Origin of the sequence: Collinsella sp. AM42-18AC, from assembly GCF_003467965.1 — a bacterium.
Taxonomy (GTDB): domain Bacteria; phylum Actinomycetota; class Coriobacteriia; order Coriobacteriales; family Coriobacteriaceae; genus Collinsella.
On record NZ_QSFY01000005.1, the window covers coordinates 1 to 57,671 of the forward strand.

50 protein-coding genes and 1 tRNA gene (1 of these 51 running past the window's edge) are annotated in these 57,671 nt (G+C 60.8%); 22 read left to right on the top strand and 29 right to left on the bottom strand.

Translation table 11 applies throughout. The annotated features are described in order from the left end of the window. Positions 1-92: 92 nt before the first annotated feature. The 9 genes from rplT to recJ form a co-directional block, all read right to left on the bottom strand. On the bottom strand, positions 93-452 hold the full coding sequence (gene rplT / locus DW913_RS03930) for a 50S ribosomal protein L20 (protein ID WP_022094123.1): 360 nt from the start codon (positions 450-452) through the stop codon (positions 93-95). A gap of 46 nt (positions 453-498) precedes the next feature. Then, complete coding sequence (rpmI, locus tag DW913_RS03935; RefSeq protein WP_006234422.1) at positions 499-690, bottom strand: 50S ribosomal protein L35; 192 nt, start codon at positions 688-690, stop codon at positions 499-501. A gap of 32 nt (positions 691-722) precedes the next feature. Then, positions 723-1,292, bottom strand: coding sequence for a translation initiation factor IF-3 (gene infC, locus DW913_RS03940; RefSeq protein WP_089573296.1), 570 nt, complete (start codon positions 1,290-1,292; stop codon positions 723-725). A 431-nt stretch (positions 1,293-1,723) separates the two neighbouring features. Then, positions 1,724-1,810, bottom strand: a tRNA-Leu gene (locus DW913_RS03945). Between the two features lie 39 nt (positions 1,811-1,849). Next, positions 1,850-3,283 carry a transglutaminase-like domain-containing protein gene (locus DW913_RS03950; RefSeq protein WP_117563487.1) on the bottom strand — a complete coding sequence of 478 codons (1,434 nt, stop codon included), beginning with the start codon at positions 3,281-3,283 and terminating at the stop codon, positions 1,850-1,852. Between the two features lie 351 nt (positions 3,284-3,634). Beyond that, positions 3,635-4,501 (bottom strand): class II fructose-1,6-bisphosphate aldolase, encoded by an 867-nt coding sequence (gene fba, locus DW913_RS03955; protein WP_035137086.1) that lies wholly within the window; start codon positions 4,499-4,501, stop codon positions 3,635-3,637. A gap of 194 nt (positions 4,502-4,695) precedes the next feature. Continuing rightward, on the bottom strand, positions 4,696-5,379 hold the full coding sequence (locus DW913_RS03960; RefSeq protein WP_089573298.1) for an MBL fold metallo-hydrolase: 684 nt from the start codon (positions 5,377-5,379) through the stop codon (positions 4,696-4,698). An 84-nt stretch (positions 5,380-5,463) separates the two neighbouring features. After that, positions 5,464-7,824: a bifunctional (p)ppGpp synthetase/guanosine-3',5'-bis(diphosphate) 3'-pyrophosphohydrolase gene (locus tag DW913_RS03965; RefSeq protein WP_089573299.1), complete on the bottom strand. Its 2,361-nt coding sequence runs from the start codon at positions 7,822-7,824 to the stop codon at positions 5,464-5,466. A gap of 15 nt (positions 7,825-7,839) precedes the next feature. Next, positions 7,840-11,127: a single-stranded-DNA-specific exonuclease RecJ gene (gene recJ / locus DW913_RS03970; RefSeq protein WP_117563488.1), complete on the bottom strand. Its 3,288-nt coding sequence runs from the start codon at positions 11,125-11,127 to the stop codon at positions 7,840-7,842. A 276-nt stretch (positions 11,128-11,403) separates the two neighbouring features. On the opposite strand from recJ, the gene DW913_RS03975 reads away from it, so the two are divergent. Then, entirely contained in the window at positions 11,404-12,402 is a 999-nt protein-coding gene (locus tag DW913_RS03975; RefSeq protein ID WP_089573301.1) for a bile acid:sodium symporter family protein, read from the top strand. Positions 12,403-12,432: 30 nt separating this feature from the next. Here DW913_RS03975 and DW913_RS03980 read toward each other — a convergent pair whose 3' ends face one another. Both DW913_RS03980 and DW913_RS03985 read right to left on the bottom strand, forming a co-directional pair. After that, entirely contained in the window at positions 12,433-13,230 is a 798-nt protein-coding gene (locus DW913_RS03980; protein ID WP_089573302.1) for a DUF4931 domain-containing protein, read from the bottom strand. 3 nt (positions 13,231-13,233) lie between these two features. Beyond that, positions 13,234-13,911, bottom strand: coding sequence for a copper homeostasis protein CutC (locus DW913_RS03985; RefSeq protein ID WP_089573303.1), 678 nt, complete (start codon positions 13,909-13,911; stop codon positions 13,234-13,236). Between the two features lie 284 nt (positions 13,912-14,195). Between DW913_RS03985 and DW913_RS03990 the strand changes: the two genes are divergently transcribed. The 4 genes from DW913_RS03990 (at position 14,196) to DW913_RS10020 (ending at position 16,035) form a co-directional block, all read left to right on the top strand. Then, complete coding sequence (locus DW913_RS03990) at positions 14,196-14,516, top strand: PadR family transcriptional regulator (protein ID WP_187362357.1); 321 nt, start codon at positions 14,196-14,198, stop codon at positions 14,514-14,516. Beyond that, positions 14,503-15,135 carry a DUF1700 domain-containing protein gene (locus DW913_RS03995; protein WP_117655177.1) on the top strand — a complete coding sequence of 211 codons (633 nt, stop codon included), beginning with the start codon at positions 14,503-14,505 and terminating at the stop codon, positions 15,133-15,135. The genes DW913_RS03990 and DW913_RS03995 overlap by 14 nt, the downstream gene beginning before the upstream one ends. A 14-nt stretch (positions 15,136-15,149) precedes the next feature. Next, positions 15,150-15,413: a hypothetical protein gene (locus DW913_RS04000; RefSeq protein WP_089573305.1), complete on the top strand. Its 264-nt coding sequence runs from the start codon at positions 15,150-15,152 to the stop codon at positions 15,411-15,413. Between the two features lie 253 nt (positions 15,414-15,666). After that, positions 15,667-16,035 (top strand): transposase, encoded by a 369-nt coding sequence (locus tag DW913_RS10020; RefSeq protein WP_147326445.1) that lies wholly within the window; start codon positions 15,667-15,669, stop codon positions 16,033-16,035. Here the strand turns inward: DW913_RS10020 and DW913_RS04010 are convergent. The 6 genes from DW913_RS04010 to DW913_RS04035 form a co-directional block, all read right to left on the bottom strand. Next, positions 15,925-16,626, bottom strand: coding sequence for an ABC transporter ATP-binding protein (locus tag DW913_RS04010; RefSeq protein WP_035137222.1), 702 nt, complete (start codon positions 16,624-16,626; stop codon positions 15,925-15,927). The genes DW913_RS10020 and DW913_RS04010 overlap by 111 nt on opposite strands. Positions 16,627-16,638: 12 nt before the next feature. Continuing rightward, complete coding sequence (locus tag DW913_RS04015) at positions 16,639-17,499, bottom strand: ABC transporter ATP-binding protein (protein ID WP_089573307.1); 861 nt, start codon at positions 17,497-17,499, stop codon at positions 16,639-16,641. Further along, entirely contained in the window at positions 17,489-18,568 is a 1,080-nt protein-coding gene (locus DW913_RS04020) for a branched-chain amino acid ABC transporter permease (RefSeq protein WP_117655179.1), read from the bottom strand. Before DW913_RS04020 ends, DW913_RS04015 begins: the two co-directional genes overlap by 11 nt. A 9-nt stretch (positions 18,569-18,577) precedes the next feature. Then, complete coding sequence (locus DW913_RS04025; protein WP_117582912.1) at positions 18,578-19,459, bottom strand: branched-chain amino acid ABC transporter permease; 882 nt, start codon at positions 19,457-19,459, stop codon at positions 18,578-18,580. A gap of 139 nt (positions 19,460-19,598) precedes the next feature. Then, positions 19,599-20,786 (bottom strand): ABC transporter substrate-binding protein, encoded by a 1,188-nt coding sequence (locus tag DW913_RS04030; protein ID WP_117645703.1) that lies wholly within the window; start codon positions 20,784-20,786, stop codon positions 19,599-19,601. 271 nt (positions 20,787-21,057) lie between these two features. Next, positions 21,058-22,224 carry an ABC transporter substrate-binding protein gene (locus tag DW913_RS04035; RefSeq protein WP_117645705.1) on the bottom strand — a complete coding sequence of 389 codons (1,167 nt, stop codon included), beginning with the start codon at positions 22,222-22,224 and terminating at the stop codon, positions 21,058-21,060. Positions 22,225-22,475: 251 nt separating this feature from the next. Between DW913_RS04035 and DW913_RS04040 the strand changes: the two genes are divergently transcribed. Both DW913_RS04040 and DW913_RS04045 read left to right on the top strand, forming a co-directional pair. After that, positions 22,476-23,819, top strand: coding sequence for a homoserine dehydrogenase (locus DW913_RS04040; RefSeq protein WP_117797659.1), 1,344 nt, complete (start codon positions 22,476-22,478; stop codon positions 23,817-23,819). Between the two features lie 214 nt (positions 23,820-24,033). Continuing rightward, positions 24,034-24,783, top strand: coding sequence for an SDR family NAD(P)-dependent oxidoreductase (locus tag DW913_RS04045; protein WP_117645711.1), 750 nt, complete (start codon positions 24,034-24,036; stop codon positions 24,781-24,783). A 284-nt stretch (positions 24,784-25,067) separates the two neighbouring features. Here the strand turns inward: DW913_RS04045 and DW913_RS04050 are convergent, their stop codons facing one another. After that, positions 25,068-26,630: a cation:proton antiporter gene (locus tag DW913_RS04050; protein WP_117797660.1), complete on the bottom strand. Its 1,563-nt coding sequence runs from the start codon at positions 26,628-26,630 to the stop codon at positions 25,068-25,070. A gap of 184 nt (positions 26,631-26,814) precedes the next feature. Between DW913_RS04050 and DW913_RS04055 the strand changes: the two genes are divergently transcribed. Beyond that, positions 26,815-30,561 carry a phosphoribosylformylglycinamidine synthase gene (locus DW913_RS04055; RefSeq protein WP_117797661.1) on the top strand — a complete coding sequence of 1,249 codons (3,747 nt, stop codon included), beginning with the start codon at positions 26,815-26,817 and terminating at the stop codon, positions 30,559-30,561. A gap of 99 nt (positions 30,562-30,660) precedes the next feature. Beyond that, positions 30,661-31,596 carry a DMT family transporter gene (locus tag DW913_RS04060; protein ID WP_117797662.1) on the top strand — a complete coding sequence of 312 codons (936 nt, stop codon included), beginning with the start codon at positions 30,661-30,663 and terminating at the stop codon, positions 31,594-31,596. A 190-nt stretch (positions 31,597-31,786) separates the two neighbouring features. Here the strand turns inward: DW913_RS04060 and DW913_RS04065 are convergent, their stop codons facing one another. The 4 genes from DW913_RS04065 to DW913_RS04080 all read right to left on the bottom strand — a co-directional run bounded on the left by DW913_RS04065 (position 31,787) and on the right by DW913_RS04080 (position 35,297). Next, complete coding sequence (locus DW913_RS04065) at positions 31,787-32,929, bottom strand: diguanylate cyclase (RefSeq protein WP_158566189.1); 1,143 nt, start codon at positions 32,927-32,929, stop codon at positions 31,787-31,789. Positions 32,930-33,118: 189 nt separating this feature from the next. Next, on the bottom strand, positions 33,119-34,141 hold the full coding sequence (locus DW913_RS04070; RefSeq protein ID WP_117797664.1) for a 2-keto-3-deoxygluconate permease: 1,023 nt from the start codon (positions 34,139-34,141) through the stop codon (positions 33,119-33,121). A gap of 150 nt (positions 34,142-34,291) precedes the next feature. Next, complete coding sequence (locus DW913_RS04075; protein ID WP_117797665.1) at positions 34,292-34,615, bottom strand: AzlD domain-containing protein; 324 nt, start codon at positions 34,613-34,615, stop codon at positions 34,292-34,294. Next, entirely contained in the window at positions 34,605-35,297 is a 693-nt protein-coding gene (locus tag DW913_RS04080; protein ID WP_117629653.1) for an AzlC family ABC transporter permease, read from the bottom strand. Before DW913_RS04080 ends, DW913_RS04075 begins: the two co-directional genes overlap by 11 nt. A 126-nt stretch (positions 35,298-35,423) precedes the next feature. Here DW913_RS04080 and DW913_RS04085 point away from each other — a divergent pair, with 126 nt between their 5' ends. Continuing rightward, entirely contained in the window at positions 35,424-36,236 is an 813-nt protein-coding gene (locus DW913_RS04085; RefSeq protein ID WP_117797666.1) for an HD domain-containing protein, read from the top strand. Here DW913_RS04085 and DW913_RS04090 read toward each other — a convergent pair. From DW913_RS04090 to DW913_RS04100, 3 genes are read right to left on the bottom strand one after another with little or no spacing between them, the layout of a single operon-like run. Continuing rightward, positions 36,233-37,438 carry an electron transfer flavoprotein subunit alpha gene (locus DW913_RS04090; RefSeq protein WP_117797667.1) on the bottom strand — a complete coding sequence of 402 codons (1,206 nt, stop codon included), beginning with the start codon at positions 37,436-37,438 and terminating at the stop codon, positions 36,233-36,235. The genes DW913_RS04085 and DW913_RS04090 overlap by 4 nt on opposite strands. Further along, a complete protein-coding gene (locus DW913_RS04095; protein ID WP_117797668.1) occupies positions 37,439-38,254 on the bottom strand; it encodes an electron transfer flavoprotein subunit beta/FixA family protein in 816 nt (271 codons plus the stop codon). Positions 38,255-38,256: 2 nt separating this feature from the next. Further along, entirely contained in the window at positions 38,257-39,858 is a 1,602-nt protein-coding gene (locus DW913_RS04100) for an FAD-binding oxidoreductase (RefSeq protein WP_117797669.1), read from the bottom strand. Positions 39,859-40,204: 346 nt separating this feature from the next. On the opposite strand from DW913_RS04100, the gene DW913_RS04105 reads away from it, so the two are divergent. From DW913_RS04105 to DW913_RS04145, 9 genes are all read left to right on the top strand, one after another. After that, positions 40,205-40,501: a hypothetical protein gene (locus DW913_RS04105; protein ID WP_089573322.1), complete on the top strand. Its 297-nt coding sequence runs from the start codon at positions 40,205-40,207 to the stop codon at positions 40,499-40,501. Further along, a complete protein-coding gene (locus DW913_RS04110; protein WP_117647479.1) occupies positions 40,498-41,007 on the top strand; it encodes a hypothetical protein in 510 nt (169 codons plus the stop codon). The genes DW913_RS04105 and DW913_RS04110 overlap by 4 nt, the downstream gene beginning before the upstream one ends. Before the next feature lie 90 nt (positions 41,008-41,097). Next, positions 41,098-41,697, top strand: coding sequence for a hypothetical protein (locus DW913_RS04115; RefSeq protein ID WP_089573324.1), 600 nt, complete (start codon positions 41,098-41,100; stop codon positions 41,695-41,697). After that, positions 41,681-41,959 carry a hypothetical protein gene (locus tag DW913_RS04120; RefSeq protein ID WP_117629647.1) on the top strand — a complete coding sequence of 93 codons (279 nt, stop codon included), beginning with the start codon at positions 41,681-41,683 and terminating at the stop codon, positions 41,957-41,959. The genes DW913_RS04115 and DW913_RS04120 overlap by 17 nt, the downstream gene beginning before the upstream one ends. 18 nt (positions 41,960-41,977) lie before the next feature. Continuing rightward, positions 41,978-43,408 carry a hypothetical protein gene (locus DW913_RS04125; protein WP_117629646.1) on the top strand — a complete coding sequence of 477 codons (1,431 nt, stop codon included), beginning with the start codon at positions 41,978-41,980 and terminating at the stop codon, positions 43,406-43,408. Positions 43,409-43,526: 118 nt separating this feature from the next. Further along, on the top strand, positions 43,527-44,243 hold the full coding sequence (locus DW913_RS04130; protein ID WP_172622415.1) for a DUF554 domain-containing protein: 717 nt from the start codon (positions 43,527-43,529) through the stop codon (positions 44,241-44,243). An 87-nt stretch (positions 44,244-44,330) separates the two neighbouring features. Then, on the top strand, positions 44,331-46,070 hold the full coding sequence (locus DW913_RS04135; RefSeq protein ID WP_233505685.1) for a TerB N-terminal domain-containing protein: 1,740 nt from the start codon (positions 44,331-44,333) through the stop codon (positions 46,068-46,070). After that, positions 46,063-47,367 carry an ATP-binding protein gene (locus tag DW913_RS04140; RefSeq protein ID WP_117797670.1) on the top strand — a complete coding sequence of 435 codons (1,305 nt, stop codon included), beginning with the start codon at positions 46,063-46,065 and terminating at the stop codon, positions 47,365-47,367. Before DW913_RS04135 ends, DW913_RS04140 begins: the two co-directional genes overlap by 8 nt. A 116-nt stretch (positions 47,368-47,483) precedes the next feature. Continuing rightward, positions 47,484-49,928, top strand: coding sequence for a DEAD/DEAH box helicase (locus tag DW913_RS04145; RefSeq protein WP_117797671.1), 2,445 nt, complete (start codon positions 47,484-47,486; stop codon positions 49,926-49,928). A gap of 28 nt (positions 49,929-49,956) precedes the next feature. Here the strand turns inward: DW913_RS04145 and DW913_RS04150 are convergent, their stop codons facing one another. From DW913_RS04150 to DW913_RS04165, 4 genes are all read right to left on the bottom strand, one after another. Then, a complete protein-coding gene (locus tag DW913_RS04150; RefSeq protein WP_117797672.1) occupies positions 49,957-50,835 on the bottom strand; it encodes a spermidine synthase in 879 nt (292 codons plus the stop codon). After that, on the bottom strand, positions 50,836-52,743 hold the full coding sequence (locus DW913_RS04155; protein ID WP_117797673.1) for an elongator complex protein 3: 1,908 nt from the start codon (positions 52,741-52,743) through the stop codon (positions 50,836-50,838). It abuts the gene before it with no gap. Positions 52,744-52,840: 97 nt separating this feature from the next. Further along, the gene (locus DW913_RS04160; RefSeq protein WP_158566190.1) at positions 52,841-53,740 is read right to left on the bottom strand and encodes a DUF4097 family beta strand repeat-containing protein; all 900 of its coding nucleotides are present in this window, start codon (positions 53,738-53,740) and stop codon (positions 52,841-52,843) included. After that, positions 53,740-54,456: a helix-turn-helix domain-containing protein gene (locus DW913_RS04165; RefSeq protein ID WP_117797675.1), complete on the bottom strand. Its 717-nt coding sequence runs from the start codon at positions 54,454-54,456 to the stop codon at positions 53,740-53,742. Before DW913_RS04165 ends, DW913_RS04160 begins: the two co-directional genes overlap by 1 nt. Before the next feature lie 267 nt (positions 54,457-54,723). Here DW913_RS04165 and DW913_RS04170 point away from each other — a divergent pair, with 267 nt between their 5' ends. The 3 genes from DW913_RS04170 to DW913_RS04180 form a co-directional block, all read left to right on the top strand. Further along, entirely contained in the window at positions 54,724-55,596 is an 873-nt protein-coding gene (locus tag DW913_RS04170; RefSeq protein WP_117640542.1) for a hypothetical protein, read from the top strand. Between the two features lie 119 nt (positions 55,597-55,715). Beyond that, on the top strand, positions 55,716-56,555 hold the full coding sequence (locus DW913_RS04175; protein WP_117797676.1) for a tRNA (guanosine(46)-N(7))-methyltransferase TrmB: 840 nt from the start codon (positions 55,716-55,718) through the stop codon (positions 56,553-56,555). Positions 56,556-56,867: 312 nt separating this feature from the next. Then, positions 56,868-57,671 carry the 5' end (the start) of an RNA helicase gene (locus tag DW913_RS04180; protein ID WP_117640540.1) on the top strand. 1,878 nt of this gene lie beyond the right edge of the window, so 804 of the gene's 2,682 nt are visible here — the first part of the coding sequence; it begins with the start codon at positions 56,868-56,870; the stop codon falls past the right edge of the window.

Sequence of the window (57,671 nt, forward strand, 5' to 3'; positions counted from 1 at the left end):
CGCGCTGCGCGCCCCGCACAGGCTAAAGCCTTTAAAAAAAGAGGGAGCGCCGCGCACAACGCGACACTCCCCTAGCGATTCAAGAGAATCTATTAGGCCTCGAGAGCCTTCTTGGCAATGGCAGCCAGCTCGTTGAAGGACTCGATGTCCTCGTAAGCCATCTGAGCCAGGACCTTGCGGTCGAGCTCGATGCCGGCAACCTTCAGGCCGTGCATGAACTGAGAGTAAGAGATGTCGTTCAGGCGAGCAGCAGCGTTGATACGGGTGATCCAGAGAGAACGGATCTCGCGCTTCTTGTTGCGGCGATCACGATACTGATACTGCAGGGAGTGCTGGACCTGCTCTTTAGCATGCTTGTAAGTACGCGAAGCGGCACCGTAGTAACCCTTCGCACGGTGCATAACGGTACGGCGCTTCTTCTTGGCGGCAACAGCGCGCTTAATACGTGCCATGTTCTATCAACTCCTAGACGGTAAAACGAAAAACGGGAACGCGAACTTAGGCGAGACGCGACTTGATGACCTTGCGGTCGGCAGCGGCGATCTCGGTCTCCTGACGGAAGCCACGCTTACGCTTGGTGGACTTCTTGCTCAGGATGTGGCTCTTGAAAGCCTTGGCGCGCATAAGCTTGCCGGTACCAGTCTTGCGGAAACGCTTCTTGGTGCCGCTGTGGGACTTCATCTTAGGCATGAAATACTCCTTAATCGGTTACAGAACACTAGTTACTTGCTATCGCTTGCCGCTTTATCCTCATCGAAGGCGCCCTTAATCGGGGCGAGCAGCATAAGCATGTTACGGCCTTCCATCTTAGGCTTGGACTCGACCGTAGCGTAAGGCTTGAGATCCTCGGCGAGACGCTCGAGAACGTTAAGGCCCTGCTCCGGGTGAGCCATCTCACGGCCGCGGAACATGATGGTGATCTTAACGCGTGCGCCCTTCTTGAGGAAACGCAGAACGTGGCCCTTCTTGGTCTCGTAGTCGCCAACGTCGATCTTGGGTCGGAACTTCATTTCCTTGACCTCGACCTTGGACTGGTTCTTACGAGCAGCCTTGGCCTTCATGGCCTGCTGGTACTTGAACTTACCGTAGTCCATGACCTTGCAGACCGGCGGCTCCGCGTTGGGAGCGATCTCGACCAGGTCGAGACCCTGATCGTCGGCGACGCGCTGGGCATCGCGGATGGCGAACAGGCCGAGCTGAGAGCCATCGACGCCAATCAAACGACACGAAGATGCAGTGATCTCGTCGTTGATGCGGGTGTCATCAGACTTAGCTATTTTCCCTACCTCCATTCATAAAAAAATAACCCGGCGCTTCTCAGCAACCAGGTCGTACACATAGACTTCCTCGATTTGAGGAAGGGAATCTAAGTTGTATGACCAGTCAGCTGCTCATTGGCGCCAAAAGGTGGGAACCCTCAGGTTCCTCTTTAGGGCATTGCGGGAACAACGCCTTGCGAATAATAACACGTACAGCGCGTTATCACATTACGTACACGAAAAAGGGACCTTGACCCCCTTGAACGCTCGCTTGCATGTATGGTGCTCGAGGCGAGACTCGAAGGGCCTTCGCTTCGCGAAGCCCCGGGCTTCGGGCGCGTGGCGCCCTCGCCACGCTCCGCTACAAACAGGCCACAGGCCTGTTTGCTTAACGCTTCGCGCGCTCACGCGAGTTCGGCACGAAAAAGGGGGCCGCAACCCCCTTGAACGCTCACTTGCATGTATGGTGCCCGAGGCGAGACTCGAACTCGCACGTTGTTGCCAACGGTGGATTTTGAGTCCACTGCGTCTGCCAATTCCGCCACTCGGGCACGCAATGCGTGAGTTAGTTTATCACAGCTTTCTACCGATTAGTCCGAAAATGGAACTTCGAGCATTTCGATGAGTTCGACCGTGCGGAGCATCTCGCGCCGACGGCATCCGCGACCGTCGACCGAAGCCTCACCCATCTGGTTATCGTAAGGGTCCTCGCGCATGCCGTCGAAAGAGGGCTCAAACTCTGCCTGGAATCGATTGTTGGCCACCATACGCCACGGGTCGAGATTGCCAAAGTAGTGACGGCGGCGCCACTCCTCCCCCATCCTGCGAGCAGAAGATCCAAATGACACGTCGGCGTTGAGCCATCCGGTCTGCGGCGTATAGAACTCTGCCCAGTCGTGCGACCCCACCGAATCGGGCGCAACATACAGGCCGCTCTGCCAACGGGCAGGCACGCCCGCGATACGGCACATGGTGATAAACGTGAGCGCCATAACGCCGCAATCGCCGCGGAGCGAATGCGCGCAGTCATCGGCAATAGATCCCAAAAGCAAGTACGGCGGCTGATAGCGATAGTCGATGTACTGCGTCAGGTAATCATAGATAGCACGGGCGCGATCGAGCGGATCCTCGAGCCCGTCAATGACACGGGCTGTCAGCTGCTGTAGATACGGCGTGAATGCAATGTGCGGACGGTCCTCGGAGGTGTCCACGGGCAGTGGCGTGTCCATGCAAGGATGCACCGGAAGCGCACCCCCATAGACATCACGATAAGCGGCATCAATTTGATAGCGATAGGTCACCGAGAATGAGCGCTCACTCGAAGAAGACCACGAGGCGGTACGCGCCGAAGCATTCGCGGGGGCAACAGCACCCTCCGGCGTCATATCGAGAACCTCGATATGAGACTGTTGACGACAGGCGGCGGCAACGGGTAGCCACGCGCGAACGGTCTCCCTTTCCAGAGCGCCGGGGACAGACACGGACGCTTTAAGCGTAATGACGCGAGCCAATCCGTTTTGTGACTCCATCTCCTTGAGCATCTCGTTGCGCAGTGCTATTCCGTCCGTAGAATCGGGCCGCATGCCGGGAACCTCTTTGGGATATACGCGAAGCGAATCGAGGAAGTTGTCGAGAACGAACAGTTCGCCATCGATAAAGCGCCAGTCAATACGCTTACGATTAATCAGGTCATCAAACTGCTCTTCGGTAAACTCTGGCCACTCCTCGCGAATCATCGCAATAGCCTGGTCGCGCGACACCGAAAAATGAAGCGGCGTCTCGAGCATGCGATACCGCTCGGCACGAACACAAGCAGCCAGCGAAGGCTCGGAGTTCTGCTCCAAAAGGCGATCGCAGGCAGCAACAGCCTGCGTCAAATACCCGGCATCCATAAGACGAAGAATCTCGGGCGGCAGTCCAACATCGAGATGACGAAAGTCATCACAGCAAACATCAGCAGAGCAACCAACTGGACCCTCGTCAATAACCTTCCCATCCGAAGGCAGCACATTAATAACAGCCATACCAAAACTCCAAGTCACTAGAACGCTTGAAGCCCATTGTAGCGAGATAAAAAGAAAGCCCCAACAAGGGAGCCATCAACACCGCTGAACGGTAACCATATAACTAAAATCAGACCAGTAACCCTGTAGCAAGTTAACAAAGGAGGCCCCGTTTCCCCGGAGCTGATTCCGTCGCGCGACTTCTGGCAAAGCCAGTAGCCATCTTAATTCAGACTCGTAACCCTGCGGCGTTAAACGAAGGAAGCCCCGTCCCCCGGAGCTGTTTTCTTGGCGCGACTTCTGGCAAAGCCAGGTGAGCGCAAAGGAAACAGTGTAGGGGGACGGGGCTTCCGGCGGGAAGTTTAGCGACGCTTACGCCTTGTTGACGGAGCCAAACTCCTCCATGAGCTCCTTGGTGCGGGCAACGATGTTGTCGCGACCAGGCTTGAGGAGCTTGCGGGGGTCAAAGCCCTTGCCCTGCTGATCCTTGCCAGCCTCGATGTACTCGCGGACGCCCTTGGCGAAGACGAGCTGCAGGTCGGTGTTGACGTTGATCTTGGAGATGCCCAGGGAGATGGCCTTCTTGATCTGATCCTCGGGGATGCCGGTGCCACCGTGCAGAACGAGGGGCAGGTCACCGGTCTGGGCCTTAATCTCGCCCAGACGCTCGAAGGAAAGACCAGCCCAGTCGGCGGGGTACACGCCGTGGATGTTGCCGATGCCGCAGGCGAGGAAGTCGACACCCAGGTCAGCGATCTGCTTGCACTCAGCAGGATCAGCGAGCTCGCCGCTGGAGGTCACGCCGTCCTCGGTGCCGCCGATGCCGCCGACCTCGGCCTCGATGGACATGCCCTTGGAGTGAGCAAGCTCAACGAGCTCCTTGGTGCGGTCGAGGTTAAGCTGGAAGGTCTCCTCGTGAGAGCCGTCATACATGATGGACGTGAAGCCGGCCTCGATGCACTTGAAGCAGTCCTCGTAAGAACCGTGATCGAGGTGAAGGGCGACGGGAACGGTAACGCCCGTGGCCTCGACGGCAGCCTTGACCATGTCGGCGCAGACCTTGAAACCGCCCATCCACTTAGCGGCACCAGCGGTGCACTGAAGGATCAGCGGAGACTTGGCCTCCTCGGCGGCCTGGAGAATAGCCAGGGTCCACTCGAGGTTGTTGGTGTTGAAGGCACCAAGACCGTACTTGCCGGCCTCGGCCTTCTTGAGCATGTCTGCTGCGTTGACGAGCATAAAAGAAACCTCCTGTAAGGTTGCTCCGATAACGCCTGAGATTTTACCACGGCGCACCCGAGCATAAACGTTCGTTTGTTCACGAATATCGTCCAAACAGACTTTTTTGACCGTTTGCCCTACGAAATCGACCCGTTGGGGAAAAATAGCTTGACGTTTGGACGCTTCTCGTGCTTCAAAAGCCGACTATTAAGCTAAATCTGCATGAAAGGGTTCTGCATGAGCTCGCGTGCCATGGTGGTCGAATCGCCATGACCGGTTAGGCAAACGGTATCGGGCGGGAGAAGCCGGGCGAGCTTGGAGAGCGAGCGCAGAATCGCCGCCTCGTCTCCTCCAGAAAGATCGGTGCGGCCGTGCCCACCCGGAAACAGGGTGTCGCCCACAAAGGCAATGTTCCCCTGCTCGGTGGCAGCAAACAAGACGATCCCGCCCGGCGTATGCCCTGGCGTCTCGATCACCTGCAGGTAGATATCGCCCACCTTGATAGCATCTCCCTCGGCGAGCAGGTGCGTCGGCTCCCCGGGGTCAGGCGTCTCAATGCCCCACATAGCTCGCTGTTCCTCGATGTTCGCATGCGGCACCGCCACATCCTTAGCACACAGCTCATACTGGCAGCCCTCGCCAACGGTGGTTCGCACGCCTGCAACACCACCAACATGATCGGCATGGCCATGAGTGCATACGGCGCCAAACACGCGTACGCCGGGATGCTCGGCTCGAATATGCTCCACCAGGCGTTCGCCTTCCCATGCGGGATCGATAATCACGCACTCATTGTCCGAAATAACAGCATAGCTATTGGTCTGAATGGGACCGTTTACGAGCGTCTCGATCTCGACCGATCCCTTGGGAGTTAAATCCAAGGACACAGCACTCATGTCCCTCTCCTCTCTATAGAACTCGAGGCATCAAACGATGCCTCGAGTGTAGCGAATATCGATAATGTGACACGTTCGTCGCGACTAAACGCGGCGCTTAAGCTGGGCTCCACCCTCACCGGGCATCAGGCGGCGCGCGTCGTAGACCGAGTCAACGCTGCTGATGGAGGCCAGCAGCGGATCCAGACCACTCGCGTCCGAGATCTCGACCATAAAGCGCAGGGTTGCAATACCCTCGCGGTTGGTCGACGTGGCGGCAGAAAGGATATTGCCGCCCGCATCGCCAATGGCAATGGTGACATCCTTGAGCAGGCCCATGCGGTCCAGGCACTCGACCACGATCTCGACCTGGAAGAGGGTGTCGGCAGCGCCGTCCCACTCCACTTCGATCATGCGCTCGGGATGCTCCATAAGACCCTTGACGTTGGGACAGTTGGCGCGATGCACCGAAACGCCACGACCGCGCGTGATGAAGCCGACGATGTCGTCGCCCGTCACGGGGTTGCAGCAATGAGCCAGACGGACCAGTAGGCCGCTGTTGCTCTCGCCCTTGACGATAATGCCGTTACTGGCGCTCTTGCCGCGCTTTTGCGGCTTGCGGTTGGAGCCGCGAGCAGGCTGCTTCACGACCTCGGCGATAGCCTCGGCCTTGGTGAGCTGTTCCTCGGGCTTGGGGTCCAAGATTTGCTCGACCTTATTGCCCACAGCGCGCGGGGCAACCTTGCCGGCGCCGACGGCGGCAAACAGGTCCTCGAGCTGCTTGAAGTTAAACTGCTCCGCCACGGCGTTGAGCGCACGCGTCGAACGCGGCGTAGAAATGCCATAGCCACGCTTACGCAGGTCCTTAGCCAGCATATCGCGACCAGCAGCAGCGTCGTCGTCCTTGGTCGCAGCGGCAAAATAGCGGCGGATCTTTGACTTGGCGGAAGGTGTCTTAACGATCTTGAGCCAATCACGCGACGGCTTGGAACTCTTGTTAGTCAGAATCTCGACACGGTCACCCGTCTTAATCTCGTGCGTGAGCGGAGCCACCGCACCGTTGATTTTGGCGCCGACGCAATGGTTTCCCACCTCGGTGTGAACGGCGTAGGCAAAGTCGAGCGGCGTGGAGCCGGCACGAAGCGCCATGACCTCGCCCTTGGGCGTAAAGACAAAGATCTCCTGATCGAAGAGGTCGACCTTCAGCGAATGCAGGTATTCCTTGGCATCGGTGATCTCGTCGGAAGCCGCCCAATCGAGCGAATGCTTGAGCCAGTTGATCTGGTCGTCCAAACGTTGAGCGTCATTGGTCTTGGAAGCAGACGATCCGCCCGACTTCTTATATAGCCAGTGGGCGGCAATGCCGTACTCGGCCTGCTCATGCATCTCATAGGTTCGAATCTGAATCTCGAGCGGGCGAGCCGTGGGGCCGATGACCGTCGTGTGGAGCGACTGGTAGTTATTGACCTTGGGCATGGCGATATAGTCTTTAAAGCGGCCGGGCATGGGGTGCCACAGCGTGTGCACCGCGCCGAGCGTGGAGTAGCAATCGCGCACCGAATGCGTGATGACGCGCAGTGCCACCAGGTCGTAGATCTCGGAGAATTCCTTGCCCTTGCGCTTCATCTTTTGGTAGATGGACCAATAGTGCTTGGAACGGCCGTTGATCTGGAAGTCTTCCAGGCCAATGCGGTTGAGCTCGTCGGTGAGCGTCTTGATGGTCTCGGCCAGATAGCGCTCACGGACCTCGCGCGACTCCGCCACCATGCGTGCGATGCGCTGGTAGGCATCGGGCTCCAGGTAGAAGAAGGACAGGTCCTCGAGCTCCCATTTAATGGAGCTCATGCCCAGACGGTCGGCCAGGGGCGCATACACGTCCATGGTCTCGCGAGCCTTAAACAGGCGACGGTCCTCACGCAGGGCTGCAAGGGTGCGCATGTTGTGCAGACGGTCGGCAAGCTTAACGATGATGACGCGGATGTCCTTGGACATGGCGAGGAACATCTTTCGCAGCGTGAGCGCCTGTTTCTCGTCCATACTGTCGACTTCGATGTTGGTGAGCTTGGTCACGCCATCGACGAGCTCGGCCACCGTATCGCCAAACAGGCCGGAAACATCGGCAAGCGAGGTCTCGGTATCCTCGACGGTATCGTGCAGCAGCGCGGCGCACACTACATCGCAGTCCATCTTGAGATCGGCCAAAATGATGGCCACCTCGACGGGATGGTTGATGTACATCTCACCCGAGCGGCGCTTTTGGTTGCAGTGCTTCTCGGCAGCAAAGCAATAGGCCTGCTCCACCTTAGAAAAGTCGTCCTCATTCATATATTTGAGGCACAGGCGCTCCAGTTTGTCGTAGCTGTCCGCCATAATCTCGGGCGGCAGCTCATCGGCATGCTTATAGTGCTCCATCTCCGAGAACGGCTGGAGGGTGGAATCATGGGCGGTACGGGCTGCGGCATCCATCGAGGTCCCCTTCCCCTAGGCCCGCGGTACGATCGGGCGGTTAACTTTGGCTAGCATATCAGAAGCGCACGAATCGAGCGCCCAACTCCGGAAAGCCGAGAACTCCATGCGCGAGCGCAAGCCCTCCAAATAGCGAATTGACCTGCTCAATTGCACACGGCCGGGGTTTTCGGCCATCGCGATGCGACGGGTGTCGTCAAACCCCGAAATGCGACAGAAACCAAGCTCTTCGAAGATTCCCAGGCCACTTTCCACCGAGCGCTCGTCGACCGGCGTGCGAGCATCGATGGCAAGGCACATCTGCGCGATGTCGATATCGCTTGCGCAGAATGAATCATCCCCGGTCTTACCGCGGTTGGAGCGCCACATGGTCTGCAACGCACGATAGAGTGTGACGAGTTCGTCGCGCTCGGGTGCGTAGCAGTCGAGCAGGCGCTCGTTGATGCGGGCGTCGCGCGACGAATAGAGCAGGTGGATCACGGCGGGCTGTCCGTCACGACCGGCACGCCCGCTCATCTGGTTGAACTCAATGGCGCCAAACGGCATGTGGTACAGCACGACATGGCGGATATCGGGCAGATTGACACCCTCGCCAAAGGCAGAGGTCGAGACGATGCAGCTGAGGCTTCCGTCTCGGAATGCTTCCTCCACGCGGCGGCGATCGGAGCGCGCAAGCCCCGCGTTATAGAACGCGATATGGGTTGCGCAATCGGGCACACGCTTGCGCAACGTCTTGGCGAGCGCCACGGACTGGTCGCGCGAATTGACGTAAATGACGGTCTTCTCCCCCGTCGCCACGATCGACACCAAACGGTTCTCGCGGCTCGCAAGGTCGCGGTCGTCCTCGAGCTGCAGGTTCTCGCGCACCGTCTCGTCGACCACCGTGCGAGTAATCGGCAGCATGCGGGCAAGCTCGGCCACGACCGGAGCCGTCGCGGTGGCCGTCGCAGCCATAACAACCGGGTCGCCCAGGGCTTTGAGGATATCGGGCATGTCGAGATAGGCGCTGCGGTCGCCGCCCTTGGCAAGGCCGGCGTGGTGCGCCTCATCGATAACGACAAAGCCGATGCGGCCCGAACGCGCGAAGCGGTCACGGTGGATAGATAGGAACTCGGGCGTCGTGAGCACGATACCGGTGCGGCCCGAAGCTAGGCCGGCGAACACATCATCGCGTGCGGCCTCCACGGTCTCGCCGGTCAGCACGCCAACGCCAATGCCAAGCGCTGCCATCGTCGACGAGAGGTGATAGGCCTGGTCGGCAACAAGCGCGCGCAGCGGATAGACAAAGATGCTCGCACGTCCGCGAAGGACAGCCTCGCGCGCAGCATGTACATGGAAGATGAGAGACTTGCCGCGGCCCGTTCCCATAACGGCCAAGACGCTCTGGTGGTCGGCCAAGGCATCGAGCGCCTCAACCTGCGCGCGGTGCGGCTGGTTCGATCCGATAAAGCTATGGATAAGCGAGCGCGTGAGCTCGGTATAGGAAAGCTGGGCGAGCGTCTCGCGTTTACGCGACTCCAGGCGCAGGCCAGAATCCGCCGGCTGCACGCCGCGGCGAAGCTCGCACGCCGGATCATCGACGCTGGGCAGCGTGGTATCGCGAACCAGAACATCCTTGATCATGAGCTTTGGCTTTACGCGACCTTGCCAATGCTCGGCCACGGCCTCGAACACCAAGTCGACGGCGCTATCGCAATTGATGAGCTTATCGATCTGCGGCACGCGGAACATAATGGCCGGCACACTCGCGGCGCCATCGGTCGCCACAAAGCGCATGTGCTCGCCGGTTTTGCCCACCACGGCGCGGTCGCACATCGTCACGCCCTCGGCAGCCAGCAGCGGCACCTTGTTGCCCTGGCCAAACGGCTCAAGACGGGAGATCTGCTCGATGGTCTCGATATTCAGCTCGGAAAGGTCGACGGTGGCGGCGACCTCGTCGGTGTCTTCAAAGTCCTCGGCGGGAAGCTCCGATAGCACGGCGGAAAGGCGGCGGCGGAACTCATCGAGCTTGGATGCCTCGATGGTCACACCCACCGCACCGGCATGTCCGCCGCGACGAATCAGCAGGTCGGAACAGCGCTCGACGGCGTCAAACAGGTTAACTTTGCCCACCGAGCGACCAGAGCCGCGCGCGATACCGTCCTCGATCGAGAACAGTAGCGCCGGCACGTGATAGCGGTTGGTCAGACGGCTTGCCACGATGCCCTTGACGCCCTCGTGCCAGCCCTCGCCACCCACGACGATTGCGCGCCCGCCGTCATAAGTCTCCTCGACCTTCGCCATGGCATCGCGCGTAAGCTCGGCCTCGATCTCGCGGCGTTGGCGATTGATTTCCTCGAGCTCGGCGGCAAGAGTGCTCGCTTCGATGGGGTCGCGGGCAAGCAGCAGGTCGAGCGCCAGCTTGGGATCAGCCATGCGGCCGGCAGCATTCAGACGAGGGATGAGCGAAAACGACAGGCCGTCGGCCGTAATGGTAGAAAGGTCGGCCTTGGCAAGTGCGGCAAGCGCGATATAGCCGGGGCGGGCCGTCACGCGCATCTGCTGGATGCCCTCGGCGACCAGTGCGCGATTCTCGGGCGTGAGCGGCATCATGTCGGACACGGTGCCCAGCGCTGCGACCTCTATCAGCGAACGCCAATACGACGGCTTGCCCAAACGCTCGCCCAGGACCTGCACCAGCTTGAGCGCCACGCCGGCACCGGCAAGCTCGCGCGAGGGACCCTCGTCCTCGAGCTTGGGGTCGGTCAGGGGCACGCCCTGCGGCACCTGGTCGGAGGGCTCGTGATGGTCCGTGACCACCAAATCGATCCCCAGGCTCTCCAGATAGGAAACCTCTTCCTTGGCGGCAATACCGTTATCGACGGTCACAATCAGGTTGGGTTGGGCGAGCTCGTTGACGCGGTCGAGCGCCGCACGCGACAGGCCGTAGCCCTCGTCAAAGCGATGCGGAATAAACGGCGTGACATCGGCGCCAAACGTGCGCAATGCCTCGGTCAACAGGCAGGTCGACGTAATACCGTCAACATCAAAATCGCCAAAGACCGCAATGTGCTCGTGGCTGCGAATAGCGCGCTCAACGCGGTCGGCGACGACCGCCATGCCCGGAATAACGAGCGGGTCGGCCCAGTCGCGATCGAGCGAAGGCGTCAAAAACAGCTGGCCTTCTTCGATGGATGTAATGCCGTGCGCAACCATAATGCGCGCCACCAGCCCGGGTATGCCCAGGCCAGCCGAAAACTCCTTTTCGAGCTCGGGGTTTTGCCGAGCGACTGCCCAGCGATGCGTCGTCTTAAGCGATGACATAGGCGCCCACCCCCGATAGGGGCAGGTCGCCGCGATACCTCTCACGGTTCATAGCGATGAGTCCTCTGTGTATGCCCGCTTCGGCAGGCAGATCTGTTGAACGGATTTATTATACCGTGCAGAGCAGACGCAAATCGCCGCAGCACGCCGCGGTTTCGGTAAACGATGCCGGTAATAGCCTCGAAATATTCGAGCGTTTCTGACGCACGGACGCATGCGAGCGTCTAGCATATCCATTCAAAACGGGTTCACGGGCAAAGGGAGTCACAAGCGCATATGAAGCAATGGGTTGGACTGGGCAAGTTTCTCGCGGGGCACATGCAGGTCATCGTTCCGATTTGCGTGGCACTCGGCGTGCTCTTTCCCCAACAGATTGGCGTACTCAAGCCCATCGTTCCCACCTTGTTTGCCTTTATGACGTTTCAGGGTGCGCTCAGCAACACCTTTCACCAGGTAACCGAGGTGTTCCGCCGTCCGTTGCACCTAGTCTTGGCGCTGCTCGTCTCGGCGGTGCTTATTCCCATCGCGGCGTATGCCATGGGGTCACTCTTCTTTGGCTCCAACCCCAACCTTGTCTGCGGCATTGTGCTCGAATACAGCGTGCCCGTGGCCGTCACCGCTTTTATGTGGATCAGCATGTTCGGCGGCAACGGCCCGCTCGCGCTCACCATCATCCTGACGTCCTCGGTCATCTCACCTGTGACGATTCCGCTTACGCTCAAGCTCCTGCTGGGCGCCACCGTCTCGATCGACGTGCCGAGCATGATGCAGAACATGGCCTTTATGATCGCCATCCCCGCTGTGCTCGGTATTGCCATCAATGAACTCACGCGCGGCTGGGGCCACGAGAAACTCTCTCCCGTGCTCTCGCCCGCCTGCAAGTTCATGATGATGGGCGTCATCGCGTCCAACTCCACCGCTATGAGCGAGTACGTGCTGCACATAAACGCGGTGCGCCTGGAAGTCGCCCTCTTTATTTTGGTCTTCGCCATCAGCGGCTTTGTCGTCGGTTTTCTGGTCGCACGTGCGCTGCATCTGCCATATAGCGAGACGACTACCATGTGCTTTACCTGCGGCATGCGCAACATCTCTTCGGGTGCCGTCATCGCCACGCAGTACTTTCCGGGCGAGGTCGTGTTCCCCGTCATGTGCGGCACGCTGTTTCAGCAGGTGCTGGCCTCGATTATCGGGCATCTCTTTGAGTGCCTAACCTGCGAGGAGCGCACCAAACAGCGCAAGCGGGTCGAAGCCGGCCGCGACGCCATGGCGCGCTAGGCTGTCCGCATTACGCGGGTGTTAGTCTTGCTATACGAGCGTTTCCAGATGCGCACGCAGACGCTCAGCATCGATATCGAGCGTCGTCTCGGCATTGACTTGGGCCAAACGATAGCCGACAAAGTAGGGCGAAACCACCCAACGCGGCAGCGCCTTGGCAATGGTCCGACCGCCCAGGTGATAGAAGAACAAGTTGTACGACTCTGCGCGACCACCGTGGTGCTCGTTTAGGATATAGCGCAGAGCTACCTGGATCGCATCGGCAAAGAGATCCGCCTCGGCTTGGTCTCGTGCGTCATCGCTGGCGGCGATTCCCTGCGGGGCTGAAACGTTGATCTCAAAGAACCCCATGATCGGTTCGGTTGAGATATTGACCGAGATTCTCCCCTGTTGCCAGACATTGATGCCTTCGAAATTGGCGGAAGTCAGCGAAGTGTAGCCGTCTTCCTGCTCCAAACCCACAATCTGCATGTGCGGATGAACGAGACTACCGCCCGAGAGCGGACCCTTGTTCTTGTACATGAGAACGCTGCGATACTGCTGTGAATCGATCATCTGCTGCCAGCAACCCAGGGCAAACCGCATCACATGGTGGAGTTCATCCGGCTCATAGATCACCAGGTCGGCATCGTGATCGGCCGACTCGATCAGCACGGTTTGACGGGTGGCGCGCAGGGTCTTGAACTTATTCTCGAGCCAGATGCAGTCACCATCGCGCCGGATGATATCGGCAAGTTCCTCGGTATCGCAAAAGGGACACGCGGTGCCAGGGCGCCGGTTGTCGTCGGGCTTACCGTTCGCCTGCTGAACGTCAAATACCAGCGCCACGGGTTACGCCTCCAGCGGCACGATCTTGGTGCCATGGAGCTCGGAGACGCTCAATGCCGCCGCCACGGTATCGCGGTTGGCCGTAGAAATGCCGCCGCCGGGAAGGATGGTCAGGCGGTCGCCCGCATACTCGACAAGACGCGACAGGTGCTCCAGGTTGTCCTCGATCGGCGTTCCGGCAGCACCACCATGCGTCAGGATGCGCGTGATGCCGCAGTCGGCGAGTGTGTCAATGGCGTCCAGCTGAGCCTCGGGCGAGAGCTGGTCAAAGGCCATGTGGAAGGTGATATCGATGGCCCCGCGCTTGCACTCCTCGGTCGCGCAGCCCGTAGCCATCACGAGGGCGCCGAGGGTGAGCTCGTCGAGCGCCCAGCCGCCGGCACAGGGCTTGCAGCAGCCAAAGACCAGGCCGTCAACGCCGGCGCTCACGGCAAGACCCAAGTCCATCTCCATCATGCGCAGCTCGTCCTGGTTGTAGTGAAAGTCACCGCCACGCGGGCGAATCATGCACATCACTCGCGCGTCATGCTCGTGAGCATAGCTGACCGTAGTGCTGATAACGCCGGCCGAGGGCGTGGTACCACCGACGGCAAGGTTGTCGCACAACTCGATGCGCTTAGCACCGGCATCGATAGCCGCCGGCACACGCTCAAAGTTCTCGGCACAAAACTCGTACAGCATAGATAGCCCCCAGGAGACATTTCGATTTCCACACGGCATTGTCGCACGTTAAATAGCAACCCGCACGATGGAACAAAACCTTGACAAGGAGTGTCCCAAAGTGCCGGCACATAAGGAACGTCCCCAGGTGCCACCTTGAGCGATGGGTACTCATTTAAGTACGTCCCCAATGAGTACCCGCAGGGGACAGACAGACCGGACTCCCTATACGACAACTGTTGACATCATATACTATGTGTCATATAGTAGGTGTTACACAGTATACTACGAAAGGAGGTGTGCGGATGGAGGCACAGATGAAGCGCGGCTTCCTCGAGGCCTGCGTGCTCGCGGCCGTCTCGGGCGAGGAATCCTACGGCTATCAGATCGTGAAGGACGTGCCCGCGAGTATGGGGCTCACGGAATCCACGCTCTATCCGTTGCTCAAGCGCCTGGAGAAGGCGGGCTGCATCACCGCGCGCTCCGCCGAGCACAACGGGCGGCTGCGGAGGTACTACCGCATCACGGACGCCGGGCGCGAGCGTATCGCCGAGTTCCTCGCCGAATGGCCATCCGTGCAGGAGATCTACCGTTACGTGGAGGGGGCGCACCATGACGCGCGATGAGTTCTTGAACCGGCTGGGCGAGCTTCTGGCCTGCCTGCCGGCAGATCAGGTAAAGGAAACGCAGGAGTTCTACGCGGAGGCCATCGCCGACCGTATGGAGGACGGCATGACGGAGGCCGAGGCTGTGGCCGCCATGGGCACGCCCGGTGAGGTCGCCGAGGCAACGCTCGACGAACTGCCCGCCGTGCCGCGCGCGATCGCGAGGACCAAGCGCAAGAGCACGGCACTTCTATGGGCGCTCGCCATCGTGGGCTCTCCGGTATGGATTCCGCTGCTGCTCGCGTTCGTCGCCGTTGCCGCTGCAGTCTACATCTGTATTTGGGTTCTTGCGCTCTGCGTGTGGATCGTGGCCGCGGCATTCGGGGGCGCGGGCCTGGTAGGGCTCCTGTTCGCCGTGGACGGCATCATTATCGGGCATGTTCCGTACGTTTTGGCCTCGATGGGAATGGGATTCGCTTCCATCGGTGTGGCGCTCCTCACGGGAGCCGGCGCCTGGACGGCGTCCAAGCAGATCGCGCGCCTCTCTGCCCTTTGGGCGAAGAAAGCCGTTTCGCCCTTCTGGAAAGATCGAGGCAATAAGAGCCGCATGGGCGCCGAAGCGGCGCCGCTCACGGCATAGGAAGGAGTGCAAACATGTCCAGCGTAAAAAGGATTTACCTTGCCGTAGCGGGTGGGCTTGTTGCCACGGGGCTCGTCCTGGCTGCTATCGGATTTGTGGCCTCCGGCTTTAACCTCGCTGTGCTCAACACGCAGATCGACCTGCGCGATGACACCATCATTCTGGGTGGTGTTGAAATAGACGACCCGACAGGGCTTCCACTCATCGAGCAGCTTGCCGAGGTCGGCGAGATCCATATTGGATCTGCAACGACTGGTTCGTCTTCTCCTCGCAAATGATCGAGCTCGTAGCAGCCGTCCCCCCCCTTCGGGCGCACCACGACGGGCATGAGCACGCCGCGCTCGGAGCCTTTTTGCGAGACCTTCCGTCACGCTCTTCCTGCGTGGTGAACCGGTCATCGACCGACGAGAGGCTGATGGGAATCTCTCGACTTCGGGCCAATCCCGCTCACCGATCTGGTCTTCCTTCGTGATGCGCACATAAGCGAGCAGACACCGCGCAGTGCTTCAGCGCGGCCGCACTTCCACGTCTATGACGGAGGTGCCCGGCGGCGTCTTGGCAATCCCCTTGTTTGCAGGCGTTAGCGCGTGGGGATCGCCCACTCGGGGGTCGAGGCCGCCGAGGACGGCGGCGAACCTCGCGGTGTCATTCGACATCGCGAGGTTCCCGGACCATGACCACCTGGCCTCGTACCGCGGCATAGCCCCAAGGGTGAGGAGCTTCGGCACGTCGATCAGGGCGCCCGCGCAGCGTCGGCCGGTCCGCCGTTCGGCAGAACGGCGGAAGTCCCTAGCCGCCCAGGTAAGCCTTGCGGACGTTGTCGTCGTGCAGGAGCTCTTGGCCGGTGCCGGTCATGGTGATCTTGCCGGTCTCGAGCACGTAGCCGCGCGTGGCGATTGAAAGCGCCATCTGGGCGTTCTGCTCGACCAGAAGCACCGTGGTACCGGCCTTGTGCAGGTCCTCGACAATCTGGAAGATCTGCTCAATCAGAATCGGCGCCAGACCCATGGAAGGCTCATCGAGCATGAGCAGCTTGGGGTTGCTCATAAGGGCGCGCCCCATAACGAGCATCTGCTGTTCGCCGCCCGAAAGGGTGCCGGCGACCTGGCGACGGCGCTCCTTAAGGCGCGGGAACTGCTCGTAGACGCGCTCAAGGCCCGGAGCCACCGTGGACTTGGGCTGCGTGTAGGCGCCCATCTCCAGGTTCTCCTCGACCGTCATCTGCAAAAAGGCGCGACGGCCCTCGGGAACCTGGGCCAGGCCCTTGCCCACCAGTTTATCGGCAGGCGTATGGGTAATGTCCTCGCCCATAAACTTGATGGAGCCGGTCTTGGAACGCAGCAGGCCCGAGACGGTTTTAAGCGTCGTGGACTTACCGGCGCCGTTCGCGCCGATCAGGGCCACGATCTCGCCCTCGTTGACGTTAAAGGAGATGTCCTTGATGGCGTGGATAGCGCCGTACCAGACGTTGATGTTGTAGACGGAAAGCATCGGCTCTGCCATTTAGTTCTCCCCCTTATCCTGCTTGCCCAGATATGCCTCAATTACGGCATCGTTGTTCTGGATCTCCTCGGCCGTGCCCTTGGCGATGACCTTACCAAAGTTGAGCACGCAGATGCCCTCGCAGATGTTCATGACGAGCGACATATCATGCTCGATAAGCATAATGGCGATGCCAAAGGTGTCGCGGATCTTGACGATGTTCTCCATGAGCTCCGCGGTCTCGGACGGGTTCATGCCGGCGGCAGGCTCGTCGAGCAGCAGCAGTTTGGGGTTGGTGGCAAGCGCACGGACGATCTCCAGACGACGCTGGGCGCCGTAAGGCAGCGAGCCGGCCTGCTCGTTTGCCAGGTGCTCCATATCAAAGATGGACAGCAGCTCCATGGCGCGCTCGTGGGCGGCCTTCTCGTGCTTCCAGTACGTCGGCAGACGCAGCACGCCCTCAAAACCAGAGTAGCGCTCCTGGTTGTGCAGGCCGACCTTAACGTTGTCCTCCACCGTCATGGTGTTGAACAGGCGAATGTTCTGGAACGTACGGGCGATACCCATACGGTTGACCTGATAGACCGACTTGCCCGAGGTGTCCTCGCCGTCGAGCAGGATAGTACCGTGCGTGGGCTGGTACACCTTGGTGAGCAGGTTGAAGACCGTGGTCTTACCGGCACCGTTGGGACCGATCAGACCGGCGATCTCGGTCTTACCGATGGTCAGGCTAAAGTCGTCGACTGCCTTAAGGCCGCCAAATTCAATGCCCAAGTGGATGCACTCGAGCGCCGGGCGCTGGCCCAGGTCGCGGTCGGGAACGATGGCGCCAGAAGGATACGGGACCATCTTGCCCTTGTTGAACTCAAACTTACTGGGCATCGGCTGCCACCTCCTTCTTGGAAGCAAAGCGGTCCTTAATGCGTGCGAAGAACGACTTGAGCTGCGGGTTGTTGGTAAAGATCATGACCAGAATCAGCACGATGGCGTAGATGAGCATGCGGTAGTCCGAGAACTGACGGAGCAGCTCGGGAAGCACCGTGAGCAACGCCGCCGCGATGACGGAGCCGCGCATATTGCCCAGACCGCCCAGGACCACGAACACCAGGATGAGGATGGACGTGTTGAAGTCGAACTTGGTGGCGGAAAGCTGCGAGAAGTTACCGCCGAAGAGGGCTCCGGCAGCGCCGGCGAGAGCGGCGGAAACCACGAAGGCGATCATGCGGTACTCGGTGACGGAGATGCCCACGGACTCGGCAGCGATCTTGTTGTCGCGCACGGCCATAATGGCACGGCCGGTACGGCTGCGAACCAGGTTGAGCACGATCACGAGTGCGACCATGACCAGGATGGCACCGGCGAGGAAGGTCGAGTACGTCGACACGCCCGATGCGCCCTGCGCGCCCTTGATGATGGCGGTGCCGTCCTCGAGCAGGTGCAGGTCGTCGATCGTGGAGTTACCTGTGATGTTAAAGATCACATGCAGGCCGCGGGAGTCGACGCCCACGATAAGGCAGGTGACGATCTCTTTGATGATCTCGCCAAAAGCCAGCGTCACGATAGCCAGGTAATCGCCGCTCAGGCGAAGGACCGGGATGCCGATCAAGAAGCCCAGGATGGCGGCAGCGATGGCACCGACCACGATGCTGATGATAAGGCGCACCGGATCGGAGGGAACGGCGCTCTCCAGCGCGACCGCGGTAACGATGCCCGTATAGGCGCCGACGCTCATAAAGCCCGCGTGGCCCAGCGACAAGTCGCCCGCGATGCCGACGACGAGGTTAAGGGAGATGGCCATGACGATATAGGCCGTGATGGGAACCAGCTGACCGGCGATCATGCGCGGAATCATATGGTTGGACTGCATAAAGAACACGATGGCGAACGCCACAAGGCACATGGCGTACGTAACAAAGTCGTGACGCGTCTGCTTGTCTTTAAGAAACTTCATAACGCTCACCTACACCTTCTCGGGGACGTACTTGCCCAAGAGGCCGGCAGGCTTGACGAGCAGGACGATGATCAAAACACCAAAGACGATGGAGTTGGCAAGGCTCGTGGAAATGTAAGCCTGTGCCATCGCCTCGATGATGCCGATGAGAATGCCACCGACAAAGGCACCGGGGATGGAGCCGATACCGCCGAAGACGGCGGCGTCGAAGGCCTTGATGCCAGGCATGGCGCCCGTGGTGGGCTGCAGGACCGGCGAGTAGGAGCACAGGAGCACACCGGCGATGGCGGCAAGGGCGGAGCCGATGGCAAACGTCATCGAGATGGTACGGTTGACGTTGATGCCCATGAGCTGAGCGGCTGCCTTGTCCTCGGACACGGCGCGCATGGCCTTGCCCATCTTGGTCTTACCTGTAAAGAACATCAGACCGGCCATGATAACCAGGCAGGCGACGATGGTGACGAGCGAAACGGCGCTTACATTGAACTTGGCCAAGAACTCCGGCACCTGGAAGGTGACGAGCGAAGTGAAGTTCTTGGGCGTGGCGCCCCACAGAAGCTGCGCGGCGTTCTGCAGGAAGTAAGACACGCCGATGGCCGTGATCAGAACGGCCAGCGGGCCCGCCTGACGCAGCGGCTTGTATGCCAGACCCTCGATGAGAACACCGAGAACGGTGCAGACCACACAAGAGAGAATTACAGATGCCCAGCCCGGGAGGCCGAGATACGACGTGGCACAGAACGAGACATAGGCACCGACCATGATAACGTCGCCGTGAGCGAAGTTCAGCATCTTGGCGATACCGTAGACCATGGTGTAGCCCAACGCGATGATGGCGTAGACGCTGCCCATGGACAGGCCGTTGACCAGGTATTGGATAAAGACCGTCATGTTCCACATCCCCCTTTCGAATAGGTTTCCAGTTAATGTATGAAACAGGGACGTTACACTGTCCCTAGATACCAAGCAAGCAGGGAAGGCCAAAACCTCCCCTGCTTGGGATCAAAACCGCTCTATGTAAGGCGGTCTATTAGGCCTGTACGTACTTGCCATCGGTGATAACGTACGCCGTGGGGTCCTTCTGGACCTGACCCTTATCGTTCCAGGTGAGCTTGCCGGTCAGACCGTCAACGGTAATCTTGAGCATAGCCTTGGGCAGCTTCTCGGCGACCTCGGTCGGATCGGCGTCGACACCAAGACCGGCCTCCTTGAGGGCCTCAGCCACCGCGTGCACGCCATCGTAGGCGTCGGCGGCAAACTGGTCGGGGGTATCGCCGTACTTATCCTTGTAAGCGTTGACGAAGTCGGCATTCTTCTCGTCGTCGGCGGAGAACGGGGTCATAAGCAGCAGGCCCTCGGCAAGAGAAGTGTCGAAGCCCTCAACGCCCAGGATGCCGTCCATGCCGTCGCAGCCCATCATCTTGACGTCGTAGCCCATGTCCTTGGCGTTCTTGAGCAGGACGGACGCCGGCGTGTAGTAGATCGGCGCGAAGATCATGGTGGCGCCGGCCTGCTTGGCCTTGGTCAGCTGGTTGGTAAAGCTCGTGGCAGAGTCGTCCTTAAAGGTCTCCTCGTCAACAATCTCGAGCTTAGACTCAGCGGCCTGGGCCTTAAAGGAATCTGCGATACCCGAAGAATAGGCGTCGCCGGAGTTATAGAACAGTACGAACTTCTCGTCCGCATACTTCTGCGCCAGGAACTTGGCAGCGTTGACGCCCTGGTTGGGGTCGGTAAAGCAAACCTGGAAGACGCAATCCTTGCCGTCGGTGACGTCCTCGGAGGACGCGGACGGGGTGATCATGAACGTCTTGGGGTCGTTACCGCACTCGGCGGCAACGGCAACCGACGCACCCGTGGTGGTCGGGCCGACGAGGGCCTGCATGCCCCAGTCGAGCAGGGTGTTAAAGGCGTTGACGGCCTTCTCGCCGTCGGCCTGGTCATCCTCGGCCTTGCTGGCAAGCGGCAGCTCCTTGGTCGAGAAATCCTTGCAGCCAAGCTCGACACCCTGGGTAACGGACTTGCCGTAGGACGCGTTGGCGCCGGTCAGCGGTCCGATGGTGCCGATCTTAAACGAAGCGTCGCCCGAAGCGGAACCGCTGTCGCCGCCGTTGGAGGAGCAGCCAGCTAGAATGGACATCGCCCCCAGACCTGCTGCGCTCGCGATAACGCTCCTGCGATTCATAACAGGGTTCAATGACTTACCGGTGAGGCTCGACATGCGGCTCTCCTCTCAAATCTCGTCGGGTTTCGGTTACCCAACAGGCCATCCTTCGCCGTGTTCGGCGTTCGCAAAATAGTAGACGCTTTAGTTGAGAAAAGTGGCGATTATTTCAACTATTCTTTTGTTTTGTCCGTTTATCCATAATTATGCGTATTTCTATTTGTTTATGCAGTTTAGCCACTTTATTGTGTGAAAGTAATGTTTCCATTCTGTTACAAGCTTCCCTGCCCTGATTAAAACGGCCTCACCGGTAGCGCTTTATACGCACTTAGGCGGCGATGTACTTGCCGTCCTGGATCACATAGGCTGTAGCGGGCTTCTCGACTTGGCCCTCGTCGTTCCACGTGAGCTCGCCCGTCAGGCCCTCGATCTTGATCTTGCGCATGGCCTTGGCAAGATCGCCGGCAATGTCGGCGCCGTCGGCCGTAATATCGATGTCTGCCTTATCGATAGCCTCGACAATCGCATGGACGCAGTCATAGGCATCGGCGGCAAACTGGTTGGGCGTCTCGTCGTAGGCGTCCTTATATGCCTTGACAAAGTCGGCGTTCTTCTCATCGTCGGCAGAGAACGGGGTCATGAGCAGCACGCCCTCGGCAAGGGAGGTGTCGAAGCCCTCAACGGAGAGCAGGCCGTCCATGCCGTCGGTACCCATGAGGGTCATGTCGTATCCCATGTCCTTGGCGTTCTTGAGCAAAACGGACGCCGGCGTGTAGTAGATCGGCGCAAAGATGAGCGTGGCGCCGGCCTCCTTGGCCTTGGTGAGCTGGTTGGTAAAGCTCGTGGAGGAGTCGTCCTTAAAGGTCTCGGTATCGACGATATCAAGTTTGGACTCCTTGGCCTGCTCGGCAAAGGCATCGGCAACACCCGAGCTGTACGTATCGCCGGAGTTGTAGAACAGGGCGATCTTGGCGTCTGCATACTTCTCGGCCAAAAACTTGGCAGCACTCGCGCCCATGGTGGGGTCGGTAAAGCAAACCTGGAAAATCGTGGTCTTGTCCTTGGTGACGTCGAGGGACGAAGCAGAGGGCGTGACCATGAGCATATCGTCGGCGATCTCGCCCGAGACAGCGACGGCGGCACCAGTCGTGACGGGGCCGACGAGAGCCTGCATGCCCCAGTCGCACAGGGTATTGAAGGCGTTGATAGCCTTCTCGCCGTCGGCGACGTCATCCTCGGACTTAAGCGAGAGTTTGAAGTCCTTGGTCGAGAAATCCTTGGCGGCAAGCTTGGCACCCTTCTCGGCCGAAACGCCATAGGTTGCCGCGGCGCCGGTCAGAGGGCCGATGACACCGATCTTGAAGGTCTTGCCGTCATCGGCGGTGCCGCCGTCCGAGCCACCCGACGAGCAACCAGCGAGTGCGGCGGTGCTGCCGAGCGCCGCAGCGCCGGCGAGAAAGTTCCTACGGCTGAGCGTGCTGTTGATGTTGAACATGGTGTCCCCCTTTTTCGCTGGCCGCGGTGCGGCCGTCTTGCGGTACAGGGCAAACCTTATGGCGCAAACGTTGACAGTTTGTTACGGAAGTCCGTTTGTAGCGAGCGTGTTTCCAATGTTTCCGCAGCGTTTCGGGGGTGCCGTTTTGTGCGGCTCCTGTTGCCTGGCGAGCACGCGCCCCCGGTTCACGCTAGAATGCACTCAACCTTTAAGCGGTTTATCCATCCATAAGATGCACGAAGGAGTTATCTATGAGCGAACCCCTGCGCACCGTGAACGTCGGTCTGATCGGTCTGGGAACCGTCGGCGGCGGCGTGGCCCGTCTGATCAAGAGCCACCACGATGAGTACCTGGCAGCCTACGGCATCGACCTTAAGCTGACCCGCGCCTGCGCGCTTGCTTGGGAGCAGGCCGAGGCGGCAGGCATTGAGCGCGAGGCCTTTACGAGCGACTGGCACGATGTCGTCACCGACCCCGCCGTCGACATCGTCGTCGAGCTGATTGGTGGCGAGCATCCCGCAACCGAGATCTTCACCACTGCCTTCGAGAACGGCAAGCATGTCGTCTCCGCCAACAAGGCCCTGCTGGGCCGCCATGTCGAGACGCTTGCCGAGAAGGCGCGTGCGTGCGGCGTGCAGATTAAGTGCGAGGCCAGCTGCGGTGGCGGCATCCCCATTGTCAGCACACTCGAGCACGACCTGGTGGGTAACAAGATCCTGACCATCGCCGGCATCCTCAACGGCACCACCAACTACATCCTGTCGCGCATGGACGCCGAGGGCGCCGATTACGCTGACGTGCTCGCCGACGCACAGGCTAAGGGCTATGCCGAGGCCGACCCGTCCGCCGACGTCGACGGCTTCGATGCCGCCAGCAAGACGGCCATCCTCGCCTCCATCGGCTTTGGCACCCGCGTTACCACCGATGATGTGTACCAGCAGGGTATCCGCACCATCGGCGCCGAGGACATCGCCCAGGCCCGCGAGCTCGGCTACACCATCAAACTGCTCGGCATCGCCCGCAACACCGACGCTGGCGTCGACGTTCGCGTGCATCCCACGCTGATCCCCGCAGACCATATGCTCGCCAAGGTCAACGGCGCCATGAACGCCGTCTACGTGGTAGGCGACGCCGTGGGCGAGACCATGTTCTACGGCGCGGGCGCAGGCTCCTTCCCCACCGCGAGCGCCGTCGTGGGCGATATCCTGTCGCTCTCCGAGCAGATCAGCCGCGGCGTGGCTCCGCTGCCCGAGATTGAGCCCTATGGCCACAACCTCACCTTTAAGCCCATGGACGAGCTCCAGACCAAGTACTATGTGCGCCTGAAGGTCGCCGACCGCGTGGGCGCCCTGTCCGAGACGGTCGACATCTTTGCCAAGCACAACATCTCGATCTCGCTCATCAACCAGGTCGAGGACGGCAAGTCGGGCGTCAGCGATGCCTGCTCGGTTATCTTCCTGACGCACCGCGCGCTCGAGAAGGACGTTCAGGCTGCCGCCGCCGAGCTTGCCAGCGTCGACTGCGTGGCCGAGGTCGCCAACGTCCTGCGCATCGAGGACGTCGAGGCCTGGATCGAAGGCGTTATGGCCAACTAACTCAACGCTCGCCTAGCAATACACGCTTTGAGGGCTCCCGTCCGATGTGGGACGGGAGCCCTTTTGTCTCCTGCCCTAAGCACAACGGCAGAGCACATTTGCGCGAGCCGCTCATCGGTAACGCGGGCTACCGTTCACCGATATGCAAACACGGCCGATTCCGGTTACGGCTACGCTGTGTTGCGAATGTCCGCCCGCGATGAGAGGAAGCACCATGTTGCTCGAGGGCAAGAAAGCAATCATCACCGGAGGCACACGCGGTATCGGCTATGCCATCGCCTGCCGTTTTATCGAGGAAGGCGCTGCCGTCACCGTCTTTGGCTCGCGCCAAGAGACTGCCGACACGGCCGTTGAGAAGCTGACAGCCGCCTATCCCGACGCCAAGGTCTGGGGTCGCTCCTGCGATCTCACCTCGCTCGAGGCCGTGACTGAGGCCTTTACGCAGACTGCAGCCGACATGGGCGGCTTGGACACGGTCGTCAACAATGCCGGTATCTCCCAGCGTTCACCCCTCTTGGACTACACGGCCGAGGAGTTCGCAAAGGTCATGGACCTTAACGTCGTCGCCGTCTTTAATGGCCACCAGGCTGCCGCCAAGATCATGACCGAGGCCGGCCACGGCGGCACCATCACTACCACAAGCTCGATGGTCGCCAAGTACGGCCAGCCCTCCGGCGTCGGTTACCCCACGTCCAAGTTTGCCGTCAACGGTATGGTCCAGTCGCTCTCGCGCGAGCTCGCTCCCATGGGCATCCGCGTCAACGCCGTCGCCCCCGGCGTGACTAAGACCGACATGGTCGCCAACCTGCCCGAAGAGGTCATCAAGCCCATCATCGCCACCATTCCGCTGGGTCGCATGGGCGAGCCCGAGGATGTCGCCAACGCCTTTGTTTTCCTGGCGAGCGACATGTCCTCCTATGTCACGGGCGCCGTGCTCCCCGTCGACGGAGCCGCCCGCTCCTAAGGAGCCACAAGCTTTGGCTTCAAGCTTCAACATAGCTCAACCAAAAAGGCGCGCCGTCTGAATCAACTGCAGACAGCGCGCCTTCTCCTGTTATGAAAGGGAAACTATGTCCCAGTATTTCGGATCAGAACGGGGCACGGTTTCCCCCAGGACCTCCTTGCGGAAACTGCATCCCACTCTGAGCGCCCATTCCGGGACACAGCTTCCCAACGGCCCCCGTTTCGGAAACCACATCCCGTTCCGAGCCTTCAAAGCGGGACGCGGCTTCCCCGAGAAAGTATCGACTACTTACCGTCGTCGTCTTCGGCTTCTTCGCGCGCATAGAGCTCCAGCATGCGACGGCGGTATTCGCGCACAGCGAGCTTGGCGCGCTCCAGGCGGCGGCGCTCACGCGGAGTCAGCTCGGACGGGTCGACCTCGTCTCCATAGGTCTTATCGGCAAGCAGGTGCGCCGCGTCCACGATGCGGGCATCGATGTGGCCGCTCGCTGCCTCGGCGGAAAGACGCTCGGCAATCGTATCGAGCGTAGGCAGGCCCTCGAATACGCGACCATGGCCATGCGAGGTCAGCAGCTCGTGCTCGCGCGCGAGCAAGCTCGCTAGGTCGTGGTGGGCGCGCAAGATGTCGAGCGCATCGGATGGATGCTCGGCAACCTCTGCCACGGCGGCGACCGGCGCAGCATCCACCACGCGGTAGAAGAGCTGCGCGAGCAGCGGCATCAAGAACACCGTGATGGCGCCGGCGGCAACCATAACCGACGCGATGTCTTGCGACAGCGCACCCGCGTTGACGGCAACGCTCGTCACGGCAACGATGATCGGCAGCGCCGTGGTGCAGTACAGGGCAACGGTAATGCGACCGTACGCCGACACATCGCGCGTCGCAGGACAAATGCTCATAGAGATAAGAATGGGCACCGCGCGAATGATCAACAACGCCACGATAAAGCCCGCGAGCAAGCCCGGGCGCGACGCCACGGCCGTCAGGTCGATCTTTGCGCCCGACACGGTAAAGAACACCGGAATCAAAAAGCCGTAGGCCAGGCCGTCAAGCTTGGTCTCGAGCGTATGGTTGCCCTCGGGGATGATATAGCGCAAGACAAAGCCGGCGGCAAAAGAACCCAACACGATGTCGAGATCAAAGACGGCCGAGAACGCCACGAGTGTGACCAGGATGAGCACCGTCAGGCGCACGAAGGTCTGTGACGTGGTATCGGCGCGTTCCTCGACAAACGCAAAGAAGCGGCTGCCGACGCGCTTGGAGCGGCTTGGGACCACGGCCAGCAACACGCAAACCACCGCAAACAAGCCAAGGATTACAAGCGTTTGAATGCCAGTGCGGGCAGACAGCAGCACCGACATAGCAAGCACGGGCCCAAGTTCGCCCCAGGTGCCATACGCGAGAATCGAGTCGCCCACGCGTGTGCCGGCGAGCGAACGCTCACGCATGATGGGCACGAGCGTGCCGAGCGCCGTCGAAGTGAGGGCAAGCGTCACGGCGATACCGTCGAAATGGCTGACCGAGAACCACGGGGTAAAGCGCACGGCGAGCCAGGCGATACCAAGCGTGACGACCCACGTCGCCAAACCGTAGCGTCCCTCGACGCCCGTGATGCTCTTGGGGTCGATCTCAAAGCCGGCAAGCAGGAACAAAAAGGCCAGACCGAGCTCGGACACGAGCGAGACCTCGGCATCTACATGGATGACGCCGAGCATATGGGGTCCCAGCACCGCGCCGAGCACGAGCAAAAAGACCGTCTCGGGAACGGGTTTTCCAGGAATCGCCGAGGCGATAAAAGGACTCGCAAAGGCCACGAGTGCGATGATGGCGAGCGAAACGAATGCCATGTGATGCCTTTCTCTTGTTTGCGCTTCACTGTAGCACCCTCGCCGTCCTCAACGCGCCGCGAGCTGTCGTATCATAGTGAGGTTTACAAACATGTGGCTCAAGGCGACCGCAGGGCAGACCCCGCAAACCGACCGCTGCCGCATACCGTACCGTACGCCCAACCGATCAGGAAGGCAGGAACCAATGGTCTCTCGTATCTACGTGGAGAAGAAACCCGGGTTCGACGTCGAGGCCCAGCAGCTCAAGGGCGAGCTGACCGAGATTCTCGGCATCAAGGGCATCGAGGCCCTGAGGATCATCAACCGCTACGACGTCGAGGGCATCGACGAGGAGCTTTTCCGCTCCTGCGTGCCGACCGTCTTTAGCGAGCCCCAGGTCGATGTGACCTACGACGAGCTCCCCGCAAGCGACGGCGCCGTCTTTGCCGTCGAATTCCTGCCTGGCCAGTTTGACCAGCGCGCCGACTCCGCCAGCGAGTGCGTGCAGCTCATCAGCCAGGGCGAGCGCCCCGCCGTGCGCTCCGCCAAGGTCTATATGATCTCGGGCGCTCTGGACGAAGCCGCCGTCGAGGCCATCAAGCACTACGTGGTGAACCCCGTCGAGGCGCGCATCGCCTCGCTCGACCTGCCCAAGACACTGTACATGGAGACCCCCGAGCCTGCGCCCGTCGAGGTGCTCGACGGCTTCCGCGAGCTCGACGAGGCCGGCCTTGCCGCCTTTATCTCCGAGCGCGGTCTTGCCATGGACGAGGCGGACATCGCCTTCTGCCAGCAGTACTTCCGCGATGAGGATCGCGACCCCACCATCACCGAGATCCGCGTGATCGACACCTACTGGTCCGATCACTGCCGCCACACCACCTTCGGCACCGTCCTGGACGACGTGACGATCGACGACGCCGTGGTGCAGCAGGCCTTCGACCGCTACATGGAAATGCGCCACGAGCTCGGTCGCGACGCCAAGCCCGTCTGCCTCATGGACATGGGCACCATCGGCGCCAAGTACCTTAAGAAGACCGGCGTCATGACCGATGTCGACGAGTCCGAGGAGATCAACGCCTGCACCGTCAAGGTGAAGGTCGATGTCGATGGCGAGGACCAGGACTGGCTGTTCCTCTTTAAGAACGAGACCCACAACCACCCGACCGAGATCGAGCCCTTCGGCGGTGCCGCCACCTGCGTGGGCGGCGCCATCCGCGACCCGCTCTCGGGCCGCAGCTACGTGTACCAGGCCATGCGTGTCACCGGCGCCGGCGACCCCACCGTCCCCGTGTCCGAGACGCTCGAGGGCAAGCTGCCGCAGCGCAAGCTCGTAACCACCGCTGCCGCCGGCTACTCCAGCTACGGCAACCAGATCGGCCTTGCCACCGGCCAGGTCAACGAGCTCTATCACCCCGGCTACGTGGCCAAGCGCATGGAGGTCGGTGCCGTCGTGGGCGCTACCCCGGCAAACCACGTACGCCGCGAGTGCCCCGCCCCCACCGACAAGATCATCCTTTTGGGTGGCCGCACCGGCCGTGACGGCATCGGCGGTGCCACCGGCTCATCCAAAACCCAGAACACCGAGTCCATCGAGACCTCGGGCGCCGAGGTCCAGAAGGGCAACGCCCCGGTCGAGCGCAAGCTGCAGCGTCTGTTCCGCCGCGGCGACGCCTGCCGCCTGATCAAGCGCTGCAACGACTTTGGCGCCGGCGGCGTCTCGGTCGCCGTGGGTGAGCTTGCCGACGGCCTGTATGTCGACCTGGACACCGTGACCAAGAAGTACGACGGCCTGGACGGCACCGAGCTCGCTATCTCCGAGTCCCAGGAGCGCATGGCCTGCGCCGTCGCCGACGGTGACGTCGAGGAGTTCATGGGCTACGCCGCCGAGGAGAACCTCGAGGCGACCGTTATCGCCGAGGTCACCGCCGAGCCGCGCATGCGCATGGCCTGGAACGGCGTCGCCATCGTCGACCTGTCCCGCGAGTTCCTCAACTCCAACGGCGCGCCCAAGCACCAGGTCGCCCACGTGTGCGCCCGTAGCGTGTGGCAGCCCAGCTGGGCCGGCACCACGCTCGCCGAGCGCATGACCTCGCTCGTCACCGATCTTAACGTCGCCTCTAACAAGGGCCTTTCCGAGCGCTTCGACTCCACCATCGGTGCCGCAACCGTGCTCATGCCCTTTGGCGGCAAGACGCAGCTCACCCCGAGCTCGGCCATGGTCGCCAAGTTCCCCGTGGACGGCGAGACCACCACGGCAAGCGCCATGGCATGGGGCTTCAACCCCTACTTGATGGAAGCCGACCAGTTTGCCGGCGCCTACCTGTCCGTGGTCGAGTCCATCGCCAAGCTCGTTGCCGCCGGCTTTGAGCACAAGCGCGCCTACCTCTCCTTCCAGGAGTACTTCGAGCGTCTGCGCACCGAGGCCGAGCGCTGGGGCAAGCCCACGGCAGCCGTCCTGGGCGCCCTCATGGCTCAGGTCGACCTGGGTGCCGGCGCCATCGGCGGCAAGGACTCCATGAGTGGTTCGTTTGAGGACGAGGCCGGTGAGCTCAACGTTCCGCCGACCCTGATCAGCTTCGCTGTTGCCGTTGGTAAGGCCGCCCGTGCCGTCTCGCCCGAGTTCAAGGGTCTGACGCATCGCGTCGTGCGCATCGCCCCCGCCACCTATGGTGAGGACTACCGCCCCGACGCTCAGCAGCTGCTCGCCGCGTTTGACGCCGTCGAGGCGCTCACCGCCAACGGCAACGCTCTGGCCGTCTCCACGCCCGGCTACGGCTGTGGCGCCGAGAGCCTCTTTAAGATGTGCGTCGGCAACCAGATCGGCATCGAGCTAGCCGAGGACGTGGACGTGGAGAGCCTCTTCACCCCGCTCTACGGCAGCTTTATCGTCGAGCTCGCCGATGACGCCGAGCTGCCCGAGGTCGCCGACGGCGTTGTCGTCGAGCCCCTGGGTACCACCGTCGAGGGCTATGTCATCGACACCGGCTCCGAGGTCATCGAGCTCGCCGAGCTCCAGGAGGCCTGGGAGAGCGGCATCGAGGGCGTCTTCGCCTACCGCAGCGCCGGCGAGACCCCCGAGGTCGAGACCATCGACTTCCGCGCCAAGGACATCCACGTGTACGGCGGCGCCAAGATCGCCCGCCCGCGCGTGATCATCCCCGTGTTCCCCGGCAACAACTGCGAGTACGACAGCGCCCGCGCCTTCCGTGCCGCCGGTGCCGAAGCCGACACCTTCGTGATCAACAACCTCACGCCCGAGGCCGTCGCCGAGAGCACCCACGAGCTTGCCCGTCGCATCCGTGCAAGCCAGATTGTCATGATCCCCGGCGGCTTCTCGGGCGGCGACGAGCCCGACGGCTCCGCCAAGTTCATCACGGCGTTCTTCCGCGCTCCCGAGGTCACCGAAGCGGTCCGCGACCTGCTCAAGGCCCGCGACGGCCTGATGCTGGGCATCTGCAACGGCTTCCAGGCTCTGGTCAAGCTCGGCCTGGTGCCCTACGGCGACATCGTCGACGCCACGCCCGATGCGCCCACGCTGACGTTCAACACCATCGGTCGCCATCAGAGCCGCCTGGTGCGCACCCGCATCTCGTCCAACCTGTCCCCGTGGCTGTCGCAGTGCAGCCTGGACGACCCCTACACCGTCGCCATCAGTCACGGCGAGGGCCGCTTCGTCGCTAACGACGAGGTGCTCGCCCAGCTTATCGCCAACGGCCAGGTCGCCACGCAGTACGTGGGCGAGGACGGCAAGCCCAGCATGGATCTTTCCGTCAACCCCAACGGCTCTGCACTCGCCATCGAGGGCATCACGAGCCCCGACGGCCGCGTCCTAGGCAAGATGGGCCACGCCGAGCGTCGCGGCGACAACCTGTACCGCAACGTGCCCGAGCATGTCCCCGGCGATAAGTTCATGCCGATCTTTGAAAGCGGCGTGGCCTACTTCGCTTAAAGCTATCCCATCGGGTACAATCCCCTCGGGTAACATCACCCGCCACCGGCACTCCCGGTGGCGGGTTCTTTTTTGCTTCGCGCACATAGGAAGGACATCATGGAAAGCCGCAAGCCGTATCTCGCCACCCTGCCCGGACTCATCCTGGGCTGCCTCGTTTGCTGCGCGCTCTGGGGATCGGCCTTTCCCTGCATCAAGATCGGCTACGGCCTCTTCGGCATCCCCGCGCACGATAGCGCCTCGCAGCTGCTCTTCGCGGGTCTACGCTTCACCCTTGCCGGCATGCTGGTCATTGTTGGCATGAGCGTGGCCCAGCGTCGTCCGCTCGTTCCGCAAGCGCGCGACATCAAGCCCATCCTCACGTTGTCGCTCTTCCAGACTATCGGCCAGTACTTCTTTTTCTACCTGGGACTCTCGCGCGCCAGCGCCATGTCGAGCTCCATCATCGAGGCCAGCGCCAACTTCCTCGCAATCCTCTTTGCCGCCCTGGCATTTCACACCGAGAAGCTCAATACGGCCAAGGTGCTTGGCTGTGCGCTGGGCTTTGCCGGCGTCGCGCTCGTCAACCTCTCGGGCGCAGATGGCACCTTTGGCTTCAGGCTCGATGGCGAGGGCTTTATCCTAGCCTCCACTGTCGCGGGTGCTCTTTCGACCTGCCTGATCGGCATCTTCTCGCGCAAGCACGACGGCGTCTTGCTTGCCGGGTGGCAGTTCTTGGTCGGCGGCCTGGTCCTCACCGCCATCGGCTTTTTGATGGGTAGCGCGCTCTCCCCCACAGCGATTGTCCCCGCCATCGTGCTCATCATCTACATGGCGCTTATCTCCGCGGTCGCCTACTCGCTGTGGTCGCGCCTGCTTGCCGTCAACCCCGTCAGCCGCGTCTCGGTCTTTGGATTTATGAACCCGGTCTTTGGCGTACTGCTGAGCGCACTGCTGCTTGGCGAGGGCGCCGGCACGAGCCCCGTTACTGTCATCGTTGCCCTGCTCTTGGTCTGCAGCGGCATCATCATCGTCAACAAACCCAAAAAAGCCTAGAGAGCTCACCTTTTTAGGGAGAACCTTCACACACTTTAGCTTAATGGAATGCACTGGTTCTCGTTGATTTCGCACCGAGTCGCGGCGGCAGACGCCCGTCTTGCCGCACCGCGCCTGGGCATTATGACCGGTGGCCCCCACAAACGCAAAAGGAGCGCACGACCATCGCAACGGTCGTGTGCCCCTTTTCCTAGCGTATCTGAACGCCGGCTTTCTTCTTCTCGCGCTTTACGCGGTAGAGCTCCGCGTCGGCAGCACGAAGCAAGTCTTGCCAGGTATCGACGCCATCACCAACCCGTGCGTAGCCGATGGACATCCGCAACAGATACGGAACCTCGGCGCGCGCGAGCTCATCGTTGATTGTCGCGCACAGATGCATGATATCCTGTTCCGCCACTGCCTTTTGGAGCACCACGAACTCATCGCCACCATAACGTGCGATAAAGCCGCCAGACGCCGAGCAGACTTCTTTGAGCGCAGCGGATATGACCTGAAGAGCGTGGTCGCCCTCCACATGCCCATAGCGATCGTTAATCTGCTTAAAGCCGTCGGCGTCCATCATAAGCAGATATACATCTTCGGCCTGATCCACATTTGAGAAGAGCGACAGCATATAGGTCTCAAAACGGTTGCGATTGTTAAGTCCAGTCAACGGGTCGGTCGAGATGAGCTGCTCCTGGTAGATGATGTAGAGCAGCAACATGCTAATCATTATGCCGACACAAAGGCCGGGCACCGAGTATACGACCTGAAAGGTACCGCCCACCAGGGCCGGAATGGCGAAAAATGCCAAGGTTCGATAGATGGCCTTCGTCTGCAGGCTCTCGACCCTGCGAGATTGCACAAATGCATGCAGGGACGTATGTATAACGTAACAGTAGCTGACGATGGGCTGGATCATATAGGCAAAACCGCGACGATACACGCCCTGCGAATCGATATAGAACAGGGCATGCGTCCAGTAACTGGTAAACGCCAGCACGACCACCAGAGCCGTAGGCAACGCTACAAGCACCACCCTATAGCGCGAGGTCAAAAGGCGAGAACCCTGCACCGTCTCGGAATAGATAAACCAAATGAGACACGCGATAGCAAAGAGCGAAAACGAAACCGCGTTGGAAATCCAGTTGGCAGCAATGCCCAACGTGCCGTCCACACCGTCCGAAAGCGTCCAGATCATATCGAATAATATGTACGCGGCAGAGGTGTAGCCAAGCATGCTAAACAATAGCTGCTGGGTACTCGAGAACAAGGAGCGACGACTTCGCACGGCAAGCCCGATAAGAACAATCATGCATAGCACGAATATCTCAATCTTGAGTGCCTTAACCACTAGACGCCATCCCTTCAATATCCAAGTGGTCAGAATCGCCCGATTCGTGCCTGGGCAATAAACACCCCTACTCCGCAGGGGTATAGGGAATAATAGCAGAGCGCCCGAACGCCACTGCAAGACAGCTCTCGTTCGGGCGCCCATACGGCGCGAATTGCACACGCCGGCTTGATTGACTCGCGTCGACGATTACTCGCCGTCGATGTCGGTCGCGACGGCCTCCTCAATAGCCTCGACGCCTTCGACCGACAGATCCTCTTCGCCGTGGCAGAACTTCTTATCGACCCAGCCGGTCAGAATCGGGGCCATGATGGCCGTGATGATGACGGCGGTGGCGATCTGCGCATACGCGGTGGGCGCAAGCTCGGCATAGCGCGGCGCGACCTCAGCAAGAGCAACCGGCGTGGTCATAGCCGTGCCGGCAATGGTGGAGCAAGCCACAGCGGCCTTGCCATTGCCGCCGCACAGACGCTCGAACGCAAAGGTGATGGGACCGACGACAAACAGCGTGACAAGGCCCAGCAAGATGCCGGAAATACCGCCGGTGATAAAGCTCGACAGGCTCATGGACGCACCGAGCTGAAATCCGATGACGGCAATCGCGGGATTGGCACCGGGAACCAGCAGGTTCTTGATAAACGGGAACAGGTTGCCCAGAACCATGCCGATAACGAGTGGCAAGATGGAGCCGATAATGGTGCCAATGGGAATGTTGGCGAGGCCGGAAACACCGAGGATGATCATCGTGACGGCGGGGCCAGCCGTAAAGAACAGGATACCGACGGCGCCCTGCTCGGACTCATCGCCGAACTCGCCCATGATGCCCGTATAGAGCGCCATGTTGCAAAACGTGATGCCGCCGATGATAGACACGGAGCTCAGACCCAGGAAGTTGTCGTTAAAGAAATATGCCACGCCCAGGCCGAGAGCCGCTGCGACGACCAGCTTGGGGATCAGCACGACGATACCGGTCTTGATGGCACCCGGCGTGGACTTAAAGCTGATGCCGGCGCCCACAAACAGCAGGATCGCGGCGACGATGGTATTGGAGCCACCGCGGCAGGCAGCCGTAAAGAAGCCGCCGATCTCAAAAACCTGCGGGCAGAAGGTGTTGAGCAAAAGACCGACGATCATCGGATAGATCATGATGTCGCCCGGGATGCGCGGGACCTTGAATTTCTTTTGCTCGTTGGCGGTCGCTTCCTGTGCCATGAAACCCCCATTTCCGCTGACGGGGTACAAAAGCCCACGTCACGCTTTGCTACAGTAAAGTTTGACCATGGTACCAGAAGAAATAGACCAGCTCGGTGAAAAATCCGACGAGTTGGGATGGAACGAGATTCGGCGCCCGCGACGCCACCCCTATATAAGGCTCAAGACAATATAGAGTACGATGCCCGAGACGCAGCACCACAGCATCGATTTTGTCTTGACCGCCACGACCACGACGCCGGCGGCCGCAATCCAGGGAACCAAGGCAGGCCAGAGTCCCGCGTCGAACGCGCCGGGGCTCACCAAGTCGTTGGCGACCAGCGCGGCAAAGGCGGCGGGCGGGATATAGCCCAGGGCCTCGGTAATGCGGGGCGACAGGGTCCGCCCGCGCAAGGCGAGCGCCGGCGCGATGCGAAAGAACGCGATAGCAGCCCACGACGACAGCCACAGAACCAAGAACTCGTTAACGGGCATCGCGGGCACCTCTTCCGTCAAATACAGCATCGCACGCCAACGCAATGGCAATGCCGGCCACGACGCTTGCCGGCACGGCAATATTCGTGAGGCCCAAGAACTTGCATACGGCGACGGACACCGCGCCCGAAACCGCCGCGACAACGTTGCCGCGCGACAGCCGCTGCGAAAAGAGCAGGCAGATAAAGAGCGAGGTGCAGACAAAGGCTGCAATGGCGGTGGGAACATCGACAACGGCGCCTACGATGGCGCCCATCGTACACGAAACGCCCCATGTTGCGATGAGAATCACGTTGAGCACGAAGGACTCGCGCGGGCCCCAATCCTCCCCTTCAACCAACTTGGCAAGCGAGATGCCATATGCCTCCTCGGTAAGTGTCGCGGCAACAGCCAGCGTCTGACGCTTCGAGGCACCCGTCAGATGCGGCGCGATCGATGCCGAGTAAAGCGCAAAGCGCGAGGAGATGGCAGCAACGCTCGCGACGATCGATGCTGCAGGCACGCCCGCCAGCCACAGGTTGCAGATCATAAACTGGCCGCTGCCCGTCACAAACGTGCTGCTCAGGGCAAAGACCATCCAGGGTTCCATTCCCGTCTGCCCCATGATCATTCCGCACGGCGCGCCTATTGCAACATAGGTAAGCATCACCGGCCAGACGGTTCTAACGATTTTGAGCACCATACGCTTCTCATCCTGACAAGGTCTCCGAGCCGCATGTAGCGATACGGCAGAATCATCATCCGACAGCAACCGAGTTCACCTACAATTGCCACCGGATCGAAAGACACAACTTTTTAGGAAGTCATTATGACAGCTATCGATCGAGACCGGGCGCGCGCAGCCTTCAAAAGCTACACCGATGCCTACGACGCCACCAACCCACGCATCGCGCTCAAAATCGAGCATACGTACCACGTGGCCGAGGCATGCGATGCCGTAGCGCGCGAGCAGGGCTGGTCGTCAGATGATATTGACTTGGCATGGCTTTGCGGCCTGCTGCACGATATAGGCCGCTTTGAGCAGCTGCGACGCTGGGACACCTTTAAGGACGCCGAGAGCATGGGCCATGCAGCGCTGGGCATCGAGGTCCTCTTTGGCGAGAATCCCGCCGATGCACCCGCCGTGACGAGCGTCCGCGACTTTATCGATGACCCGGCAGAAGATGAGCTCATCCGAGCGAGCATTGCCTATCACAGCGATTTCCGTCTACCCGCGCAGCTCGACGAGCGCACGCGGCGCTTCTGCGATATCGTGCGCGATGGCGACAAGATCGACATTATGCGCACCATCGCCGACAGCACCGTCGACACCATCCTCAAGGTGGATGAGGACACGTTTCTCGCCAGCCACTTCTCGACACCGGCGCTTACCGCCTTTGACGAGCATCGCTGCGTCGCGCGTGAAGAGCGCAACGAGCCGGCGGACTACCTGGTGGGGCTCATCTGCTTTATGTTTGAGCTCGTCCATCCGGCAAGCCGTGCACTGGCGCGCGAGCAAGGCGATATCTATCGCCTGCTCGACGCGCCCTTTGGCATTACGCGACCCTTTACCGACCCCGCCGCGCAGGCAACCTGGAGCCGCCTTAAGGACGAGCTGCGCCGCTGGCTGGCAAGCGCTTAGCACTCGAGCTGAGCCAGCAGTTCCTCAACGATCTCAACGGCATCGCCGACGACCTTGTACCGGGCGGCACCGAAGATGGAGGCATCCGGGTCCTCATTGATGGCGACAATGCACTCCGCCCCACCGATGCCGGCGAGATGCTGGATAGCGCCCGAGACACCGATGCTCACGAGGAGCTTGGGCGAGACCGATACACCCGTCTGGCCAATTTGGTGGCGATACTCCAGCCAGCCGGCCTCCACCACGGGGCGCGTGCAGCCAAGCTCGGCACCCAGAGCCTCGGCAAGCTTTCGCATCAGCGGTAGGTTTTTCTTGGAGCCGATGCCGCGGCCCACCACGACTAGACGCTCGGCATCGGCAATTGAGGCCTGCTGTCCCCACTCCTCGGCGGGAATCGAGATCTCGACACGGGCCTTAACGTCATCCGCTAGCACTACCTGGGCAATCGTGCCGGAGCGGCTATAGTCAAACTCGGGCGCCTTAAAGATGCCGGGGCGCACCGTTGCCATCTGAGGACGGTGGTTGGGGCAGATAATGGTGGCCATCAGGTTGCCGCCAAACGCCGGGCGCGTCTGCTGCAGCAGACCCGTCTCCGTATCCATCGAAAGCACCGTGCAATCGGCCGTAAGGCCCGTCTGCAAGCGCACGGCCACACCGGGCGCCAGCTCGCGACCAAAGGCGGTCGCGCCGTACAGGATGGCCTCGGGCTTGCGCTCGGCTACCAAATCGCAGATCAAGCGAGCGTAGACCTCCGCGTCGTTCTGACGCAGGCGCTCGTCGCGACAGGCCAGGACTTCGTCGGCGCCCGCGCAAACCAGGTGTTCGAGGTCCTCGAGCGAGCCCTCGGAACCTATGCCGATCAGCGCCACCAGGCGACAGCCGCGTGCATCGGCAAGCTCGCGCCCCTTGCCCATGAGCTCGAAGGCCACGGATGCCACGGCATCGTGCTTGTCAGTTTGCACGAAGACCCAAATGTCTCGATATGCGTCAAGGTCTACCGCGCCGGCGGCCTCGTCGCGCTCAATCGAGATGGCGTTGACGGGGCAGGCGTCGACGCACCCACCGCACAGGATACAGCCGTCGGTTACGCGGGCACAGCGATTGGGGCGCTCACCCTCCACCACAATGCCGCCCGAGGCGCAGGCGCGAACGCAGCGACCACAGCCGATGCAGGCTTCGCTATCGATAATCAGCCCGCTCATCTATGCCATCCCCTCGATAATCTTGGCAAGTTTTACCGCCTGCTCGGACGCCGTTCCCTCAACGGCCTCGCACGTTTGGTCACGGTCGGGCACAAACGAGTGCACGACCTGCGTCGGTGATCCGGCAAGGCCGCAACGCGAAGGATCGGCGTTTACGTCGGCAGCGCTGGCCACGCGCACGTCTGCATCCTCGGCCGCGCGAATACCGGCAATACTCGGCATGCGCAGCTGGCCAATCTCCTTGGCAGTCGTCATCGCACACGGCATCTCAAGACACACCGTCTCCTCGCCGGCATCGCAGCCGTGAACGAGCGCCAGCGAGCCACACGTCGTAAATCCCGCGCTCTGCACACAGCTCACGTCGGTCACGCAGGGGACCCCAAAGGCGCCGGCCAGCTCGGGGCCGATCTGGGCCGTATCGCCGTCCACTGCCATCTTGCCGCAGATGATCAGGTCAAAGTCCTCCTCGAGTGCCTCGATGCCGCATTTGAGGGCATAGGTGGTGGCTAGGGTATCGGCGCCCGCAAAGGCTCGGTCGGTCAGCAGCAGCGCGTCGTCGGCACCGCGGGCGATGCAGTCGCGCAGCAGCGATTTGGTCGCGGGGATGCCCATCGACACCACCGTCACACGCACGTCCATGCCAAAGCCGATAAAGTCGTCCTTCAGCGCTAGCGCACATTCGAGAGCACTTGCATCGAAGGGATTAATGACCGCCTGCTTGCCATCACGCACGATAGTATTGGTCTTGGGGTCCATCTTGACCTCGGTGCTTCCGGGCACCGCCTTGACGCACACCACCATATGGAAATCACTCATCTTCACGCGCCCCCTTTCTGGACGAGTTCATCCAAGAGCTTCTCCGTAAACAGGTTGCCGCGACCCAGCTGGCCGGCAGGATCGAGCTGGAGTTTGAGGCGCGCCGACTCGACCATGGCCTCGTGGCCGTACATCGTCTCCAAGAAGCCCGCCTTGATCTTGCCGACGCCGTGTTCGGCAGAAACGGCACCGCCCATGGCCGTGACCTCGGAAGCCCACTGGGCAAAGAGCTCTCCACCACGACGGTAGTCTTGCGCATCGCGCGGCAGGATGTTCACATGCAGATGGTTGTTCCCGATGTGTCCCCAGGCAGCAGACTCAAGCCCGCTTTCGGCCAGCGTGCGGCGATAGAGGGCCACGACATCGGCAAGGCGTGCATTGGGCACCGACATATCCGATCCCAGCTTGGTAATGGTGGGGTCGGTGCGGCGACGCTCGTCGATGAGCATGTTGACGCTCTCGGGCACCGCGTGGCGGAAGAACCGCTGGCACTCGCGATCGACTTCGGTGCGGGCGACCCATGTCGCATCGTCGCGGCCGCCCGCAAGCTCCAGCACCCATCCCAAGTGGTACAGCTCCTCGGTCGCCTGCGCCTCGTCATCGCAATCGAGCTCCACGTAGACACAGACCTTTGCCTCGTCGTCGAGCGCCGGCAGCGAGGCAAACGCCGTCGACTGCTCGCGCTGGCGACGTAGAATATCCAGGGCGCCAGCATCGAAGTACTCGATGGCAGCCGCATGGGACAGGACAGGGCGCACGGAATCGGTAAAGGACACCGCCTTGTCCTCGCTATCGAAAAAGCAACTCACACCCCAAACGACCGCAGGCGCCGCCTGCAGGGCAATCTCGAGCTCGGTGATAACGCCGAGCGTGCCGCACGCGCCGATAAAGAGGTCGATGGCGTCCATATCGTCCGCAACGAAATAGCCTGAGGCATTTTTTGTCTCGGGCATGGTATAGCCGGGAAGATCGAGCTCGAGCGTACGGCCCTCTGCCGTCACGAGCGACAGGTGGCGGCCCTGGGCAAAAGCCTCGCCGCGCTGAAGCTCAAGCAAATCGCCATCAGCCAGCGCGACGTGGAGTCCCGTGATATGCGGGCGCATGGGGCCGTAAGCGTAGCTGCGGGCGCCGGAGGCGTTGCATGCCGCCATGCCACCCAGACAGGCAGATGCCTCGGTGGGATCGGTGGGAAAGAACTGCTCGGGGGACTCTTGGAACTCCTCGTAGGCCTCAAGCGATGCCTGGTCCCAACCAGCGGTCGGCAGTACCTTCTTGCTCAGCTGCTTACGCAGCTCCGAGAGCACAACGCCCGGCTCCACGCGCAGCAGAAATTGGCCTTGTTCATCGCGGCGAAGGCCCAAGTAGCGATTCATACGGGAAGTATTGAGGATATGCCCACCGTGGGGCACGGCACCGGCGGCAAGGCCGGTTCGGGCGCCCTGAACCGTTACCGGGACACGCTCGGCATGGAGCGTTTCCAAAATGGCACGGACCTCGTCTTCCGTTGTCGGAAACGAGATGCTCGATGCTTCGCCCGATGCACGAGATTCATCGCGGCCATACTCTTCGAACTCATCGGTGAAGGGTTTAATGGTTGCAGACACGCGAACTCCCCCTTTAGCTAACTACAGTGTTTGCAGGGAGATGTTACCGCATCGTTTCGTCGACGTGTTCGAGACCGTCTCCATAATTGGCGATTTTTACGTTTGTGCAATTCGGCGAACGGCAAGGCTTCCTCGGCAGACGATGCTTTTGACACATATCGCCCCGCCGTCGCCGACCGCTCGATTGTCGCTCGAAAAAAGTTGAAGTAATTTTTTCCACCTTTTACCTGCGGAGATGTCAATCCGTCAAGCATTTGGTCAGAAATTGGTCAAGTAGCGGCTGATACGGTCGGCGTCGACAGCCAAAACCGATAGAAGTTTTGGCCCCAGAAGCAGGGAGGTTCCCATGGCATATTACTGGCCCCAGTACGGCGTCGCCATCGAGGTCGACGACGATCCCTATCTCCTGCCTTTCGACGAAGAGGCGTTCCCCGATACGGCGGTCTACCACGTCACCACCGATGTTATCTGCGACCCCGAGTCGTTCTCGGCGCTCGCCCACCACATCGCGCGTATCCACGACATCGAGCTCCCTCACGACTTTGACGAGCTCATCTACTCGCGCCGCCTGATGCTTCACATGCTCTTTGGAGCGGACCCGTCCACGTTCGCACGTGTCTACACCACCAAGGACGCCGCATGAGTGCGAAGAAGCCGCCCCGCCTCGCAGGACTGGGGCGTCGCAAGAAACTCGTCGTTGTCTGTCTGGCTATCGTCTGCGCCCTTGTCGCCGTAGGACTATACGCCTGGCAGTCGCAGCCCGTGCCCGAAGCGGGCGCCTCAGTCACGACGGCAGAGGGTAAATCGCGACAAGAAATCCAAGATGAGCTCGATGCCATCGTCCGCGACAACATGATGACGATTTCGGTCGCGCCGGTCGCTCAGCTACAGGAGGACGGCAAGCTGCGCGTCAACGTGCAAAACGTCCAAGACAATAAATTTCCCCAGCGATTCCGCGTCATCCAAAACGACGAGACCATGTACGAATCCGGTGTGGTCGAGACCGGCAAGACAATCGAGACGTGCCCCGCCGGCGACATCAAAGAAGGCGAGGCATACATCGAGATCCAGGCACTCGATGCCAAGACCCTCGACAGCCACGGCAATCCGACACGTGTCAAGGTACGGGTTGAGCAAGCCGAGAACTAGCTTTTTCGGCCGACGCGACACCGCACGCAATTCACCAGCATTCGTCCAATCATCGCGGGGACGGCCCGCGGCGAATAGAAAGGAACGACCATGGACATCACCAGGAACATGAACGGAGCCAGAGCGCTCGTCGTGGGCGCAGGGCTCGCGCTCGCGCTCGCAATGGGCGCCGCCCCGACGCCAGCTCTGGCAGCCGGGCGCGTTGGAACCACGAAAGTAATGGTCAGGACCGAGATCGACAACGTAGAGTTCAAAGTTCCGACGGTTATTCCCTTCGTCGCCAAGGCCGACGGCACGCTTCAGGGCCCCTCAGAAGACGCGACCACCATCGACAATCATTCGGCCTACGGCATCCATGTCACCAACATGAAGATCGACGCCATGAACACCTGGACCATTGCCGCCGACGCCAAGGCCGGAACCGCGCAGAATTCCATCGACTTTAAGGTCGGCCCCGACGGCGCACTCCAGAACGCCAGCGCCGCAATGCAGGAGACGGGCCTCGATCTTTCCAAGAATGCAGCCTTCGACATGGGCTACCAGGGCATTGCCGGCGGCACGGACAAAATTAAGCTCAAGACAAGCGGAAACGTCGCCCGCGTCACGCGCGACATCTTCCGCGTAACCGGCGAAGGCGATCAGGTTGCAACGATCACCTGGACGGTCGAGCCCGGTGCGCACACGGCATAAGGCCGTCGCCCTGGCCGCCGTCAGTATCCTAGCGTTTGGGCCAGCCATGGCCTTTGCCCAGCAAGAACAGGCGCAGGCCGCCACGCAAGTGACGGTCGACCTCTCGGAGCTCGACCGCGGCAACTGCAAGGAACCGTTGGCACAGACAGACGACAGACGATGGCTCTTGGCAGCAGGCGCCACGGCAGCAGGTGCGGGAACCGCCGGCCTCGGTCTGCACATCAAACGCAGCCAGAAACGAAACACGGACAGGCCGCACTAAATTAGCTAAGGAGACCCCATGGCATCGAAGAACCTTTTGCCCGTCGTCGCACTCTGCGGCGCGCTCGCAACCGGAACGCCTGTCGCCGCTTGGGCGACTCCCGTCATGGCAGACTCCTTACCAGCAGCCCTAAGCTCCGCACCAAATCCGTCGAGCGCCATTGCGTGCAAGCGTTTTTCGTTCGCACAGGCCGCAATCTCAACCTCGGGATGCCTTCGTCGTAATACGGACGGCTCGATAGTCGTGGATATCAATCGTTCGAACAAGGCAAACGGCTCCCAGGCGGGGTGCGCCGTCTGCACATGGCGCTCGATTGTGCTCGATGCAGATGGCGATCCGTGCGATTTGGGGTTGCGCATCGATATCGCTTCGGTCGATGACTCGGCGAACGGAGCGAAGGTCGCCTTCGACGGTGCGTTTTTCGAGAAAGGAGGCGGTATATGTCTGGGCTGCGCCGCCGCGAATGCAGACGATGTGCAGCCCACCCTCTCATTCACGGCATCGCTGCGGCTGACCAAGGCGGGCACCGATGCCATCGCGGCGGGAGAAGCATCCCTGCTGTTCTACGCCGCCAGTACCGAAGACACAGACATTCATTTCGAGAAGCCGGCCGGATCGCTCAGCCTTACGCGCGGGACGGAGGCAGGCCCTATTGCGATCGATACCCACACGCTAGGCAGGCAACGCATTCTTGCCGACCCGGCGCTTCTCGAGATGGAGTGGAACGGATCCGGAGCCATCGGGATTGTCCCCTCCGCGCTTGACGCCAAGACGCTCCCCTCAAACGACGAACCCATCAACGCAACCATACAAGAAGAGAGCACGGACAAAGAAGCAGGTGCGGGCGACACGCCGTCGCCGACAAACAGCGTCCCAGCTTCTTTCGAAGCACCGAATGAGCCCGCTACCGATCCAAACGATCCCGAGCTCGCGGACAGTCTGGGACTTGCTGATCCTCAGGAGATCGATGAAGGTAACTGCTGCGTGCTTGCCGCCCTCGACCACACAGAGGTCATCGATGCTGCAAACATCGAAGTTGCCGCCGCCAATCAGCCCGTCCGCAAGTCGGCCATCATCGCATTTCCCGAATCCATCGAAGTCGTCTTTTTGCCATCGGGCGAGGTCGTGGCCCCAACACTGCTCACCTTGTTGGGCGCCAAGAATACTCGAAACGAAATTAAAAAGGTCACGGTTGTCGACCCTGCAACCACCGCTAAACTGCGTCTATACGCCGTTGCCCCAGACGGAGGCAAGACCTTGGAATTCGATGGCGACACACTTCTAGCCTGGCGACGTCTGGACATTATGCAAGACGTCTCGTATCAGATCGAACTCGAAGGGTTTGATCGTGCCCGCGATGCCAATATCATCGCCGCGGCTATTGAATCCCCGCAGCGGCTTATGACACTGCGCTTTGACTACTACCCCTATGTCCCGACAACCACCTGAGGCTTAAATGCTGCGCATCATTCCTAATACCACTTATATAACGTATTAGATGAGTCGCGATGTGCCTCGCATTTCGTTCTGCTACGATTGCCACGTTGGCATCAATACAGGAGGGCTCATGCCGGGCTTGGGAACAATCATCAACGTTGCGCTTTTAGTTGCGGGCGGTCTTTTGGGATTAGCGGGCGGCCGCTTCATTACACCGCGCATCCAAGACACGCTCATGAAAGCATCGGGGCTGTGCGTCCTGTTTATCGGCCTGGGCGGCACCATGCAAAAGATGCTCATCATCGATGGAAAGGCGCTAGCGACCACCGGTACCACCATGCTCATCGTCTCATTTGCGCTCGGTTCGCTCATCGGCGAGGCCATCAACTTGGAGGCCGCCATCGAGAACCTTGGCGAATGGCTCAAGCGCAAGACTGGCAGTGAGGGCGATAACGAGTTCACCAACGCTTTTGTCTCGACTTCACTCACCGTGTGCATCGGCGCCATGGCCATTGTGGGATCGATCCAGGACGGCCTGCTCGGCGACTGGTCAACGCTTGCCCTCAAGGGCGCACTGGACTGCATCATCGTCTGCACCATGACGGCCTCGCTTGGCCGCGGCTGCATCTTCTCCGCCCTGCCCGTCGCCGTGTTCCAGGGGACGATCACGTTGTTTGCCGGCGCGCTCTCCCCCATCATGACCACAGCAGCCCTCAACAGCCTTTCGCTCGTAGGCTCCATGCTCATCTTCTGCGTCGGCGTCAACCTCATCCGTCCTCAGACCTTCCGCACGGCCAATATGCTTCCCTCCGTCGTCATCGCCGTCATATACGCCCTCCTGTTCTAAATCTAGCAACGCAGCGGTATCTCGAACATCTGTTTGATGCTGTGCTATGATATGAGGTCACCGTAGCTGCGTTCGAGAGGAGGAGCGGTGGCCGACCAGGACATCAAGATGCTCATCGAGCGCATTATGGCCGAGGCCCGGACCCATCAGTCCGCCCGCTTCTCAAACGAAACCTACGCAGACGAGCCGATTCTCAAAACCGGCCGACAGATGCAGAATTTCCTCCCCGACCAGTACCGTAAAATGCGCGAGATATCGCGCTGGCAGGATGACCCCAAGGGCGGTGCGGGCCGCTGGCTTTCGGAAGCCGAGCTTTTTTACCGCCAGGGCCTGCTGATGGCCGACTTTGAGGACGACTGTCCCTACAACGGCACCTTTAAGTCGTACTTTCCCACCTACAACGCCATGAGCGACCGGCAACTGCGCGGCTACTTTACCTGGCGTGCCCAAGTGCGCCGCGGAACCGTCGAGGAAACGTCTACGTCCTTTGCCTTTCTGTATCTCTATGAGCTGATCTGCGGCATTGGCGTAGATAATCCACTCGATGGTTTTAACAAGATCAAGGCTTTTTGGGATGTCTATCGCGCCTTCGAGCCCGGCATCGACCGGTTTGCGCGCGTGTGGCTGCAAGATTACGCCGTGTTCCACGGGCTCGACCCCAAGCTGCTTCGCGACTCTAAAACCGTCATGTTCGATAACGCCCTTATCGAACTGCGGCGCGCGGCACGAGACCTTGTACCGGCACCGTCCGGCCAGACCCCTAAGCGTCGCAAAACCTCCGAGCCCACGCTCCCCCTTCCGCCCGATGAGGTGCGCGAGGAGCGACTCATGGCCGCCATCAACGCCCTCTCCACGTACAACCTAAGTAGCTCGCGGCTCGACCGCAGCCACCACCGTGATCTGCGCCACGTGGCGTGCGCCGTGTATGTCCGCATGGCGCGCTACTATGACACGCACCGAAAGACCGGCATCGTGGCAAGTTTATTTGGGGAGGAGACGGCCATGCCCTACACCATGTTTGCCTCGGCCGTATTCTTTGCGCCCGAGCGCCACGAGGACTGCGAATACCGTCTGGACCCCATCCATATCTACCGTTGCCAAAACGGTTTTTGGGAATGCATGCGGATTCACGGTAGCAGGCAAAAGAGCAGCAAGCTCGGTGAAATGATGCGCGCCTGCGACCAACGCCTGCGCCTGGCGCTGGACCCCGCCCATCCCCTTAAGGAAGAAAAGGTCCCCAAATATCTGGCCAAGATTATCGATGACGAGATTGTGGCATGGCTTTCGTGGGACGCCGCACACCAGCCCGTCAAGATCGATATCGATTTGAGCCAGCTGGGGCACATTCGGAGCGCTGCCGCACAAACGCGCGAAGCGCTTTTGATCGACGAGGAACGCGAGGACGGCACGCTTGCGGATGCCGAGGTGACAGTTGCCGAACGACGGGAAGCCAAGCCCGTGGCCGGCACGATCGCCGAACCAGTCGCGACGACCATGCAGCAGGACGAGGCTAGCGAGCCGACCATCTCCACCGAGCAGTTTGGCGTCGTGGCCCCGCTCCTCGCACCAGCACCCACGTCCGCTGACACCGCGTCCGCACTCGATCCCGCCGCAGACGCCTATCTTCGAGCACTACTCGAGCAAAACGCAGCGCAGACGGCATCGGCGGTGGCGCAGTCGGGCAAGAGTGAGGACATGCTTGTCGATACCATCAACGAGGCGCTCTTTGACCTGGTGGGAGACACCGTTATCGAATTCGGCGCGGCAGGGCCGCAGATTATCGAGGACTACGAAGCAGACGTGAGAGGATACCTAGACCATGAGTGATACCGCATCCGCAGCACCCCGCGTGCCCAAGCGCGTCGCTGCCGTCATTCTCAACTCGCTCAAGGGCGGCGTGGTCCCGCGCATCGGCCTTCCTTACATCACCGTAGGGCGCGAGGTCGAGATCCGCGCCCTGCTCACCGATTTAAGTCTCATCGCCGATGGCGGCGCGAGCTTCCGCTTTTTAGTCGGTCGCTACGGCGCCGGTAAGAGCTTTTTGCTCCAGACCATCCGCACGCACGCCATGGGCGAGGGATTCGTCGTCGCCGATGCCGACTTGTCGCCCGAGCGACGCCTGCAGGGCGGTCAGGGGCAGGGCCTTGCCACCTACCGCGAGCTCATCCGCAATATATCGACCAAGACGCGCCCCGAGGGCGGTGCGCTCAACCTTATTCTGGATCGCTGGGTCGCCTCGTGTGCCAACGTCGACGAGTCGGTCGTCAATGCCCAACTGACCCCGCTCGAGGAGATGGTCCACGGCTTCGACTTCACCCGCATGCTTCGCCGCTATCGCACGGCCGTATCCGAGGGCGACGAAGAGGCCATGAGCCGCGTGACCAAATGGATCCGCGGCGAATACCGCACCAAGAGCGAGGCTCGCGCCGAACTGGGGTCCTCAACCATCATCAGCGACGATGACTGGTACGACTACGTCAAACTCATCGCGCGTTTTTTGGTTTGCAGCGGCTACAAGGGCATGCTGGTGCTCATCGACGAGCTCGTGAATCTGTATAAGATTCCCAACGCCATCACGCGCCAGTACAACTACGAGAAGATCCTGACCATGTACAACGACACACTTCAGGGCAAGGCGCAGTACCTGGGCATGATCATGGGCGGCACGCCGACCTCCATCGAGGACCGCCGCCGCGGTGTGTTTTCCTACGAGGCCCTACGCAGCCGACTCGCCCAGGGCCGCTTTGCGCGCGAGGACCTTAAGGACATGCTTGCGCCCATCATCCGCCTGCAACCACTCACCTACGAGGAGTTGCTGGTGCTGATCGAAAAACTCATGCAAATTCACGCCGGCTACTTTGGCTGGACGCCCACGCTGACCGAAAACGACTTGGTTGACTTCCTCAAGATTGAGTTCGGTCGTGTGGGAGCCGACACGCACCTGACGCCGCGCGAGGTCATTCGTGACTTTATCGAGTTGCTCGACATCCTATGCCAAAACCCCGACGCCAACGTGGCCGAGCTGCTGCAAAGCGTCGGCGGCGACACGCTAGCGCCGGCGACCGCAACAGGCGACACCGATACCGCAGGCGGCGACCGCAATTTCGCCGAGTTCACCATCTAACCTGCCAAAAATGGACAGGTTTATTTTGGTAGGTTTTATCTGGGCGAACGTTGAAGCAGTAATGCAGCAAGCCGTTGCCAGCCGCGTTGAGAGATTCGTTGTTGAAAGGAGGCCCCGTGAACGCCTTTGACCGCTACGCCCCGTTTATCCAAGACTTCATCTACTCCCACGATTGGGAGAGCTTGCGCTCTATCCAGGTTGCGGCGGCAGATTCCATCTTCAACACACAGGACAATGTGCTCCTGACGGCATCCACGGCTTCCGGCAAAACCGAGGCAGCCTTCTTTCCCATCCTGACCGAGTTTTGGGAGAACCCGCCCGCAAGCGTGGGCGCCCTCTACATTGGCCCCCTCAAGGCGCTCATCAACGACCAATTCGTCCGCCTCAACGACCTGTGCGAAGAAGCCGATATCCCCGTCTGGCACTGGCATGGCGATGTCTCGCAATCACACAAGGCCAAACTCATCAAAAAACCGAGCGGCATCCTACAGATTACGCCCGAGTCGCTCGAGGCGCTCCTGATCCATAAGCACATGGCGATCCCTCGTATGTTTTGCGACCTGCGCTATGTGGTTATCGACGAAGTCCATTCGCTCATGCGCGGCGACCGCGGCGGGCAGACGCTCTGTCTTATCGAGCGCCTCTCACGCATGGCAGGCGTGCAGCCCCGCCGCATTGGCCTTTCGGCCACCATCGGCGACCCCGAGCGCACGGGCGCCTTTCTCTCGCAGGGAACGGGGCGCGACTGCGTTATCCCCCGCTTTGAGGAACCGCGCCGCGTGTGGCGCATCTCCATGGAGCACTTCTACAACTCGGGCCCCCAGGCTCAGCAACGAGGATTCGTAGGCACAGGTCCACAAGAAGCCGAGGTGCTTGCTTGCGAGCGTATTGAGACGGCGGCGCCCGCGGCGCTGCCCGCATCCGGACAAGACATGTGCCACAGCGGACAGCTTACACAGGAAGAACACCGTCAACGTCGTGAGCAGGCGCGGGGCAAGGCCGCTCCCAAAGACCGTCGCACTTCCTCGGCCCCCGAGGGCGAAGTCGACATCCCACGAGCGACCGAGCAGGCGCTTCTCAACCCCACCGACACGGCGCCCGACAACGCCGACCCCGGCATGGGCTATATCTTTGAGCATACGCGCGGCCGCAAATGCCTGGTCTTTGCCAACTCGCGCGAGGAGGCAGAGGCCGTGTGCTCCATGCTGCGCAGCTACTGCGAGAGCCGGCACGAGCCCGACCGTTTTCTCATCCATCACGGCAATCTTTCGGCATCGCTACGCGAGACGGCCGAGGAGCTCATGCGCGACGAGGAGCAGACGCAGACAACCGTCACCACCTCTACGTTGGAGCTCGGTATCGATATCGGCCGCCTGGAGCGCGCCTTCCAGATTGACGCGCCGTTTACCGTCAGCTCCTTTTTGCAGCGCATGGGGCGCACAGGCCGTCGCGATCTTCCGCCCGAGATGTGGTTTGTCATGCGCGAGGAAGAGCCCGAGCCGCGCGCGATGATGCCCGAAACCATTCCCTGGAAGCTCCTGCAGGGTATCGCGCTCGTACAACTCTATCGCGAGGAAAAGTGGGTCGAGCCACCCGAGCTCGATCGTCTCCCCTACAGTCTGCTCTATCACCAGACCATGTCGACCCTCGCCAGCACCGGAGAGCTCACGCCGGCCGAACTTGCCCAGCGCGTGCTCACGCTCAGCTATTTCCACCGTGTCTCGGCAGACGATTACCGTGTGCTGCTACGTCACCTCATTAAGATCGACCATATCCAGGTCACCGAGGGCGGTGGGCTCATCGTGGGTCTCGCGGGTGAGCGCATCATTAACAACTTTAAGTTCTACGCCGTATTCCAGGAAAACGAGGAGTTCACCGTTCGCAGCGAGTCGGCCGAGTTGGGCACGATCGTCAATCCGCCACCGCCCGGTGAGCGCATCGCCATCGCCGGACACTGCTGGATTGTCGAGGAAGTGGACTGGAGGCGCCACACCGTCTTTGCCACGCAGGTCAAGGGCCGGGTGCCGGCCTACTTTGGCGACTGCCCCGGCGACATCAATACACACGTACTCGAGCGCATGCGCAAGGCGCTCAACGAGCACGCGGCATATCCGTACCTTATGGGTAACGCACGGGCCCGCTTAGCACAGGCTCGTCATACGGCCGAGATTTCGGGTGCGGGAACCAAGCCGCTCATCAACCTGGGCGGCGATACCTGGGTGCTCTTCCCCTGGCTGGGCAGCTACGCCTTTTTGGCGCTCGAGCGCATGCTCAAGATTAAATGTGCCGCGGAGCTGGGCCTTCGCGGACTCGACTCGTCACGCCCGTACTTTATGCAGTTTAAGATGAAGGCCGACGAGGAGACGTTCTTTGAGGTGCTCGCCGCCGAGGCCGAGAAGGACTTCGATCCCATCGAGCTCGTCTATCCTGGCGAGGTGCCTTACTTTGACCGCTACGACGAGTTTGTTCCCGAAGAGCTCGTGCGCAAGGGCTTTGCCGAAGGCGTGCTCGACATAGAGGGCATGAAGCAGCGTGTCCGCAGCTGGTGCGACCACGCCTAGGACCAGTCTTTTTTTGGGACGGGGAGACTTACTTGTCGTGGAGGGCCGCGCCGAGGAAGTCAGCATCGAAGGGCACGGCTTCGGCAAAGGTGTAGTCGCCGTCGCTGGCGATGAGCAGGTAGTTCTCCTCGCCACCGAACTCCGCATCGCCACACGGGACCACCCAGGCATGGGCGAACACCTCGAGCGCCGTGGCTGCGCAATCGCGCAGGAACGTCACGTCGCTCCCCTCGTTCGCGCTCACGATATTGGCCGCATAGATACCGCCGGGGTTCAGGCTGCCCCGCACCAAACGCATCGCCTCAACCGTCGCCAGCTCGCGTACGGGCTCGGCACCGCCAAAGCAATCGCTCACGACCACGTCGTAGCGACGATGCCCCACGCTCGTCACGCCCAGGTACGAACGCGCCTCGGCGGTAATCACCCGCAGGCGATCGCCCGCCGTACGCTCCAGCTCGTCTAGGTAGAACCAACGACGCGCTAGACGTGTAATCTCGGCATCGTACTCAATGACGTCCATGCGCAAACTCTCATGCAACATCAGCGCGAACTTGGGATAGGCAAACCCGCCGCCGCCCAGCATAAGCATGCGGTCGATGCCATGACCATAAGCGTCACGCATTGCGCCCTCGGCCTCAAACACGTCGTCAAACGCACGATAGTACGCAAAGACGGGCTCCGCCCAACGTTCGCCAACGTAGCTTGCGCTTTGGTAGACGCCGCCTTGCACCAACACGCGAATCTCATCGCCGCCCTCATCGTGCACGCGTTTCACACGCGCCAACCCATTGCGGGTTCGCGCAACCTGCAGACAGGCAGCACGAACAGCGACGGCGGCCGCACCAAGCGCCGCGGCTCCCAGAGCAACGCCGGCAACGACGCCAGCAGAAACACTCGGCTTGTTCATTTAGAGCTCCTTTTGCAGATAAAGGCCATGATCGTAAAAACCCAAATGGCGATAGTACTCGCGCGTACCAATCGCGCTGATCACGTTGATGCGCGCATAGCCCGCGTCCCGAGCAATATGGCACGCACACTCCACCAGCGACCGTCCCAACCCATGGTGCTGGGCTGCCTGGCCTTGATCCCCCACGCGCGCCGCCATGCCATACACGTGCACCTCGCGAATCATCGCCTCGTCCGGCGTCGTCGGCAACTCGTCCGCATGCGCGGCAACAAATGCGCGATCGGGCAGCGACAGCCGCAAAAAGCCCGCAATCTTGCCCTGCGGCGTCACCCACTGCAAAAAGCGCTCGTGCGTCACCGGCGTCTCGTACGTCACTTCTTCGTCAAGGGTCAACTCGCCCAGGTCGGCACCCGCCGTGCTGATCTCGCGATAGCGAATCTCACGCACCGTCGCACCGTCACCCCGAGCAGCCAGGCGGTTCTCAACGAGCTGACGCAGGTTGGGCTTCTTGTTGCCCACCATAATGTCGTCGGAGCTAAAGTCGCGAATCATGCGGCTGATGCGGCAGAACGCCGGCGTCACCACGATGTCATCGGCCAGTACGTCGAGCAGCTCTTCCTCGGTATAGGGGCGCCACTCGCCACGCTCGTAACAGCCCACCAGGCGCGAACCCTCGATGAGCGCACACGGGTAGACCTTGACCTCGTCGGGCATAAAGGCGCCCTCGGTCATAAAGCGCTCGTAGTCGCGCTTGTCACCCTCGGGCGTGGCGCCCAGCAAGTTGAGCATAAAATGCGCATGGATCTTAAAGCCAAACAGGCGCGCAAGCGAAAACGCGCGCTCGATCTGCGCCACCGAAATGCGACGCTCGTTGATATCGAGCAGATGCTGGTCGAGGCTCTGGATGCCCATCTGGATCTTGGTACAGCCCAGACGACGGATGAGCGTGAGCGCCTGCGGCGTTACAGCATCGGGGCGCGTCTCGATAACGAGTCCCACCACGCGATGCTTCGCCGTCTCGTTGATGCGTTGCTGCTGCTCAAGCTCCTCCATCGTTGCCGCCTGCCACTCGGCGACCTCGCCCCACGGCGTGCCGGGGCCGTACAGACAACGCACCGCGCGGTTATAGCCGCCCACGGCAGCATCCACACGCCCCTGCTCGTCGGCAACGCCGGCAGCGAGCTTGGCCTCGTCTGTCGCAATGCCGGCAGCCCGATAGCGCTCGCGGCGCTCTGTTACCACCGGCGGCAGGGCATCGGCGGGAGCATCATCGAGCAGGCGCCCTGCCTCGGCACGGCTGATGCCCGGACGCGCCAACATGGGGTTTGCCGCCACGCCGGCGACGGCATCGTCATTGAGCGCACGGAAGAGCTCCGACATAAACCATGCCTGATACCCTTGCGGATAGTCGCTCCAGGTACCACCGAGCACGATGAGCTCTATCTTGTCGGTCGCATGCCCCATCTGCGAAAGCGCGGTCAGACGAGCGCTCACCTGCAGATACGGATCGAAGCAGTTTTGCTCCGCACGGGCACACGCCGGCTCAGCGTGCAGATAGCTCTTGGGCATGCGCAGATCGTTGGGACAAAATAGGCAATCGCCCGAGCATGGCCAGGGCTTGGTGATGACGGTAATGGTCGCCACGCCCGAAGCCGTGCGGCGCGGCTTCATGCGCAGCACCTGCAGCAGTTGGCGTTCCAGATCGGAATCGACATTCCACGCAGCCCACCGAGCCGGCTCCTCACGTTTAACCCGCTGGTAGAACGGCAGCAGACGGCGCTTGGCCAAATCACGTTTGTCGGCACCCTCACGGCGCGCCTCGGCATGTATCAGTTTGACGAGCGCTTTGTCATCCACGGTCTCGCCGCGACGCAGAGCCTCGAGTATGTTCAAGATAATCTGTTCCATGCCCCCATTGTAAAGGCAAAGGCGCCGGAGCCGATCTCGGCTTCGGCGCCTTCATCAAAGAGCATGCCTATATGCACCAATCTCCGAAAACCGCATGTCACTCCGGATCAAACGACATGTCACCCGAACCAACCTCAAAACGATACGTGGCAGACTTATCACCGTTGTCGAATTCAAGATTCAATATGGTCTCGCCATCGTAGCCAAGCGGAAGGAAACCGCTCTCGAAGTCGCCGCTGCCCACGGTGAGGCTCGCCGTAAAGCCCGTAGAGTTCGGAACCGTTATCTCCACATCGCCCGAGTCCACGCTTACGTCCATCGACTTCGCGGGGGCCTGGTAGAGCTCGAACGTCACATCGCCCGAACCGACCTCAGCACTGAGCGCATCAGTCACGCTGCCCGTAAACTCTACATCTCCCGCACCCAGGAAAAGGTCAAGACCATCACAGATGACACCGGCAATCTGCAGATCACCCGAGCCCACGTGTGCGTTGATCCCCTTCAGATGTTCGGCAACACGGCGTGGCAGCTCAACCGTAACCGAGCGGTCAATTGCCTTACCGTCATCACTTCCAGATCGGGAAACCTTGAGCGTCGAGTCCTCAACGGATGCGATGTTTTGCGTCGCGGCCTTGGAGGCATCCACGCCCTTGGCAACGCGTCCCCGCTCGATAACACGGACCTTGTTGTCATCAACAACCTTGACGTCCACCGTAGCCGCGGCGATATCGAAATCGAGGTAGCGAAATTGATCGGCATCAAAGGTCGCACTCGAAAGCTGCTGAGGCTGAGCGGAATATTTACCGCCATCGTTCATAAAATCGTCGTCGTCAACCACATCGTCCATACTGGACAAGCCGGATACAACATCGTCGAGATCCCACGGACCATCAAAATGAATCAATGTCCGCGAAATGCCAAAGACAAGCCCGATGATGAGCACAAACGCTCCGACGCCAACGCCCAAGCGCACCTTGGATTCATGCGAAAGCTTCATCATTCATCACCCTCTTTGGAAATCGGCTCAGCGGTGGCCGCGGTGGCCACGTCAGCGTCAACCGCAGCGGAAACATTCTGAGCCCTAGCTGCCACCGACGCCGAACCAACCTGGATATCCCCACGCGCCCAATCGCCATCAAGCGCACGCGCCACCCAGTGATAGATGGGGATTGTAAAGAAGATCAGTGCGGCAAAGGGGCCGGCACCAAACAGGAACATCAGCAAAAAGAACAGTAGCCAGCACACGGCCCAATACGGGAACGACTGGAACGGGCCCTTCACCGGAGTCGAGCCAACTGCGCCGCCACTCGTCACCTGCGCCGTAGCGGCATTGGCGGCCTGTGCACTCCAGCTTGCCGCTTGCGCCGCCTTGGCGGCGGCGTCACTCGCCTGTGTTGCCGCCTCGGTTGCGCGTGCCGCCGCCTCATGGGTACGGGCGCGCTCTGCCGCCTCGGCCTCGCGCTGACGGGCACGGTCCTCGTTCTCAAACTCGATATCGTCCTCGATCTCATCGCTCGGATTGAGCAGCTCGTCCAGGCTCACGCCATAGAGTTTGGCGAGCGAGATCAGGTTCTCGGTATCGGGCGAGCTCTCCGCGCGCTCCCATTTACTGACCGCCTGGCGCGACAGCCCCAGCTTTCGCGCCAGCCCTTCTTGGCTAAAACCCTTGCTGCGGCGAAGGTCGGCGAGCCGCTGCGCAGTTTCTACATTCATGGTTCCTCCTATGCGATGCCAGCCGTGCCGCCGGACCGTTTTTGTTCTTAAGGCGCCTTGCACAGTTAAAAATGTATCCGCCACCGCCAAAAGCATGCCACCTATTCTAGTGAGATTTTTGACAACCGGCGGTTGCGGGCATATATGAGCTGCGGAAATGTGTCCAAACAAAGCAATGACCCGCAGCTCGGTTGTCCCCGTTGCGGCGTTAACGGTAGTATGGTCGTACTGTTTATTCCGCACCGCCAACGGAGGGAGTTCCGCGCCGTGAACCGCGATTTCGCCTCATCGCTCATTCAGCTCAACAATACGTTCTATCGCGAGCACTCCGCCTCCTTCTCCGATACGCGCCAGGCACCGTGGCCCGGCTGGGTGCGCACTATGGACATAGCGCTCGAGCAGCTCGACGTCGCCACGATCGAGCATCCCGTCCGCGTCTTCGATCTTGCCTGTGGAAACATGCGATTCGAGAACTTTGCCGCCGGCGGCGCACTTGCCGCCAAGGGCGTCGATGGCGCAAACCCCTCGGCAGACGCCAGCTGCCCGTTTGAGTTCTATGGCGTCGACTCATGCCAGGACCTGGCCATCGATGCACGTGGCCACGCCCTGCGCATTCCCAACCTGCACTTCCAGGAACTCGATGTGCTCGACGCCCTCATGAAGCTCAACCCCGCCAAGACACCCGACGTGCTTTTCGACGCCCCGCTCGCCGACATCTCGGTCTGCTTTGGATTTATGCACCACGTGCCGTCGTGCGAGTACCGCGTACGCGTGCTCGACGCCCTGGTGCGCCAGACGCGCCCAGGCGGCATCATCGCCATCAGCTTTTGGGAGTTTATGAACGACGAGCGCATGGCGTGCAAGGCCGTTCGTGCCGAGGCCCGCGCCGAGCTCACCCCGCCGTTTGAGGGTTACGATTCCGCGCAGTTTGAAGCCGGCGACCATCTCATTGGCTGGCAAAACGACCGCCACGCCTACCGCTATTGCCATCACTTTGACGATCAGCAGATCACCGACCTGGTGCGCGGCGTCCGTACGTTCTACAAGAGCGGCGAGGTCCCCGTGCGCGAGCTTGAGCGCTTCCATGCCGACGGTCGCAGCGGCGAGCTCAACCGCTATGTGATTCTCAAGCGTCTGTAGGCATCGGCGACTCGCCGTCGAGCCGCACCGCGTCTTTCGGGCAAACCATGCCCACCCTTTTTTCAACCCATTGACGGAACGCGCAGCTATGCGTTCCATACTTATGACCAAGGAGCCTCATGGGAGCCGTCCACGTCCGCACGCCTAAGAACTTTGTGCTCGAAGAGCGCTTGGAGCGCTACGCCGATGCGATTGAGACGAACCCCGAGGCCTATGCCGGAGATTGGCGCGAGGCCTGTGCGCCCGCAGGCAGCAAGCCTTTCGAATACCTTCATCTGGATCTTGGTTGTGGCAAGGGAACGTACCTTGTAGAGCGCGCGGCCCGCGAGCCAAACACGTTCTTTATCGGCATGGACCAGGAGCCCATCTGCATCGCCTATGCCGCACAGAAAATCTGCGAGCAGGAGCTATCCAACGCACTCGTCCTGCCCCGAGGCGCCGCAACGTTGCCGCAGCTGTTTGCCGCAGGCGAGCTCGACGCCATAACCATCAACTTTCCCACGCCGCAGCCCAAGGCCAAGTACGCCAAAAAACGGCTCGTCCATGTCGACCATCTGATGCTCTACCGCCCGCTCTTTGCAGCCGGCGCCACCGTCACGCTGCGCACCGACAGCAAACCGCTGCGCGACTACGCCCTGGGGCAGATTGCCGCGGCCGGCTACGACACGCTTTGGGTAAGCGACGACGTCCGCCGCGACCATCCCGAGCATCCCGAGACCGAATACGAATGCCGCACGCGCGAGATGGGTGCCGTCGTCTATGGCATTTGCGCCACACCCGGCGCGCGGCCCACCGACGAACAGCTCACAGCGGGTCGCATGCAGGAGCAAAGTCTTGCTTGCTACCTGCCCGATAACCTCGATGAGCTCACCTACGTGCCCCTCGGCATGGAAGAGGCCGTCGAGAACTTTAGAAACCGCGCCCGTAAAGGCAAGAAGCGCCTGCCGCAAGAGTCCTAGGGGCTTTTGGCGGTCGCTACGCCAGCGAGCAAGCACAAATAGGCACCGATGAACGACCCTCAAACCTAAGTGAGTAGACTTTTTTGCAATAGCCAAGCACAACCCGCATAGGAAGAAATAAAACCGCAGGTAGAGCCCTTGCGCAAAAGTCATGTGCTCGCGATATTGCAAAAAGTCTACTCACTTAGCTGACAACTGCACCAAACGGCTGAGCAGAACGCCCATTTCCTGCATTTTCTTTCGCGCTGGCGCCCCGCACCGCCGCTACGCCATAATGGATGGCGGACAAACGGCGAGAGAAAGTACCCCCACATGGCACAGACCACGATAGATACCGCCGCCAGCACCGTCTCTGGCGCCGGCGCCGCCAGCTCATTCTCGGGCGGCACGGGAACCGAAGCCGAATTCGGCTCACTCGGTGCGCTCTCCCCCACCTGGTGGGAGCCCGAGGACGGCAGCGAGCCCGAACCGTGGCTCACGCCCGACCAGGCCTTCGAGCGCTTCTTTGAATGGACGAGCAATCGCGGTATTGAGCTGTGGGACCACCAAGAAGAGGCCCTCATGGATCTAGCCGCCGGCGATCACGTCATTCTGGGCACGCCGACCGGCTCGGGCAAGTCGCTTGTCGCGCTAGGTATGCTCTTTATGGGCATGGCGCAAGGCAAGCGCTGCTACTACACAGCTCCTATCAAGGCTCTGGTCAGCGAGAAGTTTTTCGACTTGGTGCAGGTGCTCGGCCGCGATAACGTCGGTATGATCACCGGCGACACGCATATCAACACCAAGGCGCCCGTCATCTGCTGCACGGCAGAGATCCTTGCCAACGACGCACTGCGCGAGGGCGAAGATGCCGATGTTGGCTGCGTCGCCATGGACGAGTTCCACTACTTTGCCGACCCTGATCGCGGTTGGGCCTGGCAGGTGCCGCTGCTCACCCTGCCTCACACGCAATTCATGCTCATGAGCGCCACGCTCGGCGATGTCACCGCGATTGCCGCCTCGCTCGAGGAACACACCGGCGCTACCTGCGACTTGGTCGTCGATGCCCCACGCCCTGTGCCGCTGAGCTACGACTATGTGACGACCTCCCTCGAGGGCACCGTCGAGCTCGCGATG

What these genes read in the sequence shown, in the direction of transcription:
- rplT (WP_022094123.1), bottom strand. Translation starts at nt 452, where the DNA reads ATGGCACGTATTAAGCGCGCTGTTGCCGCCAAGAAGAAGCGCCGTACC.
- rpmI (WP_006234422.1), bottom strand. Translation starts at nt 690, where the DNA reads ATGCCTAAGATGAAGTCCCACAGCGGCACCAAGAAGCGTTTCCGCAAG.
- infC (WP_089573296.1), bottom strand. Translation starts at nt 1,292, where the DNA reads ATGGAGGTAGGGAAAATAGCTAAGTCTGATGACACCCGCATCAACGAC.
- DW913_RS03950 (WP_117563487.1), bottom strand. Translation starts at nt 3,283, where the DNA reads ATGGCTGTTATTAATGTGCTGCCTTCGGATGGGAAGGTTATTGACGAG.
- fba (WP_035137086.1), bottom strand. Translation starts at nt 4,501, where the DNA reads ATGCTCGTCAACGCAGCAGACATGCTCAAGAAGGCCGAGGCCGGCAAG.
- DW913_RS03960 (WP_089573298.1), bottom strand. Translation starts at nt 5,379, where the DNA reads ATGAGTGCTGTGTCCTTGGATTTAACTCCCAAGGGATCGGTCGAGATC.
- DW913_RS03965 (WP_089573299.1), bottom strand. Translation starts at nt 7,824, where the DNA reads ATGGATGCCGCAGCCCGTACCGCCCATGATTCCACCCTCCAGCCGTTC.
- recJ (WP_117563488.1), bottom strand. Translation starts at nt 11,127, where the DNA reads ATGTCATCGCTTAAGACGACGCATCGCTGGGCAGTCGCTCGGCAAAAC.
- DW913_RS03975 (WP_089573301.1), top strand. Translation starts at nt 11,404, where the DNA reads ATGAAGCAATGGGTTGGACTGGGCAAGTTTCTCGCGGGGCACATGCAG.
- DW913_RS03985 (WP_089573303.1), bottom strand. Translation starts at nt 13,911, where the DNA reads ATGCTGTACGAGTTTTGTGCCGAGAACTTTGAGCGTGTGCCGGCGGCT.
- DW913_RS03990 (WP_187362357.1), top strand. Translation starts at nt 14,196, where the DNA reads ATGGAGGCACAGATGAAGCGCGGCTTCCTCGAGGCCTGCGTGCTCGCG.
- DW913_RS03995 (WP_117655177.1), top strand. Translation starts at nt 14,503, where the DNA reads ATGACGCGCGATGAGTTCTTGAACCGGCTGGGCGAGCTTCTGGCCTGC.
- DW913_RS04000 (WP_089573305.1), top strand. Translation starts at nt 15,150, where the DNA reads ATGTCCAGCGTAAAAAGGATTTACCTTGCCGTAGCGGGTGGGCTTGTT.
- DW913_RS10020 (WP_147326445.1), top strand. Translation starts at nt 15,667, where the DNA reads ATGACGGAGGTGCCCGGCGGCGTCTTGGCAATCCCCTTGTTTGCAGGC.
- DW913_RS04010 (WP_035137222.1), bottom strand. Translation starts at nt 16,626, where the DNA reads ATGCTTTCCGTCTACAACATCAACGTCTGGTACGGCGCTATCCACGCC.
- DW913_RS04015 (WP_089573307.1), bottom strand. Translation starts at nt 17,499, where the DNA reads ATGCCCAGTAAGTTTGAGTTCAACAAGGGCAAGATGGTCCCGTATCCT.
- DW913_RS04020 (WP_117655179.1), bottom strand. Translation starts at nt 18,568, where the DNA reads ATGAAGTTTCTTAAAGACAAGCAGACGCGTCACGACTTTGTTACGTAC.
- DW913_RS04025 (WP_117582912.1), bottom strand. Translation starts at nt 19,459, where the DNA reads ATGACGGTCTTTATCCAATACCTGGTCAACGGCCTGTCCATGGGCAGC.
- DW913_RS04030 (WP_117645703.1), bottom strand. Translation starts at nt 20,786, where the DNA reads ATGTCGAGCCTCACCGGTAAGTCATTGAACCCTGTTATGAATCGCAGG.
- DW913_RS04035 (WP_117645705.1), bottom strand. Translation starts at nt 22,224, where the DNA reads ATGTTCAACATCAACAGCACGCTCAGCCGTAGGAACTTTCTCGCCGGC.
- DW913_RS04040 (WP_117797659.1), top strand. Translation starts at nt 22,476, where the DNA reads ATGAGCGAACCCCTGCGCACCGTGAACGTCGGTCTGATCGGTCTGGGA.
- DW913_RS04045 (WP_117645711.1), top strand. Translation starts at nt 24,034, where the DNA reads ATGTTGCTCGAGGGCAAGAAAGCAATCATCACCGGAGGCACACGCGGT.
- DW913_RS04050 (WP_117797660.1), bottom strand. Translation starts at nt 26,630, where the DNA reads ATGGCATTCGTTTCGCTCGCCATCATCGCACTCGTGGCCTTTGCGAGT.
- DW913_RS04055 (WP_117797661.1), top strand. Translation starts at nt 26,815, where the DNA reads ATGGTCTCTCGTATCTACGTGGAGAAGAAACCCGGGTTCGACGTCGAG.
- DW913_RS04060 (WP_117797662.1), top strand. Translation starts at nt 30,661, where the DNA reads ATGGAAAGCCGCAAGCCGTATCTCGCCACCCTGCCCGGACTCATCCTG.
- DW913_RS04070 (WP_117797664.1), bottom strand. Translation starts at nt 34,141, where the DNA reads ATGGCACAGGAAGCGACCGCCAACGAGCAAAAGAAATTCAAGGTCCCG.
- DW913_RS04075 (WP_117797665.1), bottom strand. Translation starts at nt 34,615, where the DNA reads ATGCCCGTTAACGAGTTCTTGGTTCTGTGGCTGTCGTCGTGGGCTGCT.
- DW913_RS04080 (WP_117629653.1), bottom strand. Translation starts at nt 35,297, where the DNA reads ATGGTGCTCAAAATCGTTAGAACCGTCTGGCCGGTGATGCTTACCTAT.
- DW913_RS04085 (WP_117797666.1), top strand. Translation starts at nt 35,424, where the DNA reads ATGACAGCTATCGATCGAGACCGGGCGCGCGCAGCCTTCAAAAGCTAC.
- DW913_RS04090 (WP_117797667.1), bottom strand. Translation starts at nt 37,438, where the DNA reads ATGAGCGGGCTGATTATCGATAGCGAAGCCTGCATCGGCTGTGGTCGC.
- DW913_RS04095 (WP_117797668.1), bottom strand. Translation starts at nt 38,254, where the DNA reads ATGAGTGATTTCCATATGGTGGTGTGCGTCAAGGCGGTGCCCGGAAGC.
- DW913_RS04105 (WP_089573322.1), top strand. Translation starts at nt 40,205, where the DNA reads ATGGCATATTACTGGCCCCAGTACGGCGTCGCCATCGAGGTCGACGAC.
- DW913_RS04110 (WP_117647479.1), top strand. Translation starts at nt 40,498, where the DNA reads ATGAGTGCGAAGAAGCCGCCCCGCCTCGCAGGACTGGGGCGTCGCAAG.
- DW913_RS04115 (WP_089573324.1), top strand. Translation starts at nt 41,098, where the DNA reads ATGGACATCACCAGGAACATGAACGGAGCCAGAGCGCTCGTCGTGGGC.
- DW913_RS04125 (WP_117629646.1), top strand. Translation starts at nt 41,978, where the DNA reads ATGGCATCGAAGAACCTTTTGCCCGTCGTCGCACTCTGCGGCGCGCTC.
- DW913_RS04130 (WP_172622415.1), top strand. Translation starts at nt 43,527, where the DNA reads ATGCCGGGCTTGGGAACAATCATCAACGTTGCGCTTTTAGTTGCGGGC.
- DW913_RS04140 (WP_117797670.1), top strand. Translation starts at nt 46,063, where the DNA reads ATGAGTGATACCGCATCCGCAGCACCCCGCGTGCCCAAGCGCGTCGCT.
- DW913_RS04150 (WP_117797672.1), bottom strand. Translation starts at nt 50,835, where the DNA reads ATGAACAAGCCGAGTGTTTCTGCTGGCGTCGTTGCCGGCGTTGCTCTG.
- DW913_RS04155 (WP_117797673.1), bottom strand. Translation starts at nt 52,743, where the DNA reads ATGGAACAGATTATCTTGAACATACTCGAGGCTCTGCGTCGCGGCGAG.
- DW913_RS04160 (WP_158566190.1), bottom strand. Translation starts at nt 53,740, where the DNA reads ATGAAGCTTTCGCATGAATCCAAGGTGCGCTTGGGCGTTGGCGTCGGA.
- DW913_RS04165 (WP_117797675.1), bottom strand. Translation starts at nt 54,456, where the DNA reads ATGAATGTAGAAACTGCGCAGCGGCTCGCCGACCTTCGCCGCAGCAAG.
- DW913_RS04175 (WP_117797676.1), top strand. Translation starts at nt 55,716, where the DNA reads ATGGGAGCCGTCCACGTCCGCACGCCTAAGAACTTTGTGCTCGAAGAG.